Genomic DNA, 49,383 nt, shown 5'->3' on the forward strand with positions numbered 1-49,383 from the left:
CCATTTCATATTTCTCATCTTCTTAAATTGCTGATTTGAAGCATATAATATGTACAAATGAAGAAACACCCTGTTTTAAGTCCAGTTAAAAAATAAAACGTAGACGTTGAGTCTACGTTTTATTTAAAAATTTGGGTTTAAATAAGATTAAAAAGCAATCGATAATTGCAAAGATAAATAAGCAACTAAACTCGATAAAAAAACCATCGGCACATAACGATAAGCTTTAAAAAGCAATTGTTCGTATTTAGAAGTCATCTGTTTAGTTTGCCATACACTCGTTTTTAATGCGGTAAAAAAGCTCACCATTAACCAAGCGCTTACAATACTTAAGGCAAAGAAACCAATCATGATTTGGCTACTTCCCTCAGTACTCAACCATAGCTTTAATGAAACTTCAGCAATAGGTAATAATGCTAAAATCAATAGGACAGATTTAAGCATCGCCCAATGAAACTGATTCAGCTCATCAAGTACGAGAAATGCTTTCATTTAATCTCTCCCATTCATTGAATAAAGTGCTTTTTATTTATTATGCAAAGCTTTTATTTAAATATATAGCTTATTTTCTCTTATATTTTAACTTTCTTGTAACTATTAAATATGGGAATAATTCTTATTTTAAATCTCAAATCTATATATTAATTTTTTCACTTTATTTTCAATGCATTATTATATTTTTTATGATTAAGAAAGATTATCAATTCGGATTATTGTTTTATCTTATTAACCGAATCGATAATCTCTCTTACATTTTAATTAAGGCTGATAATAAATATCGGCATCGTTACCTTCACCACCTTCTTTACCATCTGCGCCAAATGAATATAGATCAAAAGGATGGCCGTCTTTTCCAGGTACGACATATTGGATATCATTTTTCCAGCTGTCTTTAGGATAACCACCTTTCACATAACCACCCGGCATCCAGTTTTTTGCTGTAGCAGGTTGATTAATAAGCGCATCTAAACCACCTTCTTGCATGGTTGGGAAATGCCCATTATCGAGCTTGTATTGATCTAAGGCACCCGCAACCCCTTTCAAGGTAATTTGAGTCGTATCAATTTTAGCTTTTTCACTACGGCCCATGACGTTCGGTACGATTAAAGCAGCCAACACGCCTAAGATTACAATCACGACCATAACTTCAATAAGCGTAAAGCCCGAGGCACGTTTCATTCGAGCACGGCTCGAACATGTCGCAAGTCCGAAAGCACTTGAAGAGCAAACATCTGATACAGAGCTATGCTCGGAATGGCACGTTGGTTCAAACTGATTTGAAACCACAGATTCACTATGTTGTTTCATCGCTGTTTCGCTTTGAATATTTTTTACTTTCATCATTATCTCTAATATCAAAGTTATTAAATCATATTGTTCATATTTACGATTGGCAGCATAACCGCAATTACAATAACCAGTACGATGCTTGCCATTAACACCAGCATAAGCGGTTCAAGTAATGCCAATAAGGTTGAAATAAATGTCGTCACCTCGCGGTCTTGCATGGTCGACGCACGTTCAAGCATACGGTCAAGCTCACCTGATGCCTCACCACTTCGAATCATTTGTACCATCATTGGTGGGAAATAACCACTGCGCTCCAGTTGCGTACCGAGGTTACCGCCTTCGGTAACACGTTCAGCCGCTTGGGAAATTGAATCACGGATAACCCAGTTATTGGTCACAGCAGCACCAATCTTTAAGGCATCTACTAATGGCACGCCTGAACGAGTCAAAATAGATAAAGTACTGGCAAAGCGCGCAGCATTAATACCACGGGATAGTTTACCGAATAATGGCAATTTGAGTGTTAATCGATCAAAAGCATAATGTCCCGCAGTAGTTTTTAAAAAACGGACAAAAGCCACTACTCCTACAATTGCAAAAAGAATAATAAATACCCATGCATGACGGATAAAATCACTCGCTTTCATTAAAGCAACTGTAATCCATGGTAAGGCATCTTTGCTTTGATCGAAGGTTTTTACAATCTCTGGGACCACATAAGTCATTAATCCCATCACAATACCGAAAGACATCAGCATTAAAATGATTGGGTAAATCATGGCACCTTGAACTTTCTTTTGCATGGCAAAACGGTTCTCGGTGTAGTCTGATAGCTGATCTAAAATGAGATCTAAGTGTCCTGAACGCTCACCTGCGGCAACAGTAGCAATATAAAGGTCAGGAAAACGCCCGGACTGTTGCATCCCTTGTGCAAGTGAATGTCCTTCCAATACTTTTGAACGAACTGAGAGTAAAAGATTTTGCACATGTGCTTTTTCACTTTGTCTGCTCACGGCGCGGAGAGCTTCTTCTAAAGGAATTGCAGCAGCAACCAAAACCGAAAGCTGTCTGGTCATGAGCGCCAAATCGTAAGCACTAAACTTTTTTTGGAATAATCCGTGGCTTTGATGCTTATCTTTTTGTTCAACCGGGTCAACGCTAATCGGAGTCCATGCTTTATCGCGTAATTGTTGGCGAATCTGACGTGCCGAGTCTCCTTCAAGCACCCCCTTTTGCTGCTTCCCTGAAGCATCAATAGCAGTAAATTGATATGCAGGCATGGTAATGTTCTAATTTTCCAAAAATAATAGTCGCTGCTGTTGCATCTATGCTACGCAATCATTCATATTCATTCTATAGCCTGTGTAGAATACCCAAGTCCTCTTCACGACGCTATGCCGTTTTTTAAAATTGACGAAATGAGCCTCTATGACCATAACGCCAAAGCCTGATTCAGTTGTTTATCGTGTGCGTGTTGCCGTACCTGTGCATCTGTACGACACTTTTGACTATACACTCACCAAAGCACAATATGAACGGGCTCAAGTAGGTTCACGCGTCGCAATTTCATTTGGACGGCAAAACCTGATTGGTATCATTACTGAAAAAGTTGACCCACAAGAATCATTTACAGGTAACTTTCAGCTTAAGGCCATTTCTGAACTTTTAGATGATGAGCCTATTTTAGATGAACAAGTTTTAAATTTATTGACATGGTCAGCACAATATTACCAATTTCCGATTGGTGAGGTAATGCAGACTGCTTTACCTGCGTTATTGCGTCAGGGCAAACCCATGGATGTTTTATTTCATCTATGGAAAATCATTCCATGTGACAATGCCGAAGCTTTATTAAAACGCTCAATCAAACAGCAAGATGCTTATCAAATTTTAAAATTACATCCTGCCGGAACCACTGAAAATATTCTCAATTTAAGTGGTGTAGAAACGGCTACGCTTAAAGCACTACAAAAGAAAGGTCTCGTAGACTGTACGCTTGAGCCTCATGACTTTAGTCCATCCCCTGTGCAATTGGCGCAAATGCCACTCACGCTCAATGAAGACCAAAAGAAGGCCACCCAGCACGTCCTTAATGCACAGCATCAATACCAAGCATTTTTACTAGATGGCTTAACTGGAAGTGGTAAAACCGAAGTTTATTTGCACATCATGCATGAGGTGCTAAAGCAAGGTAAGCAAGTACTGGTGTTAGTGCCTGAAATTGGTTTAACCCCTCAAACTATTTCGCGCTTTAAGTCTCGTTTTAACTGCGACATTGCTTTATTACATTCGGGGTTAAATGACTCTAAACGCCTACAAGCATGGCAACAAGCACAGACTGGAAAGGCCTCTATTATTTTAGGAACACGTTCAGCCATTTATACCCCGCTGCCACGTTTGGGCCTGATCATTTTAGATGAAGAACATGACCTTTCTTATAAACAACAAGAAGGTTTCCGTTACCATGCTCGTGATGTCGCACTTTACCGAGGATATTTACAAGGCTGTCCTGTTCTTTTAGGTTCAGCAACTCCAAGCATTGACAGTTATCACTTAGTCGAAACTGGCAAGTTAACTGCACTTCAGCTGAACCAGCGTGCAGGCCATGCGCTTTTACCAAAAATGCATTTGATTGATCTTAAAATTGTCAAAAAACAGCATGGTATTAGTCAGCCTTTAATCGAACAGATTAAAAATACCCTAGCAAGAAAAGAACAGGTTTTAATTTTTTTAAACCGTCGTGGTTATGCACCTGTTCTAGTCTGTGAAAGTTGTGGTTGGCAAGCGAATTGTCCTCATTGTGATGCACATTTTACTTTGCACACTCAGCCCTACTCTTACTTACATTGTCATCACTGTGGCACCGTTCATCGCTTGCCAGACCAATGCCCTGAGTGTCAGCAAAAGAGCCTCAAAACTTTAGGTGCTGGCACAGCCAAGGTTGAAGAGCATTTACAAGAATTATTCCCAGATCATGATGTGATTCGGGTCGATCGTGACAGCACCAGCCGAGTCGGTAGCTGGCAAAAAATTTATGATCGCATTCAACAAAATAAACCTTCGATTTTGCTCGGTACGCAAATGTTGGCAAAAGGTCACCATTTTCCGCATGTGACCTTGGTTGCTATTTTAGACATCGATGCAGGTTTATTGAGTGTCGATATTCGAGCGCCAGAGCGTACTGCTCAATTGATTGTACAAGTGGCTGGTCGTGCAGGTCGTGGAGAACATAAGGGTCATGTTTATTTACAGACTTTAAGGCCAGATCACCCTTTATTGACCACACTTATTGAAAAAGATTATCGGGCAGTGGCGAAACAAACATTGGCTGAGCGTAAAGTTGCATTACTGCCGCCTTATCGCTATGCCGTACTTATACGCGCTGAATCGAAAGATCGCGACTATACCTTGCATTTTTTAAATGAAGCTGCCGAGCAACTTCGCCAAATAGCAGGTGATATTGTTGATATCTGGGGACCAATTCCAGCGCCAATGGAACGTAAAGCAGGACGTTACCGCGCACATATGGTGATTTTGTCTGCTGACCGCGCTCGTCTGCATTTTTACTTAAGACAATGGTGGGCTCAGTTGGTCCATGCGCCAAGACAGCATCAACTCAGACTCTCAATTGATGTTGACCCGCAAGAATTTAGTTAGACGATTTGAATATCATGGTGTGAAGAACACTTTTTCCCTTTACACTTAAAAAAGATCAATACATTCGGGGCAATGAATGTCATTCCTACTGCAAGCAACTATTTTTCTTGGAGCATCTCTGATTTTAGTCCCTTTGGGCAAACGCCTAGGGATTGCAACAGTTTTAGGTTATTTATTTACGGGCATACTTCTTGGCCCGAGTGTGTTAAATATTGCCCATGACCCTGAGGCCATTATGGAGTTGGCTGAATTTGGGGTCATTTTACTTATGTTCCTGATTGGTCTAGAGCTCCGCCCGCAACGTTTGTGGGAAATGCGTGACTCCATATTTGTGATGGGAAGTTTACAGGTCGTGATTACGGGCATAATTCTTATGCTCACCGTATTGCTGCTATTTCAACAACACCTTGCTGCCAGCTTTGTGATTGGTTTTGCGCTTGCGCTGTCTTCTACGGCCTTTGTATTACAGCTTCTGACTGAGAAACAACAGCTCAATACCACCTACGGTCAGCAATCGTTTTCAATTTTGCTTTTTCAAGACATTGCAGCAATTCCATTACTTGCGGTAATTCCTCTTCTGGCAGGAACCGAATCTACCCATCATGGTATTGCTTATTTTGCAGCCATCATCGCGACTTTTACCGGCTTGTTCCTATTTAGCCGTTATGTCATGCGCCCATTTTTCCGTTTTGTCGCCAAGAGTGGTGCGACTGAACTGATTACGGCTGTAGGGTTATTTATTATTCTTGCCGTTGTGTTACTGATGGACACTTTAGGCATTAGCACAACATTAGGTGCTTTCCTTACCGGGGTTCTTTTAGCCGACTCAGAATTCCGTCATGAGCTTGAAGCGAGTATTGCACCGTTTAAAGGGCTCTTACTTGGCTTATTCTTTATGACCGTAGGTATGACGACACAATTGTCGTTACTGATTGAAATGCCTTGGCTCATTATTGGTGGAGCAATCGGCCTACTCGTCATCAAAACCCTCGTTTTAACTGCCATTGCCCGCTATAAAAAGTACAGTTGGAACAATAGCTTGTTACTCGGGACTTGCTTGGCTCAAGGCGGTGAATTCGCTTTTGTAATTTTGAGCCTAGCAAAAAGTGAAAAGATTTTAACGGATGCCTTATTAGAGCCTGTCACGTTGATTGTGACCTTATCAATGGTCCTTACCCCAGTGATTTACTGGATCATGGCCTGTAAGATCATTCCCCTTTTTCATAAAGAATTGCCACCTGAATATGATGAGATTCCTCAGCAAGATAACCCAATTATCATTGCCGGTTTTGGGCGCTTTGGACAAATTATTGCGCGTATTGCCCGCTTACAGCACTTAGGATTTACTGCCATCGATAACAATCTTCATCAAGTGGACTTTGTTCGACGTTACGGCGGTAAGCTCTATTATGGTGATGTCACCCAGCCTGACTTACTTCGCTCAGCAGGGATTGAAAAAGCGAAAGTATTTATTTTAGCAATTGATGATGTCGAAGACTCTATGAATGTCGCACGTCATCTTAGATTGAACTATCCAAACCTAAAATTACTGGCTCGTGCTCGTGACCGCCACCATGTGCACCTGTTAAGAGACTTAGGTGTTGAACATATTTGGCGTGAAACCTATTTATCATCATTAGGTATGGCTTATCGTGCTTTACGCGAACTCGGTATTTCCGATGAACAAGCTTATAACAATATCGAAATCTTTCGGGATTATGATGAGAAATTACTCATACAGCAGCAAAGCATTTATACCGATGAACAAAAGGTTTTTGAAACCCATCGTAATGCTCTGGCAGAGCTTGAACACCTATTTGAAAGCGATGCACAACAAGCCACATCGAAGCACGACGTTAACTTAAAGCGTCATTTACAACCAAATCGTATCGACATTACACGAGATCACGAAGAATAACTTGAGATTTCGCAAAATGGCTATATTAAGGACTTATTCACATTGCCTAAATGATTGCGACAATCGGTACAAGAGTTGCCGTTGTCCTGCTTGCAGCTTCGCTGCATTCCCTAAGCCTGATTAAACCGAAATTGTTATAATCTGCTTAGGGCCCTGGAGAATATTATGTCTGATTTACGCCAACGCTTTTATATAGAGGACTTTCCTGTTCGCGGTGAAGTGGTTCATCTAGAAGAAGCATTAAAAACTATTTTAGCTCAACGCGACTACATGCCTGCGGTTCAAATTCTATTAGGCGAGATGTTGAGCGCTACAGCATTACTTGCGAGTACTTTAAAAATCAAAGGTCGTATCAGCTTGCAAATCCAGGCTAACGGCTCTTTCAAATGGGCTATGGCAGAATGTAACCATTTAGGCGAAGTTCGTGCTTTAGCAGACTACGAAACAGATCCACGTTTTGGTGAAGCAACAGATAGCAGCACTGTTTTAGCGGCTTTGGTTAACCCTGTTTTATTTATTAACATCGAACCTGAGCATGGTGAGCGTTATCAAGGGATTGTACCTCTTGATCAAGCAAATTTAGCAGGCTGTTTAATGCAGTACTATGACTTGTCTGCACAAATTCCAACCCGAATTGTACTGGCAAGCACCGCACAGCGCTCAGGTGGTTTGCTCATTCAGTTATTACCTCGTCATGATGAGGAAGAGCAAAAACTGGTTGATGAAGATTTATGGCCACGTTTAACCATGCTAACTGAAACGCTTAAGTCAGAAGAACTGACAGAGCTTTCAGCAAATGAGATTTTGTATCGTCTTTATAACGAAGAAGAAGTACGTTTACCAGAAGTTGAACACTTAAAATTTGGTTGTACTTGTTCTAAAGAACGCTGTGCCAAAGCCCTCATTCAAATTGGTGTTGATGCTGTTCATGAAACATTGGAAGCACAAAACCCGATTCAAATGGATTGCCAGTTCTGTAACACCCGTTATGAGTTCACTGCTGAAGAGGCACTGGGTCTGTTTGGTGAACATTTGAGTTAATCACCTACTTCATAAAAAGGCGGGCAATCCGCCTTTTTATTTATCTATAATTTTTTGATGATAATTTTCAGCATGTTATTTTAAATCAGTTAATATGAGCTTACTTGATAACCCAATAAATAAGATGCTTATATCTCATGAATTATTTTGATTATTTTCTCTTTATTTTTAGTGTCATTATTATGATTGCGACCCCTGGTCCTGTCATGATTTTAGTGGCAAGTGCCGGACTTAAAGGTGGTTATAAAAAAGCACTGGAAACCATTTTTGGTACAAACCTTGCCTCTCTCGTTTTAATTTTTATTTCAGTACTCGTACTTAAAGGCGTATTGGGTATTAATGAAAATTATTTAAATATTATTCGTGTTTTAGGCTGCCTATATATTGGTTATTTGGGTTTTAGTATTCTCAAAGAAGTCATTCAAGCTCCTCATCCTGAAGCAATTCAAACCGTTTCTGCTCAAAATGGCGGTTTTAAAAAAGGCTTTTTAGTGGGTATTTCAAACCCTAAAGATATTATTTTCTTTTCAGCTTTCTTTCCGCAATTTGTTTCTATTTCACCTCATCTAGATTTAAGTCTAACTATTCTTACGCTGACATGGATAGTTTTAGACTTTTTAACGCTATCTCTAGTCTATATATTTTTCCGCCGCCTCTCGAACAGCCATTTATACCCGAAGATCCTCGGTTTATGTGGTCTATTACTGTTAGTTATTGCCGTTTACGGTTTATATCAGACATTCATTTAAACAATGAGAGGCATAGCTCCCACAGTTCGATGTCTCTTTTATTTTGCTCGCCTTATTTCGCACGAGAACAACTCTTATACAATCTAGCTCATTGAAAGCTTTAAAAATCGTTTCATAATGAAATAAACAACACCATCGTGATAAAACATTATGGCTAAAAATTATTATGAAGAATTAGGGGTTAAACGAGAAGCCTCAGCTGATGAAATTAAAAAAGCGTATCGGAAATTAGCTCGTAAATATCATCCCGACATCAGCAAAGAAAAAGATGCAGAAGAAAAGATGCAGGCAATTAATGTTGCCTACGATACCCTAAGCAACCCTGAGAAAAAAGCTGAATACGACCAAATGTTAGACCACCCACAAGGTTTTAATGGTTTTGGTCAAGGGGCAGCTCAAGGTGGTTTCGATGGTGCCAGATTTTATCGTCAAGGTTTTACAGGCGGCGAGCAAGCAGACTTTAGTGGCTTTGAAGACTTATTTGGACGCTTTGGTGCAGGCTTTGGTGGTGGACAACAGCAATATCAAAGACAACAACGTAGTTATCGAGGTGAAGACCAGCATGCCAGCATAGAGGTCGATCTTGATATTGCTTACCATGGATCAACACAACATATCACACTGCAAATTCCAACCATTAATGCCTATGGTGAACCAGAGGTACAACGAAAAACCTTACAGGTAAAAATACCTAAAGGCATGAAAGAAGGACAGCAAATTCGCCTAAGTGGACAAGGACAAAGTGGTATTAATGGTGGTGCCAACGGCGATCTTTATATCGAGATTCAATATAAAGATACAGATCGTGTGCATGTCGAAGGCAGTGATGTATATTTGACTGTAGATGTAGCCCCATGGGAAGCCGCATTAGGGCAAGGCATTGAAGTAAAAACACCTGCAGGACCTTTACACGTCAATTTACCTAAAAATGCAAAACAAGGACAACAGCTACGTTTAAAAGACAAAGGGATACCAAATAAAACGCCAGGCCATCTTTATTTAATTTTAAATATTGTATTCCCACCGGCGCATTCTGAAAAAGAAAAAGAAGCCTATCAGCAATTGGCAGAAGCCTTTGCTTCATTCGAACCTCGTTCATCTCATTAGGGAGCAAGATCATGACAACCATCCATTATCGAGAAATTGTATGTGACGGCCACACCTTTAGTGCTGAAGTCGTTGATGAACAATGTACATTTGACTTGCAACAGTTTGCTCAAGCCTGTGGTCAAAGCCCAGACTGGATTCTAGAGCTCATTGAGTACGATATTTTAGCGATTGATACTCCACCTGAAAAACATCAATTCATGGGTGAAGATGTTATTCGCGCTCGTAAAGCATATCGTTTGCAACGTGACTTTGATGCAAGCCTTGCAGCTGTTGCGGTGATGTTAGATTTGATTGATGAAGTGCAACAACTTAGAAAACAGTTGAAGCATTTTCATTGAGGAATAGCATTAATACAGCATAAAACCCTAGTTGAAATCTGATAGTCGGGAAAGCCATCTGCAACCTGCGTGGTATCAATCAGATAATGGTTTTGTAATACTGTTATTTAAAAATAGGTATTGAACAGGTTTTGCAGATGGTAATGGTTTTGCCTACTTTTGCCGAAACAAAAGTAGGTCGAACCGAAGGTTCATGACTATATTAAATAACAAGTCAGCAAGACCCCGTCGTGCAGAAATAAAAATTTACTTCAACCGAGTAATCTTTTCCACTTCCTTCAAAGTCTGCTTAATCGGTTCGTATTCCAAAAACCAAAACAAATTCATACGATCTTGGCGATGCTGCTGCGCCAGTAAATCAATCACACTTTTTTCACCACGCCCCACCAAATGCTGTCTATAAAAATAGTAGAGCAATAAAATGGTACTTAGCAGCATAACCCCAAGCATAATCCAAAAACCTACTGGTGATTTAAGCCCGGGAATAAATTCAAAGTTCATTCCATAAATACCCGTTAAAAGCGTAAGCGGCGCAAATACAGCAGTAATAATGGCAAGAATACGCATGTTCTCATTGGTCTGGTTAGCAATTGCCGAGAAATGCAAATCTATTGCCGATTGAATCGCACTACGTAAACGTAAAGTATGTTTTTGAATACGTTCGACATGACTCATTAAATCGTTTAAACGCACTAATAAAAGGTCTTGAGAACTATGCGTCTTCTCTCCAATAACATGATGATAGTTTTCTACAATTTCATCACGAAACTCTTGTAAGGTTTCGATTTGTTCTTCGCATAGATTTTCAACCTGTTGAAAGGCCATATTTTCATGAAACAGTTGATGCCACTGCTTAAAACGCCGATTCCCTTGTAATAGCTGTTGTTGCCAATGTTCGACCCTTCTGGTCAAAGGTGAACGAATATCAAGGTAACCATCCACCATACTATTGAGCAGACGTAAACACAGATCTACAGGTGAATTAGGCAGCTTACGGGTTTTATTTTGCTCTTCGAGAGTTTTACATAAAATATTTTCAAGGCGCTGAATATAATTTTCAATCGACTTGTTGCCCTGCTCACGTACGCTAATAAGTACTTTAGGCGTAAAAATAAAACTGATCGGTGTGGTGGCTAAACCAAATACACTCTCATGTGATTCGCCATTTTTAATTTCATCATCCGGCGTTACGAGCTTCCTAAAAATAAGCAGGTCATATTCTTCAAGCGTATCAAATGCACAAGGATGTTCGATATTCGCAATATCTCGCATATGAAACTCATTAATGGATACATCTGCAAGTTGCTGAATTTTTTGTTGCCATTCTTCATTCTGGCTCACAACATCCGATCTCACACTATCAATCCAGAAAAACTCCAGAATATGTTCAGTGTGCTTTTCACGGCTTAAAAAAACATAGCCGTCGCTTTGATGACGATAAAAATAATAAACCTGCATACCATGTCGATCTATTGGTGTATTACTTGCATCATGCCATAAAAAAAGCCCGCATCAAGCGGACTTTTTTAGTGTGTTAAGCAATTATGCTTGCTCAATATCTTTCATAGTCAATTTGATACGACCACGGTTATCAACGTCTTGAACCTGTACTTTTACTTCCTGACCTTCTTTAAGAACATCAGTTACGTTCGCAATACGCTCATTAGAGATTTGCGAAATATGAAGAAGACCATCAGTACCCGGCATAATGTTTACAAACGCACCGAATTCTACAATACGAATCACTTTACCGTCGTAGATCTTACCTGGTTCAACTTCAGCAGTAATCGCTTGAATTTTCGCAATTGCAGCTTTAGCAGCAGCTTTAGTTTCACCAAATACGCGAACTGTACCGTTATCTTCAATATCGATAGCAGCTTTAGTTTCTTCAGTGATTTGACGGATTGTTGCACCACCTTTACCAATAACATCACGGATTTTATCCGGATTAATTGTAATCACTTCGAATGTTGGAGCGTGCATTGAGATTTCAGGACGAGCACGTGAAATTACTTTGTTCATTTCATTAAGGATATGCATACGACCAGCAAATGCTTGGTTTAATGCAACTTCCATAATTTCTTCAGTAATACCTTCGATCTTGATGTCCATTTGAAGTGCAGTAATACCGTTTGCAGAACCTGCTACTTTAAAGTCCATGTCACCAAGGTGGTCTTCGTCACCTAAAATGTCAGAAAGTACTGCGAAACGCTCGCCTTCCTTCACTAAGCCCATTGCGATACCAGCAACTGGTGCTTTAAGCGGAACACCTGCATCCATAAGTGATAATGACGCACCACATACAGAAGCCATTGAAGATGAACCGTTAGATTCAGTAATGTCAGATACAATACGAATAACGTACGGGAAGCGGTCAGCTGCAGGAAGAACTGCTTGAACACCACGACGCGCTAAACGACCATGACCAATTTCACGACGCTTAGGACCAGATTCACGGCCTGTTTCACCTACTGAGTAAGCAGGGAAGTTGTAGTGCAACATGAAGTTGTCAGTTTTAGTACCAGCAAGGGTATCAACCATTAATGCATCACGAGTATTACCCAAAGTCGTTGTTACCAACGCCTGAGTTTCACCACGTGTAAATAATGCAGAACCGTGTGCACGCTCAAGTACGCCCACTTGTACGTCTAACGCACGAACAGTTTTGGTGTCACGGCCATCAATACGTGGTTTACCAGATAAAATGTTGTCACGTACGGTACGGTATTTAAGATCTTCAAATAAGTAGTCTACTTCGTCAGCAATACCGTCTACATCTTCTTCAGGAACGAATTGAGCAACAGCTTCAGCATGAAGTGCATCTAATGCTGCATAACGATCTTGTTTTACTGCAATGGTATAAGCTTCTGAAATTTTTGCTTCAAATGCTTCTTTTAATTTTGCACGTAATTCTTCGTTGTGTGCAGGAGCAACCCATTCAGATGGTTTCGCACCAGCAGCAGCTGCAAATTCATTGATCGCTTGAATTGCAATTTGCATTTCGTCATGACCAAAAAGAACCGCACCTAACATTTGGTCTTCTGAAAGTTCTTTCGCTTCAGATTCAACCATCAATACAGCAGACTCTGTACCAGCAACCACAAGGTCAAGGTCAGACTGAGCCATTTGCTCAAAATTCGGGTTTAAAACATATTCGCCGTTGATTAAACCAACACGTGCTGCACCGATTGGACCACGGAATGGAGTACCTGCAATTGCCAACGCAGCAGAAGTACCTAACATTGCTGCAATATCAGCTTCCATCGTTTTGTCAGAAGAAACCACAGTTGCAGTTACCTGAATTTCGTTGTAGTAACCTTCTGGGAACAATGGACGAATTGGACGGTCAATAAGACGTGAAATTAAAGTTTCAGCTTCTGAAGCACGACCTTCACGCTTACCATATCCACCAGGGATACGACCTGCTGCATATTGTTTTTCTTGATAGTTAACTGTTAAAGGGAAGAAATCCTGACCAGCTTTTACTGTTGGAGCAGCAACTACTGCTACCAATACAGTTACACCACCCATTGTGATTAAAACTGTATTTGCTTGACGTGCAACGCGACCCGTTTCTAAAACGACTTGATGCTGACCGAATTGGAATTCTTTACGAACGATGTTAAACATTGACATGTATTGTATTTTCCTAATTTTATTCTAGTGAGACCCCTAAGGTTTGGCATTCAGGCTACAACTATCGGTAGGTAAATGACAAAGCTTAGAAGCCATCACACTAGACCAAAAATTTTAAATAATATTAAACGCAAAGAAGGAGCGCACAAGCGCCCCTTCTATAAATCGCCTAATGGTTTATTAGACGAAACTTTCTTTTCAGAAACAAAGCATAGCAACATGCGATAAACCGAAAACAAAGCAAAATCGAATTAACGACGTAGACCTAAAGCACCGATCAAAGCAGTGTAACGCTCGTGGTCTTTACCATTTAAGTAGTCAAGCAATTTACGACGTTGGTTAACCATACGGATTAAACCGCGACGGCTGTGGTGGTCGTGTTTGTGAGCTTTGAAGTGACCTTGTAAATCATTGATTTGAGCAGTCAATAAAGCTACTTGTACTTCTGGTGAACCAGTGTCGTTTTCAGCGCGAGCAAATTTAGCAATGATCTCTGCGCGGTCTGCATTAGTTAAAGCCATTCGATTTCTCCGAGATGCTTAAAAAATAAAATGATATGAATCAGTTGAGCGCAACTGACTGCCGTGCATCACTACAGCAAGTTGCCTATTTTAAGGTATCTATATATGGATTGCAAAATTGTTTTCTGTTACCTGTCATTTTAGACACTGACATCAGTCTCTTAACCCTGCACACTTGGCCTTGAATAAAAAGAAAGAAATGCGAGGGACGTGTGAAAATATTTTCGACCAATACCTGTCCGGTACCGAATGACCTTGAATCGGTCATTCATCATAAAGATGAAGTACCTGCCGAACTAGGTGGAATGAGTGAACAGCAAGTTCAAAAAATCTGGAAAAGTATTGAGTCACTCTATAAAACCGGAAACTATCCGCTCATTACTTTTTGCTTACGTCGACAGGGGAAAATTTTATTAAATCGAAGCATTGGCTATGCTCAAGGAAACTCGCCGGCTGGTCTGCAAGAGAATGCACTCATCGCAACGCCGGATACTCCCGTTTGTCTATTTTCAGCATCCAAAATGATTACTGCCATGTTAATTCATCTTTTAGATGAAAAAGGCGAAATCAACTTACTTGACCCGGTGAGCTATTATATTCCCGAGTATGGGGTGAACGGAAAGCGCCGCGCGACAATCTTTCATTTGTTATCTCATCGTGGAGGTATTCCTTATGTTGATGGAGATGCCACACCTGAACTGCTTTTTGATAAAGATGAAATTTTAAGGCGCTTATACGCAGCAAGACCTGTTTCTCCAGCGGGAAATCACCTCGCCTATCATGCAGTAACGGCGGGTTATATCTTGGGAGAAATTATTGAACGGGTTACAGGGCAAGACCTTCGCCAATTCGTGCATGAGACTATCGAGAAACCGATGGATATGCCCTATTTTAACTATGGCTTAAAACCAGAATATCGTGCTGAAGTTGCTCTTAATTGTGCAACAGGTTTACATCCTCGCTTAGGAACGGATCATTATCTCAATCATGTACTAGGTGGAGGCTTACAACTCGCTGTAGATGTCACTAATGATAGCCGTTTTATGGATACCACCTGTCCCGCTGGTAATATTTATACCAGTGCAGAACAAGCTGGACATTTCTTTGAAATGCTTTTAAGTGGGGGAAGCTACCAAGGCAAACAAATTTTAAGCGAGAAAACAATTTTTAGAGCAACACTCCCTACCACAGGAGTTAACATTGACCGAACTTTATTAATACCGATGCGCTATGCCTTAGGACCAATGCTAGGCAGTAATCCGGTAGGCTTATTTGGTCCAATGACTGGACAAGCTTTTGGTCACCTCGGTTTTTCCAATATTTTGTGTTGGGCCGACCCAGAGCGTGATATCAGCGTTTCTTTGTTAACCACTGGCAAATCTGTGGTCGGTACACACCTTCCTGCTCTAGCCAATCTGCTTTATCAAATTTCGACTCAATGCCCACGAATTCCTAGAGATCAACGCCGTTCACTATTTGGTAGTGATTCGCATGAAACCGATCTGGTATAGCTAAAATTAACCCAGCGACAAAATAAAAAACCCAAGCATTTCTGCTTGGGTTTTTGGCGCTGTAGTTGTTGTTTATCGTGTTTATCACTGTTCTTATTGTTATGTGTGAGATGCTTTCCACATCCTTCTTCTCGTTTTACTCACTTCCGTTGTTTTAGTTCTATTTCCTTATGGGATGTATTTTGTCATATCCAATTATGAAGAAAAGTAGTATTTTTCTTATCATCATGTAAGCAAAAACGTACAGGTCTGTCTAATATTTATCGTTTATCTGTAAATGCTAAATAACATACGGTTCTGTATAACATTTAACTTAACAATTCACGCGAAAAATGCTTATTTAAGAATCATATTATAAATAAATATATTAAAAATTATTGAGTTAAATAATTGATAATATAAGCAAGAAATAGGGTGAGTCATCTAAAGATTTATTCAGATATTTTGGTGGGGTTAAGACTTAAATATAAAAAAGCCCTGTAGTCTCTCCCAAAACTACAAGGCTTAGCGGCTGTAAGTTTCCTCTTTATTCACCTACATCATTGTAAGTTCGCAGTCTCTCGACTTAAGTTATTATTATTGTGCGATTTTGCCCGACATTCCTTGCCAAGCTCGTTGTGCGTTTATAATCTCAAAAACAGGGTGGGTTCTCTAGCAGCAAATATCTCGAATCCATGTAAGCTTTTTCTTACAAGGGTAAAAATATTAAGTTTGGCTTAACGAACTAACCGATTAACTTTTTCAACTAAACCGCTTTTTCTTGTCGTGCGAACTGTAAAGGATTGAAGTAATGCCTCTGGGTGAACCAATAAACTCACTACTTTTTTGGCTCGTGTAATCGCAGTGTAGATCAACTCTTGGCTTAACAAATTCTTGGCAGTCTGATCAACAACAACAGCTGTATGGGTAAATTCAGAACCTTGTGATTTGTGAATTGTTAAGGCAAATGCACTTTGAATACTTTTAGGTAGCCGATTTGCAGCAACCCACTTATTTAAACTTGGGAAATACACTTCAAACTGTTGCGGCTGGGTTCTATGTTCAAAACATAAACCAATGTCACCATTTGAAATGCCGAGCTGGTAATCGTTATAAGTCATCATAACCGGACGGCCTACATACCATCCTCCTAAAGTCACAATACCTAGCTGTTGTTGTAACCAGCGTTCGGCATATTGATTAAGTTGCTGTAAACCAAATGGCCCATGACGTACGGCAGTTAAAATACGGTAGTCATCGAATGACTTAACGATATTTTCAATATGTTCAGTTGAACGATCATCTTGTAAATAAGCTTTTAAGCTTTGCACATAGCCTTGAAAACCCACCATCAATTTTTGGTAGTAAGTTTCTAGCGTTATAGGGGAGTCTTCGGGTAAATATTCAAGCTGAACCACATCGGGCATATCAGCTTCTAAAGGTATTGAACGTAACTCTGAAACTTGAACAATATCAATTTCAAACTGTTGTAAAACTTGCTCATGATCAATTTGACTGGTTTGCATTTGAATAAATCGGGCAACCTGACCAATCAAAGCCCCTTCCGCAAAACGACGGCTGGTTTGAAGGTGAACACGGTTTTCAGACAAAGCCTCGATTTGCTGTAAATCTGCAAGTACAGCTCCAACGTCTACAGAAGCAAGCTGGTTGGCATCACCTAATAAAATAATTCGGCAAGAGTCAGGGACCGCTTCAAATAATAACGTTGCCAGATTTAAGTCCAGCATAGAGGCTTCATCCACCACAATAACGTCATAAGGCAAAGGCTGTTTTTGATTAAACCGTGGAGTTTGACTATGCCCCATACCTAATAATCGATGGATAGTTTGGGTACTTTGGTTTCTTAGCTCATCACTCATTAGCCCCGACTCAAGCAGTTTGGGATCATTAAACGAGTTTTGTAAGGCTTCTTGCATACGCTGTGCAGCTTTACCCGTCGGAGCAGCCATCGCCACACGGATATGCGGAATTGCCTGACTAAGCACAGCAATAATACGAGCAAGCGTATAGGTCTTACCTGTACCCGGCCCACCTGTAATAATACTTAAGCTCTGCCGAGTCACCATTTGCAAAGCAGCTCGCTGATGAGGATCAGTTAATAAGTCTAAATGCTCTTCACATGAAACAGGTTGAATTGGTTGTTGCTTTAATCGGCGAATTTGCTCAGCTAGACGTTGCTCTAGGTTCCAATATCGGTATAATGCCAACCCCTGCCCGTCGTGGACACAAGGGGCAACTTGAGACTTTGCTTGTTCAGCAGATATCACCAGTTGGCCAAGTGTTTCTATTTGCTCTGGGCTAATCTCAATACAACTGTCACCCTGCAAGCTCGCTTCAATTAGCTGCTGCAAAAAATAAGCTGCCTCTGGAGCTTGTGTCTGTGCAGTAAACGGGGCTTGATTTAGAAAGGTACTCCAAGTCATTAACCAGCTTAAATCGCTTTGTTCAGGGCTATTTAGATTGTCCACACACTTATCCACCTAGTTTTCCACACGCTTGTCCACATGGTTATAGACAGGCTTATCCACACCCCAAGTATTTGTTAATTCTAAAATTAGATCATTTATCAGCATTTTTTATGCAATTTTATCCTCAGCAAAGTACCCTAAAATAGCATCGAGTCGTAGAACAAATTCTGTACTTGGCTGCCAATAATAATAACCCTGCTCAGCTTCGCCATTCATACCGCGCAAGTAAAGATAAGTCGCCCCACCTAAGTGTTGTTCAATATCATAATTCTGCATTTTGACTTTTAAATAACGATGTAATGCAACCAAATACAGGCCTGCTTGTAGCCAATAGCTGGCTAAAGACATACTTTGTGCAATGCTTTCTACACTGTAATCGGCAAGGTTTTCACCCAAGTAGTTACTCTTATAGTCAGCAATGTGATAACGCTGTCCATCAAAATAAACCAAGTCTATCGAACCATTTAAATAGCGTGCAGAACGAGCCTCTAATAACTCTGGCATTTCCATACCATATTCAGCAAACAGCTGCTGAATACGTTTCATGGCTAACACACGATCCGACAGTGCTAAATAAAAAGGACACTCTGATAAATAGTGCTCTGGCTGTAACCGATTTAGGCGAAAGCCTTGATATAACGGCGTGCTTAAAATCTCTTGCAACCATTCGGCCACAGCGTGATAAAGCGAATATTCCGCTTCTTGTTCTTCGGGAAAGCTTTCTTGGTATTTGATTAATAAATCTTGCCACAAACTACTGTAGTCATTTTTAAAACGACGACGTATTTCACTTACCCACTCATCTGAACATTGAAAATCAATATGCTCAAAAATTTCATGTAAGAAATTACCTGCGAGCGTCCCTCTCGGAAAATTACTTTTGATCCAGTTAATTGGCTGTGCTGCGGGCGCCTCAACAGAAATAACCTGATCGAGTTCATCTTCGGCTAAAACAGCTTCATGGCTCTGACTCGCGAGTAAATCTTTACCTACTTTATGTCTTAAATGCTGTGCCAGATAACTAAAACTGGTTTTGCCTCTCGAATAAAAGCGCTGATCAGGAAAATGCTGCGCCTGTATCTCAATAATATTGATGTGTTGATTTAAATGTCTTGCAGCAGGTGGTTGCTCCAAAATTATTTCATCGGTACAACAACGGTGCTGGAATGGTTCCGCTCTGTTTTTCCAAAATGCCAAACCTGAAACAGACTTGCCATCTGTATCTTGTAAGAGCGCATAAACACGATGACTTGCCCGGGTTAAAGCAACGTACCATAGACGGTTTTGTTCCGCCAAAGCCCGTTCTTCATGCTGCTTCAGCTCGATTTCGTTTAAATATGTTTTATCGGCAATCGCAACAACACGTTGTGTTAGGGTTTGAGCCGACTCCGGAACCGTTATATCTTGGGTCGAGAAGTTAAGTGTTTTGTTATTTTCCCGAAATGGCTTGTCGGCCCCGAGCAAAAAGACAATTTTAAACTCAAGACCTTTTGACTGGTGAATGGTCATGAGCTGTACGCCAGCTTCACTCGACAACCTACGCTCTAACTCCCATTCACGATCAAGCGGTGATTGTAATTGCTTGAGATACCAGTGATAGAGATTTTGCGCGCCCTGATATTTCTCGCTATGTTGGCTCAAAATTTCGGTCAAATGACGCAAGTTCACCACAACCCGCTCATTATCTTTACTCTGGACAGCAACCAGATTTTTCCAAATGCCAAATTGGTTTAAACATTGCTGCCATGCTACTAAAAAGCCCTGAGCTGACCACAATTCCCGAATAGTATCAAAACCCGTCATAAACTGGCTTAAACCTTCGGCCGTTTGTTCGAGTTGCAACAGCTGTTTAAGGTCCATAGCAAATAAACGGCTAATCAAAGCTCGTTTCACTTTGGCCTCATCGTAAGGATGAAGAATCGCAGTGAGTAAGGCCCCAACATCTTGAGCAATTGTGCAATCAAAAACACTTCGTTTTGATGGCCGATTAACTCGTATTCCTAAACGTTCTAATTCAAATTGAACTTTATCAAGACCATCATGATTACGCGACAAGACCGCAATATCGTCTTCATTTAAGGTTTGAGTCTGAGCATCTTTTTGAAAATAAAGTTGTCCTGCATGTGACTGATTAAGTAAATCATGTATTTTCCACGCGACTTGCTGTGCTTCCGTTTCCTTGTCTTTTAGCATGAGCCAACGTAAAGGGTACGGATTAGACTGGTTTTGATCGATTAAAACTGGATGTGGTCGAGTCCCTGCCCGAATTGGGTCATATTGAACCTGTTCACCAAAGTCGATTTGCCTTTGAAATAAGGCATCAACCACTTCAACCAAGTCAGCGACTGAACGGTGGTTATGAATTAACTTATATTCACGACCATGCTTTGCCTGAATATCTTTGTAGGCATTCAAGAAGGTGAGCATATCCCCACCACGGAAACCGTAAATTGCCTGCTTACGGTCACCCACCATAATCATGCAACCTTTTTGGTAACGTTCTGGATGACGCCAAATGCTGGCGAGCATGTCATCTTGGTCTTGGTTGGTGTCTTGAAACTCATCAACCAAAATTAAGGGGTATCGAGCCTGCACAAATACGGCGAAACGTTGCCCCTGCTCACCCTTTAAAGCTTCTGACAAAGTGCGAATTTGCTGAGAAAAAGTCGTCTCGCCCTTGTTTTGTAAAACCTGCGGTAAACGTTTTTTAACCTCTACACACAAATAGGCTTTTAAATAAATATGAAGCTGATCGAACTTTTCAGCATAGTTTTTCAGCACACCAAATAACTGCTGAATCTGCTGAATACAAGGATGCTGATAAAATCCATCCGAAATTTCGGCAGGACATTTCTTGAAAACTTTCTGATCGGCAAGTTGGCCTAAAAACTTAAAAACGAGTTCCCGTTGTACTGCCAAAGACCCATCAAAAACTAAAATACTGTCGCTTTGCTTTAAAACTTGTAATAACTGTGGCAAACATTCACTAAATAACTTATTAAATGCTCCATTACGAAATATTGTGCCGCTTACATGTTTATAGTGGTCGCCATCAAGCGAGTAATACGGTTCTAGAAGACTGATATCAATTTCTGCTGCCAGCTGTTTGAGCTGAGCAAGCTGTTCAAACTGAATGGTAGGCTTTTCGGGAAGTTTAAAGTGAGCCGAACTAAAATTCAGTGAGTCTTCGACCAGTTTGACAAAACTGTCGACACTTTTTAACTCACCTGCCAGATACAACGCATCAATCATCGTTTGAGGCTGAGACTGTATCCATTCACGTAAAACATCATGAATCAGTTGTCGGCTATAGGTTTTAGCGTCATCGGTAATTTGAGCACGTTCAATTTTGCCACTTTCAAAGGCAAACTCACGTAATAGCTTTTGGCTAAAGCTATCAAGTGTTCCGACAAACAGCTCATCTAACTGATCGATAACGAGCTTTAAACGCTCACAGGCATAGGCAATACGTGTCGCAAAATGCTTGAGAATATGTTGCAGTAATAAGTCAGATTCTTGCTCGGCCTGCAAAAGGATCTCTTTTTCAGTCAAGCTCCGCTTGGCATCTAAGTAACGGTAGGTTTCGACCAAACGCACACGAATTCGGCTTTTTAACTCAGCCGCAGCAGCGCGGGTGAATGTTGTTGCAATGACTTGGCCCGGTAAATATTTCTCAAGAAAAATACGAACCATTAAACTCGACAGTGTATAGGTTTTCCCGGTACCCGCCGAAGCCTCAATTAAATGCAGTCCACTAAATTCAATATCAATAATAGGTTGATAAGACACCTGTACTCTTGAGTTCATGCCTTACTCCGAATGTTGAAATTGAAAAACCGGATGATACAGGTCATAGGCAAACTCATCACAAGCATGTTGAAGTAATGCTTGTGCATCTTGTTCTTGCAAAATGAAACGCCAGTCTTGATGTAACTTACACGCTTCATTTTGTGTCATATCGATAGAGGTAAATGTCCCCGTTTCATTCCAGTATTTTAACAGCTCCGCATAGCTCTTCTCATCCAGTTTTATTTTTTCTGTCGGATTTGTTGTTTCCCACTGATATGCCTTGGCTTTTTCAAGTGGCTTTAATAATAAAGCTGCTGGTAACACGAGTGGCTGCTGTTGAGCATAACGCCAGATTTTAAACCACGGTTGTAAATACTGCCGAGCTTGCTCTGAACTAATACCCTTACAGATGACGGTTTGGTCACTAAAAACCACAATGCGGCGTCTTTCAGCTCCTGCACTTCCTTCATTTAAATAGGCCAACCAAAGCAGGTACTCTAACCAGACTTTTGCACGTCTTTTTGCCCGAGCACTTGATGCTTCCATGCTGACCCAATCCTGAGTTTCAGATTTTGGCACCGTAATATTCATATGTAGCTGTTTGGCAATTCGCCACACACGCTGAGTCGTTTGAGTCACGGCTGGCGCATAATGATGAAGGCGCTCAAGCAAACATTCCTGTTCAAAAATGCCCTGTTGCCATGCACTGTATTGAACTTTGCCTACAGGCAACTGATCAAGTAGAACTTCAGGCTGTGCCTGCTGTTCGTTTTGCTGTAAAAAATGTCGAATGGTATAACGGCCCAAACCATCTAAAAGCAAAGGTTCATTCTGATCTAATACGCCTACATTTCCTAAGTTTTCTACGCCTAAAGTTTTTAAATATAAACGTGCGGGGAAAGTCACATCCTGTATCCACTGATGGCTGTCTAAAACCAACATGTCAGGTATTTCTAAAGGATAAGATATATTTGCCCAAGGCTTGAGAACACCGGAAGCTTGCTGAATTTGCATCGCCACGTTAAACCAGTGATCTTGATAACGAATATAGCGGTTCTCGGCCATAAAACCTTTAGGGTCAAATGGCTGTAAATAATGTAAGTGATAGAGCTGTTTTAATTGAGAGGGAATTTCAATACCTTCAATCACTTCTCGATCGGGTGCATTTGGTTCTGGCTTTACAATAAGTGCAAGATGCTCACGGAACTCTTGAAGAATACTAGAAGGATCTCTCACCTCACCGTCATTGACATCAAAGCCGTTATAAAACAGCCATAAGTTTTCTTGAGCTAAAAGTAGGGCATCTAAGAAAGCGCCTTGGTCATCCTCAAGACGGGAACGATCACCTAATTGTTGCCGTAAGGCATCCATCAAATCAAATGGCACATGGGTGTCTCGATTTGGAAACTGCCCTGCATCAAGGTTCAACATCACAATTAAACGATAAGGCAACGGACGAATTTGTCCAATCTGGGCAAAGGTAATCTGTCCAGTCGGTTCAGCTTGAGCCGTTTGATTTTCTAAAGTTCGCTGAATCTCATCCAGAATATAAGGCAAAGGCAAGGTGATTTTACGTAAGGTGCCTGTTTCTGTCTCGGCATAGTAGCTTGCGAGCGTTAACATACGCTCTTGTTTTTTTACAATTTCCCGCGCAGTTTTTAAAGCAGCCACACCGGCCTGCTCAAACTCGACAATATCTTGCGAGAGTATTTGCAGCCAGTATTCCACCGTATGACTTTTTTTCTGCTCATGCATAATGAGCCAGTCACGGCGTTCATTTAAATCTTGATAAATCTGAATGAGCGTACCAATAAGCTCAAAATCGCCCGGTTGAACCTTAGCGTAACTCAGCACCTGATTAAATGTAGCATGTTCGGGAATTGCTATGCCGAGCGCTAACCGCTCTAAAGCAAATTTAAAGCTATATCGATAATCATCATCGCCGTCACATAAACTACGTTTCAGATGCTCTGCATCAAGTCCACGTTTAAACCCTGCATCAGCAAGTAAAGTTAAAATTCGCTCTACTTGAGCATATTCAAGTGCATAACGCTGTTGAGTCGCGTGTAAACCAAGCCAGTCAGCAAACTCATCAAAGCTAAATCGCCCTTGCATAAGGTGAATACGCCCAATCACGGCACGCCATGCATTAAGTGCATCGAGTGAGGCAATTCCTGCTATTTTGACAGGCAAATGCACGCCTTGCTCAGTCGCTGTAGCAGGAAAAACACTTCGTATTAAAGGCTCTACTTCTGCCAAATTAGGAACTAAAACCAAAATATCATTTGGACGACGCGGCTGTTCGTGCGGTTTTGCCAACCAGCCAATCAATTGTTCTTTCAATACTTCAAGTTGCCGTAATGTCGAGTGGCAGACATGAATCTGAATTGAGTCATCGTTAGGGGCAAGTTCATATTGCTTGGCTTGGGGTTCCACCAAGTGCAAAATATCTGACTGAACTTTGCCAAGTAAACTTTCAGGAAAATCATCGACAAAAGCATCCACCCACTTACCCTCTTCACCTGTAGACAAGTTTGAGAGTAATGAGAAGTGGTCGCGGGCTTGTTTGCCCAATCTTGTTAACAGCGGATGTCTTGACTCACGCGCCTCAGCATTAAAATTAAGCGTAAATTTATTAAAGAAATCGGCAATTTCCGCATCGGTCGCTTGGGGGTTCTTCGCTATAAAACGCTCTTTTACCCCTAAGTCATAGCGCTGTTTCCAGAGTGGGTCGACACTATCGGCCCAATATTCTTGCGAAGGGTTATAGTGCAAAATCAAAACATCGATGTATTGCCCTAAACGACGTAAAAACTGAAGCTGGCTGGGTGGTAAATCCAGTAAAGTAAAAATGACAATTTGCTGCGGCAAACGAGACAGTGCTTTCTTCTGGCGCTCAGGATGTTCTAATTCCTGCCAGAATAATTCGTCAATTTGCTGCATTTGCATAAAATCATCATGAAAATGCTGCTGCCATAACCAGCGCTGCCAACGTTCTAACTCTTGAGTTTGCTGCAAAGTAAATGCCGAAACTTCTTTATCTTTATGGGCAATATACTTTTCGATATCAAGTGATCGCCCTTGTCCCCATGCTGCTAACCAGTTATTTGGACAAGTACACATATTTTCACAACCACGCTGGCACTGTCCCCGATAGACCATGTAGTTACTAAATAAATCGGCAACCTGCTCAGCAACCCAATACAACATTTTTTGCTTTTTTAGCTGCTTCTCAATACCTTGTTCAAGCCGATCTGCGCTATCATAAATACGTTGAACAATAGAATGCAGTGGATGAGAGCTATCTATGCTCATGACATCAGGCTGAATAAATTCCTGTAAGGCTTGATGTACACGCCATTTAAAAATCAAGCGTGGAATATTGGCTTTACGAACCTGCTCCTTATGTGCCGTGAGGACCTGTTGATAGGCATACCACTGAAACCCGCGCACACGTTGGTGAAACTGGTAATTGGCGCTCATTCCTTGCTGTTCTGCAAGTTTTTGTATCAGCCACTGCTCGATGGCAGGACTTGGCACAATGAAATGCTGGGCTTTCAAAACCTGTAATGGATGCGTTGACGGCTGGGACGTAGATGCCAGTACGCCCTGCAACAACACATCAATACGTTGACTTTGAATAACATGGATACCCATTTATTTCATATCCTACTCGCATAATTTATGCACAAAATCATAAACATTCATTACTATACAACTGAATCTGACTATGTCACGTTGGTTTAAACACAGCATAATCTCATTTTAGGTGTCACTTACCTTGTGTTGGCAAGGCACCTTCAAGGAACACATTACAGGTAAAACATTATGAAAATTGATAACATTCCTGACTATATTGATCCTAGCCTAAATCTGGAACAAATTCGCGATGAGTGCCAAGAACTCATTCAGAAAAGAGCTTACGTCTCTGCTGGTGCAGCAATTGTACCCATTCCTTTTTTTGACGTGGTAGTAGATTTGGGAATTTTGTCACAGCTTATTCCCGATATTAATTCCCGTTTTGGTTTAGCGCCTGAACATGTCAGTGTCTATGATCCAAAAACAAAAACAATTCACTGGGATGAATTACGAAAACGCGGCTTTCAATTTTCAGGCTTTGTGGTCGCTCGCACTACCGTTAAAAAAACCTTTAACGGTTTCTTTGGAAAGATTGTTACCAAACAAGTGACAAAATTCGTTCCACTAGGTGGGCAACTTGTCGCAGCAAGTTTAGGCTATTTTATGATGAAAAAAATAGCCCAAACTCATCTTAATGACAGCTACAACCTTGCTAAACGTATTCAACAAAAAAGTCGTGGCGCGGTTGTAAACTAAAATCCAACTTACGGCTGAGAGTTTAATCTGCTCTCAGCTGTTTTAAAATAGCTCTTAACACTTCCAAGCGTGCAGTATATTTATCGTCTGTTGCGACAATATACCAAGGCGCATATTCGGTACTGGTCCGCTCAAACATATCTGCAGCTGCCTTTAAATAATCATCCCACTTATCACGGTTACGCCAATCTTCGGCAGTAATTTTAAAGCGTTTGTGCGGTGTCTCTTCTCTGGCTTTAAAACGCTGCTCTTGCTCATCTTTACTAATTGCTAGCCAAATTTTTACCACAATCGTTTGGCTATCAAATAAGTCTTTTTCAAAGCGATTGATTTCGTCATATGCCCTTTGCCATTCAATAGGTGAAGCAAATCCTTCAACACGCTCTACCAGCACACGGCCATACCAGGTACGGTCAAAAATGGTAATTTTTTCAGCTTCATTAATACGATTCCAAAAACGCCACAAATACGGGTGTCTTGCTTCGAAACGTTCAGGCGCTCCAATACAGTGAATATCATATTCACGCGGGTCTAAGTTTTTAACAATTCGCTTGATAGCTCCCCCTTTACCCGCAGCATCCATCCCTTCAAATGCAATCACCACATTGCGTTTATCAAAGCGCATGGTATCGGCAATTTTTTTACTGAGTTTATCAAGCTCTTTTTTATATTCGGCTTTATCCATTTTTTCCTGAGCAGGTTTTAATAAACTCTCAGGAATTTTTGCCTGTTGCCATTTACCTTTGACTTCAGTTTCATGTTCAGGCAGCTGACGCATGTGTTGTAAAAGATACTGAGCAAAAAATTGATCGCGCTGTTTTTCATCTTCCCCATCAATAATGTACCAATCGTCGGTAAAGCGACGGCGTAGCTTTTGCAAAGTGTCATATTGTTTTTTATTACGCCAGTCTAGGCCGTGAAGCTTATGCCAATGCTGTTCAGATGGGTCTATTTTATCTAACCGTTTTTGGAGTGATTTCCACGAAAGATCAAACCAAACCTTAATGACATCGACATAGTTATTTTTTAGGTCCTGTTCAAACGCCCGCATATTTTCAACATAAGCATCAAAACGCGCATCATCCAAAGGTTCTGACACATGAGTTGCCGTAACCAACAAATCGCTATACCAGTTGCCAAACATCACCACAATTTGGCCTTCAGTCGGAATAAATGCTGAATAAGACTGCCAGAATGCTTCAGAGTCTGTCAGCACACGTGGTGCATCTGCTTTTACCCGCAGATATCTTGGATCTAGCCACTCACGAAGCTGTTTAACCGCTTCCCCTTTTCCAGCTAACTCGATACCACTCATTAAAATGAGTGTGCTTTTGGCATTGGGTTTCCCTCGGCTTTCTTTTAAAGCATATTGTGCTTCAATTAAATCAACTGAAAGCTGTTCTTCGTCTCGTATTTCAAATTTTGGTTGTTGTTCACTCATGGTCCACTGCTCTAATCTTTTTATTTAATTTCGCCATTATTTAACTTATGCGCTTGGGTGATGAATTGCTATACAAATTATGTCATTGCAACACGATTTAACCTGAAAATTGACGTATAAATCATTTTTTTTACATCTACTCGCCATAGTAGAAGGTTACAATGCCTCTTATGATTTTTTGTAAATAGCCCAATATTAGAGCCTTACATGTCTAAACTCGCTGCTTTTGATGAACTTTTACAACAATATAAAACATTTAATTATCACGACAATCCAGTGCTTGCCCAACGTTTGCAAGATGTACAAACATGGCTAAAAGAACGGATGAAAGAGACGCATCACGACTTTTTTAATTTGCCAGAACACAAACTGATGGCTCAGTACTTTTTAAACCGTTTATATGGTGGACCAGAGTTCGATGCACTTGCAGCACAAATTGAACGTTTATTGAAATATGCACATAAAGCAGAAAAGGTTTTACCTGAAAACGCAATTAAGACAGGTACAAAGTCGGTAAGTTTGGCTGTACTTGCCACTCAACTTGATGAACAAGTAGCAATGCAGCTTCTTGAAGACTATCCGGCAGATACCGTACTTACCGACGAGATCATGCGCTTAACCTTAATCAAGCTTGATCAGGCTGAAGCCCGTTACCAACAGCTTGCCCTTCTTGACGATTTAGGAGCAGCACTCGATAAATACATGCGTTCATTTATGATGTTTACTGCTTTTAAAATGTGTAAAGGTATTGCACAAAAATATCACTTCGAATTGATGTATGATTTTATTCAAGATGGTTTTAGCGCAATGAAACCTTTAAAATCGGCTGAGGTCTTTATTAAAACTTTTACGGAAAAAGAACGCCAGATTGTTGAAAAAGTACATTCAGGACATCCGAATCCGTTTAGAGTGTGATAAGGTCGGCACATAGAAAAAACTCAACCTCACGAAGTTGAGATTTTATTCATTATATTTGCATGATGATGCCTGTAAAAATAGACAAAATCTGTCATCATGCAGAACTTATTCCGTTTCACTTGAGTTTGAGTCTAGGAGAGACAATATGTCTAACGAAAACCAAAAGCCAACATCTCCAACTGAGCAGGCACAAAGTTCAGACAAAGTTAGCCCATTCCTAAGCTCACCTTTACCGCAAGGTACACCTCAAGGGCAACAACAATCTTTACAGCAAACCTTAACAGATACACCTGTTAGCGGTTCTGTGCCGAAATACAATTTACCACGTGGTGCAGGCAACACTGGCAACGTTGGTGAAACAACACACTTTGGTTATTCAACAGTTCGAACTGAAGATAAAGCACAAAAAGTTGCTGAAGTTTTCCACTCGGTTGCAAGCAAATATGACCTTATGAATGACTTGATGTCATTTGGTATTCACCGTTTATGGAAACGCTTTGCAATTAACATGTCTGGTGTTCGCCGTGGCCAACACGTGTTAGACATTGCTGGTGGTACAGGCGACTTAGCAAAAGTATTTAGCCGTGAAGTTGGCCCGCAGGGTCATGTGGTACTTTCAGACATTAACGAATCTATGCTCAATGTTGGCCGTGATCGTCTAATTGATGCAGGCTGTACCAATGTCGATTTTGTACTTGCCAATGCTGAAACTTTAGAACCTTTTGCAGACAACAGCTTTGACCTTGTCACCATTAGCTTTGGTTTACGTAACGTGACAGACAAAGACGCAGCGCTTGCTTCTATGTTCCGTGTGCTTAAGCCAGGTGGTCGTTTACTTGTTCTTGAGTTTTCTAAACCAGTATTTGAGCCATTCTCAAAACTTTATGACCTCTACTCATTCACTGCTTTACCGATTATGGGTAAATTGGTTGCCAATGACTCAGAAAGTTATAAGTACTTGGCTGAATCAATTCGTATGCACCCAGACCAACGTACCTTAAAAGGTATGATGGAAAATGCTGGCTTCCAGAACTGTGACTATCACAACCTGACTGGCGGTATTGTTGCTGTTCACCGCGGTTTTAAACTGTAAGGGATAACGATATGTGGTCGATTCTGGCACTCGGTGCAGTCGAACGTATCATTCATCATCTGATCGATCTGGATGCATTAACCCGCACTCAGCTCAATCAGCTACAGGGCAAAATGTTGCGTGTTATCATCGATAGCCCGCAACTTTCTGTTGATGTATTCTTTGACCAAGAAAAAGTACGTCTTGAACCTACCGTTACAGGGCACAGTGAAAAGCCATCTATTTTTGAGCAGCGCCCTTTTGATCCACAATTTAAAATTTCTGAAGCCACTGCAACTTTGCATGTCAAAGATGTCGTTGAACTGATCAAATTATTATTAAGCGATCCAGACCAGATTGGTAATATCCCGCTTCAAGGTGATTATCACCTCTTACAGGATATTCAAAAAATTATGCAGCAAGCTGAACCTGATTTAGCTGCGCATCTATCAAAATGGGTTGGTCCTCAACTCGCTCACGAAATCGGTAAGATCCAACTTGCACCAAAACATTTAAAACGCTCTCTTCAAAGTCATCTATTTTTTGCTGAAGATGCCTTAAAAGAAGACAGCGGTTTATTTGCCCCACGTTGGGAAATGGACGATTTAAATCAGGCTACGCGTAAGCTCAATCAAGACATTGATCGTCTAGAAGCTAAATTGCAGCAGCTCAATGCACAACTACAACCCACTCAAGACTAGGTAAGACTTTATATGATTCCGCACGTTTCACGTTTACTCGAACTTTGGCGTATTGCAGCGCACTATAGACTCGATACGTTGTTCCCTGCGGATGAATTACCTGTTAAAGCTAAGCATGCATTGAACATTATAAAAATGCATCCGGCAGCATGGTCTAGTCGTGAACGCAAAAATCCTTTAAAGCTTAAAGAAGCTTTAGAAGATATGGGGCCGCTTGCAATTAAGCTTGGACAACTCCTGTCAACCCGTCGTGATTTGATTCCACCTGAAATACTCGCCCAACTGGTTTTACTTCAAGATCAAGTCAAACCTTTTGATGGAGAAGTTGCCAAACAACGTATTCAAGATTCTTTAAAAGCAGATGTAAATACACTGTTTGCCCGCTTTGATGATCAACCACTTGCAGCAGCCTCAATTGCACAAGTCCATACAGCGGCGCTACATGATGGACGTGAAGTTGTTGTTAAAGTTACTCGTCCAGACATTCGTAGCCAGATTTTACAAGACTTTGAAATTCTGGCTTGGCTAGGCAACACCTTAGAAAGTCGTCTTGAAGCTGCCCGTGCATTACATTTATCTGAAATTATTCAAGACTACCGCCAAATCATTTTAAATGAGCTGGACTTAAGTATTGAAGCAGATAACACCCGTCGTATGCGTCATTACTTCACTGGTTCAACCATGATGTATGTGCCAGAAGTCTACATGGACACCAAAGATGTCATGGTGGCTGAGCGTATTACTGGTGTCCCTATTTCAGATACGGCAACCTTTGACCGTTTAGGTATGGACCGCGCACAACTTGCAGAAAAAGGGTTAACCATTTTCTTTACGCAAGTATTCCGCGATAACTTTTTCCATGCCGACATGCACCCCGGCAATGTCTTTGTAGAAACCATCAACCCAAGCAATCCACGCTTTATTGCACTGGACTGTGCAATTATGGGTGAGCTTTCTAAGCACGACCAAATGACGGTTGCCCGCATGTTGCTTGCTGTCATGAACAGCAACTTTATGCAGCTCATTCAAATTGTGCATCAAGCTGGCTGGATTCCACCGGGTACAGACCAAGACGCGTTAGCACGTGAAATGCGCCGTACTGTTGGACCAATGGTGTCTAAACCAATGGATCAACTTGATTTTGCGGGTATCTTAATTCAAGTGATGGATATTGCCCGTCGCTTCCATTTAGAAATCCCGCCACAGCTCATGCTACTACTCAAAACTTTAGTGCATGTAGAAGGCCTAGGTACGGACCTTTATCCGCAGCTCGACATCTGGAAATTGGCAAAACCAATTTTGACAGAATGGGTCAAATCTAATATGAACCCAGTCAAAAATGTAAAAGAGCTTGGTCAGCAATTACCAGACCTGCTTTTAGGCGCTCAAGATTTCCCAAGTTTAATTATTGATAGCTTAAATGGTTTAAAAAATCAGTCTGCTTGGCAAGATCGTCAGTTACGTGAAATTCAACAGCTTCGTTTACAAATGGAACACCAACAACGTCGTAGCTGGATGTTTGGCAGTACTATGCTAATTTTGCTAACTATTGCGATTATTAGCCCTTGGTTTGTATCTATTATTTTGATTGTGTTGAGCAGCTTATTAGCGCTTTGGCGTGTATTGAAATAACTTCCAAGTCCCTTGCCCATGCAAGGGATTTTTTTATGGGTAAAACTTATAATTTAAAAAAATATAGATCGATTATCCGTTCATTGCTAAATTTAGTTTTATGAATGTTTGAAAAGAACAAACAATGAAAACACCTCATTTTGCCATTATTGGTGCAGGCACGGCAGGTTTAGCCACTGCGATTTTGCTCGCCCGTGAAGGCAACCACGTTACTATTTTTGAACAAGTTGATGAGTTATCTCCGGTAGGTGCAGGTTTACTGCTACAACCTGCGGGCTTAGCCGTATTTGAGCACTTAGGTGTGCTCGACAAAGCCCTAACCTTAGGTGCGAAAGTCACAGGCTTAGAAGGACAACTTCCAGACAAGCGTCTTTTAGTTAACAGTCACTATCGCGAAGCATCAACAAATCTTTATGGTCTAGGTATACACCGAGCCACTTTGTGTCACGTTCTCACTCAAAAACTTAACGAGTATTCAAGCCAGATTACTTGGTGCATGAATCATTCCGTTGAAAGTTTTGTAGAACATAACGATGAAGTTCGGATATTCGGCAGTCATCAAAACCAAAAGTTTGATGCTTGCTTTGATGGCCTACTCATTGCCAATGGTGCTCGTAGTCAATTACGCCCTAAAGCATGGGTAAAAGTTGACAAAGCTTATCCTTGGGGGGCTGCATGGAGTATCGTGCCCGAGTGCCAAGTCCTCGATTCTGAAATTCTGCATCAATTTTATGATCGCTCGAAAATTATGATGGGAATTCTTCCTACGGGAGCGATTCCAACCGAACCTCAACAGCGCCTTTCAAGTGTTTTTTGGAGCTTACCTACGCCACAATTACAAAGTTTTTTGCAAGATGAGCAGGCTAAACAAGCTTGGTTAAAGCAAGTCTCAGAACGTTGGCCCAAAGTTGCAGAGTGGCTCAAAGAAATTTTGTATAACAGTCAAACTCAGCCCAAATGGTTATCTGCGAACTACCGTGATGTCGTCATGACTCAATTTGGTCAAAGTCGAATTGGAGTAATTGGAGATGCAGCTCATGCGATGAGTCCTCAGTTAGGACAAGGGGCCAATATGGCTTTATTAGATGCTTGGGCTTTTTCTCAATCATTGCGACAAGCTCAAAAAAACCAGAATATTGATTGGTCCCTGCTCTGGCAGCATTATCACCAGCTTCGCGGTTCATCTACCCAGTTTTATCAATTTCTTAGTCGCTTACTAACACCACTTTATCAATCTGACCATTGGTGGGCGGGAGGTTTAAGAGATTTAGTTTTCCCTTGGATGTATCAAATCCCGTATTTTCGAAAAGAAATGGCCATCACAATTTCAGGTTTAAAGACAGGGCCATTCCGCCATCTTGAATATGATCAGGTTGCTCAACTACCTAAAGAAAGCAAAGAAAGCAGTGCGTTTCATTTAAAAAATGAATCTCTGACTGATTTTTAAAAGTAGCCGAGCACAAGCTACTCATTACACAGGGAGAGACAAAAAGGACAAAGAATTTTTCCGCAAAGTGGCGTTGATGCCGTACACTATACACGCTATTTTTTAGCATCTGATTGATATCAATTTATAGTTCATATTTCTTTGGTGATTCCTCATGAATAACACGCAATGGCTCGATGAAGTAAAATTTAACGAACAAGGTCTTATCCCTGCCATTGCTCAACATCATCAAACCGGACGTATTTTGATGGTGGCGTGGATGAACCGTGAATCACTCGCACTCACAGCAGAAAAAAATCAGGCTGTGTATTTCTCCCGTTCTCGCCAAAAACTTTGGCACAAGGGTGAAGAATCAGGTCATTTCCAAACGGTATATGAAATTCGTCTGGACTGCGATGGCGACGTGATTGTATTACAGGTTGAGCAACATGGCGGTATCGCATGTCATACAGGTCGTGAGTCTTGTTTCTACCGTAAACTCACCCCACAGGGCTGGGAAATTGTCGATGCACAGTTAAAAGACCCTACTGCAATTTATGGCGACAAAGCCAAAGCTGAAAGTCACGATCATGCTCATACTACTGAACAAGTGGATGTACTTGCTCACTTAGGGCAATTGATGCAAGAGCGTAAGCAAGCAGAAGCAGACACTTCATATGTTGCAAGCCTCTACAAAAAAGGCATCAATAAAATTTTAGAAAAAGTCGGCGAAGAAGGCGTAGAAACCATTATTGCTGCGAAAGACTACGCTGCTCAAAATACAGAAAGCAATTTAAATGACTTGATTTATGAAACTGCCGATTTGTGGTTCCATAGTATTGTCATGTTGGGTTATTTCGATCTTAATCCACAACTTATTATTGACGAGTTAGGTCGTCGTCAGGGTTTATCTGGTTTAGTTGAAAAAGCTAACCGCAATAAGGTTTAAAATCACTCAGTGTCGAATATCGAAAAACCTAAAGCCACCTATGAGCAAGCAATTGCCATAGATAACGCACGTCTTGGGCAATCATTTAAAGTGATTGCCTATGCGGGCACAGGTAAAACTACTACGTTGCAAATGATTAGTGATGCCATGCCTGAACGGCGTGGTATGTATTTGGCTTTTAACAAAGCCATTGCTGGTGAAGCTCAAAACAAATTTCATCGCAATGTAGACTGCCGTACTTTTCACTCACTCGCCTTTCGCAGTGTGCCACGTGGCGTAACTGATAAATTACGTTTACCTCGCTTAAGCCCAAGCTTTATTGCAAAAGAATATCGACTAGAACCGATTACCTTACGTCGAATGATGGGTGGACGTTATGAAAAATACGTCTTAATGCCAAGTCGCCTCGCAAGCCTTGTCGCCAATGCGGTGAGCTATTTCTGTTCGACCAGTTCTCAATATCCAGCTCCTCGACATATTCAGGCGCCAAACTGGTTACATCCAGACGATATTACTGCACTTCAAACTCACCTTTACCCGGCAGTAGAACGCCGCTGGTTAGAGTCCATCGACCCAAACCATCAAGCGGGAATTGGTCACGATATTTACCTCAAACTTTGGGCATTATCTGAGCCTAATATTCCGGCCGATTATGTCTTATTTGATGAAGCACAAGATGCTGACCCTTTAATGCTGGGTATTTTGCTTCGTCAAAAAAGTACTCAGGTTATTTATGTAGGCGATGCACATCAGCAAATCTACGCGTGGCGCGGTGCAGTAAATGCCATGCAACAGCTGCCTTTGCCAGAGTCTCGCTTAACGACCTCTTTTCGTTTTGGAGAGGCAATTGCCGATGTCGCCAATGCGTTGTTAGGTGGCTTAAATGAGACAGTTCCTTTGCTTGGTAACCCGAACCAGAAATCAAGTGTAGTCAATAAACCGCATACAAAAATGCGTGATGCGATTTTGTGTCGTACCAATGCTCGCGCAATGGAGCTGTTATTGGCAGGCTTAGTTCACGGCGATAAAGTGAGTTTGCAAGCTGACCATCAAAAACTAAACCGTTTTGTAGATGCTGCAAGCCTCTTAAAGCAAGGAAAACGAGTTACTGACGTTCCTGAGTTGGCATGGTTTAACTCATGGCATGATGTTCATGAGTACTGCGAAACCAATGAAGGAAGCGATATTAAACCATTGGTTAAACTGGTAGATGATCACGGCACTGACCCATTAAAAAAAGCACTTGCAAAGATTACTCCCCTTGAGCAAGCTGACTATGTCATCTCGACTGCGCATAAAGCGAAAGGGCTAGAATGGAACCGTGTCCATATTGAAGACGACTATCAATTTAAAATTAATGGATTAGAGCATAAGATTACAGATGAAGAGTTAAGATTACTGTACGTGGCCTGTACTCGTGCTAAAGTAAGTCTAAATATCCATCATCTTTATGATCTGATACAACAATTAAAACTAAGGGCGCCTTTAAGTCTTCGTCAGTCGGTTGGTTGAAGCGCTCATAATTAGGTGAGCCTATGAAACTTGAATCTATCCAATTTAAACATATTGCTCTGTTTCATGACCTAAAAATACAGTTTCAATATGACAAACAACCGATTACTTTAATTTTGGGTGAGCAAGCAACTGGCAAAAGTATGCTACTCAAGCATATTTATCATGCTTTAACATGGTTTCCTGCGCGCCTTAAAGATGCACGCACCCCAGGCATTGTCATGCCAGATCAGGACATTAGCCATTCTCGTTTGCAGTCTAAAATAGAAGTCAGCATCCAGATTCCACCGGAATTTGGACAGCTCCCTGAAACCACTTCAACCCAGCAAACCGACACATCTCTTTGTAGCTGGAAACTGTTCAAGACCTTAAATTCAAGTGGTGTAGGGATTAGTCAAGTCGAAACCCAGCAGCTCGATCAAACCATTACCCTTTATCATCAAGTCACAAGAAAAGACCCACTTCAAGGTCTTCCCTTACTCGCTTATTATCCGTCAGAGCGGTTTGTTAACGATATAAATTTACTGAATAAAAATTTACCGGGTATTACCCAGTCTATTTCTGCTTATGACATTAGCTTCATTCCGTTTACCACTTTCGCCCGCTTTTTTGAGTGGTTACGTGAAATTAGTGATATTGAAAATGCGCAAGCGGCTCATGTTGTGCAGCGAATTATTTCGAAACAATCCAATTCACAAGATCAAGAAGAAATTTTACGTCAGCTACAACTTGAATTGGCAGGACATCCTAAACAGCTTCCTTCACCTAATTTGTACGCATTAAAATCGGCGTTAAAGATTATTTTTCCTGAGCTTGAAGACTTTTATTTGCAATATCACCCAAAACTTCAACTTATGGCACATTACAAGGGTGAAGTCTTGGCCTTTCAACAACTTTCCAACACCACTAAAACATGGATTGCACTCGTAGGCGATGTGGTTCGCAGGCTTTGTTTGCTCAATCCGTTGAGCTTAGACCCTTGTCTTGAAGGTGAAGGCATTTTGTTAATTGACCAGATCGATTCACAACTAGATGCAGCACATTGCTCAGAAATTTTAAATCGTCTTCATCGCGCATTCCCACGCTTACAAATTATTGTGACCGGAAGCCGTGAAGAATTACTTGAACATGCAGCCGCATATCAATGTTTTAAATTAGAGCATGGAAAAATCAGTCCACTTGATTTAAATACTACTCAGCAGCAACTCGAACATCTTTACACGTTATTACAACGAGATGAAGCGTTAACGCCGCATATAGATCCCCTACCGCTTGATACCGAGCCAGCAACAGCTCAAATTGATAGTTTGTACCAACAAATCCAAAATCTAAGTGAACAGCAAAAAAATGAATTATTACGTATGATTCATGCTGGAGACACCTCGGAAGAAACCTCCTCTCTTTAAAATTTATTATCCATTTCGCTCAATTTTTATAATAAAACCGAATTCGCTAAATATATGATGAAATCTGGTTTTTTGAGCGGAAAAATCACTAGATGTTGTTACCACATGTAATAACATCAGATTTTTAATGATTTTTTAGTGTACAATAAATTTCATTTTGCGTTTTTATTATTCAAGTTGCGCAATACAACTTGTTTCTCGCTTTATTTTTCTAATTTGGTCGGGTTTTCAGAATATAAGCTTTGGAAATCTCTTTGAATTCCTATCTATTCTGAAATGAAAATTTCACCTTTAGGCTTCGGTCTAAATTATATATGGATACGAGTGTGCTACCGATAATTATCTTATTACCGTTAATATTAGGCACCACCCTTGTTTCATTGCTTCAACGGTTTTCACGTGGAGTAACGGCTTTAGGGGCGATCGGAGTCAGTTTAACCAGTTTTGGTTTATTACTGACTCAGGCTAAAACTGTGCTTGGTGGTGCAAGCATTCAACAAAGTTGGGATTGGTTACCACAATTAGGAATTAATCTGAGCTTTAGACTTGATGCCCTTGGTTTATTATTTTCTCTTCTTATTACCGGTATCGGTACACTCATTTATATTTATGCCTATTATTATCTAGGCCCTAAAAATTCATTAAGTAAATTATATTTATTACTCATGCTGTTTATGGCAGCAATGCTCGGTATTTCCCTCTCTAACAATTTAATTATTTTATTAGTCTTTTGGGAACTTACCAGTATTTCATCCTTCCTATTAGTCGGTTACTGGAGTCATTACGAAGCTGCTCAACGTGGCTCGCGTATGGCACTTACCATTACAGGTATGGGTGGACTCGCCATGCTAGGTGGATTTGTCTTATTAGGACAAATCACAGGAACCTACGAAATTAATGATATTGTCGGAATGAAAGACCTCATTCAAAGTCACTATCTGTTTGTTCCGACGCTTTTGCTTATTTTACTGGGTGCATTTACTAAAAGTGCTCAGTTCCCGTTCCATTTTTGGTTACCCAATGCAATGGCAGCGCCCACTCCCGTGTCGGCCTATTTGCACTCTGCCACCATGGTAAAAGCTGGGATTTTCTTATTAGCTCGTCTTGCACCTATTTTCATTGGCGCTGCGCTTTATCACAACATTGTCACGTTTGTCGGCCTATTTACACTTTGTATGGCCGCATGCTTCGCAATTTTTAAAGAAGATCTAAAAGGGCTACTAGCCTATTCTACAATTAGTCATTTAGGTCTTATCGTTTGCCTGCTTGGTATTGGTTCACCTTTAGCTGTTGCTGCGGCAATTTTCCATATTATCAACCACGCCACCTTTAAAGCTGCCCTGTTTATGATTGCCGGGATCATTGACCATGAAACAGGTACACGTGACCTTAGAAAGTTAAGTGGGATTTGGCAACTATTACCGTTTACCGCAACACTGACTATGATTACAGCGGCATCCATGGCAGGTGTTCCTCTCACTAATGGCTTTATTTCTAAAGAAATGTTCTTTACCGAGCTATTAGCGAGCCTTTCAGGATCAACTGTTATCTTTGCCAGTATTATTGCGACGCTTGCCGGTATTTTTGCAGTCAGTTATTCAATTCGCTTAGTACACGGCGTATTTTTTGATGGCCCCGTAGGTAAACAAGTTCCAAATAAAAATGCCCACGAGCCACCTATCGGCATGCGAGCACCAGCTATATTTCTTGCGACACTATGTATTTTGGTCGGTATTTTCCCTGCCCTACTGGTCGAGCCTCTAGTTAACAGTGTGACACGTGCAAGTCTTATGCAACCTGATTTTGCAGGTACTCATCTTGCAATTTGGCATGGATTTAATGCGCCATTAATCATGAGTATTATTGCTCTGGTTGGCGGTACGCTTTTCTATTTTGCCCTAGCAAAAGATGGCATGATTCGTAAGATCGACCTTGACCCACGTTTAGGGCGCTTACAAGGCCGTATTTTATTTGACTTATTCTTAAAGCATTTATTATTAACAAGCCGGAAAATTAAACAAAAAACCGAAAATGGTTCTTTGCAAAGTTACCTGTTCTTAATCATTGCTTTTAGCATCGTCATGGTTACTCTGCCTTTGTTCAATCAGGGCATTACCACAGGTACACGTGAGCTGACTCACGCACCATGGATTGCAGTAGTTCTTTGGCTGACCTTATTCTCAGGTTGCTGGATGATGCTTTGGTTCCACCATGAACGTATCAAGGCTGTACTCATTAGTGGTGCAATTGGTCTTGTGGTTACCATGGTATTTGTCACCATGTCGGCACCTGACTTAGCACTCACTCAAATTACGGTAGATGTAGTTACGACTGTTCTGTTGTTGATGAGCTTATCGTTACTCCCCCAACTTACGCCATATGAATCTCGTCGCTCAAGACGTTGGAGAGATGCTGCGTTAGCAATTATTGGCGGTTTAGGAATTGGTTGGATTACATGGCTTATTTTAACGCGTGATCATAATTCGATTTCATGGTTCTTTGCTCAGCAATCCTTACCACTTGGCGGCGGTTCAAACATTGTAAATGTTATTTTGGTGGACTTCCGTGGCTTTGATACCTTTGGTGAAATTACAGTACTAGGCATTGCTGCGATTGGTGCACTATGTCTCATGGATGGCATGCGCGTACATGGCACCACCATGACACAAGGCCTCACCTACCGCTTTAACCCATCTCCGCTTATGTTCCGTATTACGGCCTCTTGGGTGTTACCTTTAGCATTGGTCGTAAGTGTCTATATCTTTATGCGTGGGCACAACTACCCGGGTGGTGGCTTTATTGCAGGTCTAATTACCTCAATGGCACTGATTATTCAGTACATTGCTTTAGGTCAAGATCAAGCAGAACAAATGTTAAAAGCACAATCCGGCCGTCTTTACGAAATCTGGATTGGCTCCGGATTAACAATTGCTGGCCTTACTGGCATTGCCGCATGGTTCTGGGCACGCCCATTCTTAACCAGTGCGCACGTCTATGTTGAATTACCAGTTTTAGGTAAGTTGCATCTGGCTTCAGCAGCGAGCTTTGATCTGGGTGTGTATATCACCGTAGTAGGCGCTACCATGCTACTCATTTCTGTATTAGGGGACTCTCGCCACTCGAGTATGTCTGGTCCTGTACCTCATGGGGAGAAATCATCATGATCAGTTTAGAATTCTTACTGGCCTCTGCCATTGGGCTACTTGTTGCGACAGGCATTTATCTAATTTTACGTGCGCGTACCTTCCCTGTTGTGTTGGGCTTAGCAGTGCTGGGCTATGCGGTTAACTTATTTTTGTTTGCGATGGGTCGCTTGCAAGTCAGCTCACCAGCCATCCTAACCGAAACCACCAATATTACAGATCCACTTCCACAAGCACTTGTTTTAACAGCAATCGTAATCGGTTTTGCTACTACTGCTTTTATTGTGCAACTTGCATTACGTAGCCGTTATGAATCCGGTAGTGACCATGTTGATGCTAAAGAAGATATTTCTCCAACATACGACCCACGTGAGGATGAGCCGTGATGTTTGATTTTTTATCTTTTTGGCAAGCTAATACACCAATTTTCAGTATCCTCATCCCGGCATTTACTGGTTTTATCTTATTGCTTCTAGGTAACCCTGGCGCTGGTGCATTAAAAGAAGATTGGCGACAACCTTGGCGCCGTGGCATTAGTTTGATCTCAGCAATAGCTGGGTTAATCACTGCTGTTAGTTATCTGCTTGTTGCAAACACTGGCCAAATTACGGTTTATCAGTTGAGCGAGTGGTCAGCTCCCTTTGGTATTGTGCTGGTACTCGACCGCCTTTCAGCTTTTATGCTAGTTTTAACTTATGCCTTAGCAGTTCCGGTTTTATGGTATGCCAGTGAAAACTGGGATACGAGAGGTCGCTATTTCCACGCCATATTCCATTTTCTTTTAATGGGGCTATGTGGCGCATTTCTCACAGGCGACTTATTTAACCTGTTCGTTTTCTTTGAAATCTTGCTCATGGCATCCTACGTCCTCTTATTACATGGACAAGGAAAACCGAGATTTCAGCTTGGTGTGCATTACGTCATTATCAACCTTTTAGCCTCTGCCCTGTTCTTAATTGGTCTTGGCATGATCTATGGCAGTGTAGGTAGCCTCAATATGGCTGACGTTTCACGTTTGCTACCGACTTTAGATGCAGATCAACATAAATTAGCAGTTGCAGGTGCCTTACTATTATTTGTCGTGTTTGGTATTAAAGCGGCCATGCTACCAGTTGGTTTTTGGCTACCAAAAACTTATGCCGTGGCAAGTACACCTGTCGCAGCAATTTTTACCATTATGACCAAAGTGGGGATCTATGCCATTTTGCGTGTCAATGGAACTGTATTTAATGATGTACTCAGCCAAGAAATCTTTAAAAGCTGGTTGCTTCCAATTGGTTTAGTGACTTCTTTATATGGCGTGATTGGCGCAATTGGTGCAGATCGCCTCAGACGTTTTGTTGGCTTTATGGTGCTGTCTTCAATTGGTACTTTATTGATTGCAATTGCCATGTCAAACACGCAAGCGTGGTCTGGAGCATTATTCTATTTAGTCCATAGTACATTGATTGGTGCAGCATTTTACCTGTTCTGTGGCTGGATGACTTCACAGCGCGGTGATTTTAAAGACCATTTAAAGATTGCACCGAGAATTAAACAAGAAAAAGCAGCCATGCTGACTTATTTCCTGATTGCCATGATGCTCGCAGGCTTACCACCTTTTAGTGGCTTCTTTGGGAAAGTATTTATTTTGCAGGCTACTGTTGAAACTGCATATCAAGGCTGGGTTATTGGTATTGTTCTTTTGGTGAGTTTATTAAGTATTATTGCATTAACACGTGTCGGCTTTATTTTATTCTGGCGTGCATCACCACCAGAAGAAGACCCGATCAATCCTGCTTATATTATTTATCGTGCTTTACCTGAAAAAGCACCGCCACGTAACGATACAGTCATCTATATCTTGCTTGCCGGTTTAGTGGCTTATGTAGCATTTGCTTCACCTGTATTGCACTACACCACAAATACCGCTCAGCAAATTCAAGATCATGCCCTGTATCAGCAATCTATTCTTAAAACTGATCAAAATGGCGAAGTTATTAGTGTTCAGCCATATGACTCAACTTATTTACCAGAAACAAAATATGGTGGTGAAGTTGAAGATCATAATGCCTATCTTATTCCTGACATTATTTCGAAAGATACTTTCAACGGTGAGCATATTTCTGAATATAAACACCGCCAAATTCAGCAGCAAGAAAAATTGCAAACCCCAACCATTGCTGATGAAAGTCAACTGAAACCTATGGAGCCATAACAATGCAGCTATCTAAATTGCTTGACCGCTGGTTTCCGCATCCATTTGTTTCTTTTTTGATTATCATCTTCTGGTTAATGCTCGCGCATAGTCTTGATGCGAGCGACCTGCTTATGGCTGTAATTTTGGGGCTTGTTATTCCTCGTCTAGTTCGTCCTTTTATTACCAGAACCCCGCATATCCATTGGAAACCTGCCATAAAACTGTGTTTTGTTGTCTTGTGGGATATTATTGTTTCCAATTTTCGGGTTGCTAAACTGGTATTAGGGTCACCGAAAAAATTACATCCTAAATGGTACCGTGTTCCATTAGAAACAGAACATGAACAAGTAAACTCTTTACTGGCAATGATTATTACCACAACGCCTGGCACGGTCTCTGCCGGTATTGATCAAGAGCGTGGTGATATTTTGGTCCACTCTCTTAGCACAGAAAATACTGAAAGTGATGTGCAAGACATCAAACAACGCTATGAGGCTCCACTCATGGAAATTTTTGATGTGAAAAGCAAATCGGAGGACAACGCATGACCATCCTACCTTATGCTCTTGGCATTAGCTTGATTGCTATCACAATCTCTATGTTGCTTTGCCTTTTTCGAATGGTGATGGGACCATCTATTGTCGACCGCCTACTAGCGCTTGATACCCTATTTTTAAATGCGACCTGTCTCATTATTGTGTTAGGCATTTATTGGACAACCACCTCTTTATTCGAAGGGGCGTTGTTAGTCGCTATGCTAGGGTTTGTTTCAACGGCTGCTTTAGCTCGTTATTTTACAACCGGTCATGTAATCGATTAGGGGAAGGTCAAAATGCAAATTACAATGGAAATTATTGTTTCGATCTTTCTGGTTTTCGGTGCTTTTTTTATGTTAGTCGGATCTATCGGTATGGTACGTCTACCCGATTTATTCATGCGACTACATGCACCTACCAAGTCGAGTACATTAGGCTTAGGTAGCTTTTTAATTGCTTCAATGATCTTTTTTGCTTTTCAAGGCCGATTTGGCTTTGCCGAGTTACTTATTACATTGTTGGCTTTTATTACTGCACCTGTATCAGCCAACTTAATTGCTCAAGCCGCGCTACATTTACGTTTACGCTCATTGAGTGGTGAAGTTCCTGAAGCTATTGAACGTCCTCTACCGTGGGATCGTTATAAAATTGGGCAACGTTTTTCACAAAACACCCCCCCCATGGAACCTCCTCAAGAATAAAAACTTGAACACATAAAAAAGCCACCCCAAGGTGGCTTTTTTATTTTGAGTTTTCATTACTCTTCGTCATCTGACTCACGTTTCGGTAAATCTTGTACCGCTTTTTCGATAAGACCAAACATATAGTTACCATATGCATTAGTTTTATCGTAATGGAAACGCAAGCGAGGCGTGATGCGCGTTTTAATACGACGACTCAACTCCTGACGTAAAAAACCAGATGCTTTATTCAAAATATCTAGTGTTTCACGGTGAGCCACTTCGTTTTGGTCATCGCTTAATTCACGACCCATCACGGTCACATAGACATCGGCATAACCTAAGTCCGGACTGACTTTAACGCCTGAGATGGTCACAAGACCACCCAGACGCGGATCTTTCAACTCCTGACGGATAAGTTCAGAAAGCTCGCGCTGTACTGAATCCGCCATTCGCTTTAAGCGTTGTCCACCCGCCATTAAAGACTCCGTTTAACCATTTGAACATCATAAACCTCAATCTTATCAAGAGGTTTGATGTCGTTATAACCTTTCACGGCAAGACCACATTCCATACCGGCACGAACTTCATCAACGACATCTTTGTAACGACGTAATGATTCAAGTTCACCTTGGAAAATCACAACATCATCACGTAAGACACGGATTGGCTTGTTACGGTGAATCACGCCTTCCATAACCATACAGCCCGCAGCAGCACCAAACTTACTAGAACGGAACACTTCACGTACTTGAGCAACACCCAAGATAGTTTCACGGTGTTCAGGAGCAAGTTTACCGCTCATGGCATCTTTTACATCATCAATCAATTCATAGATGATGCTGTAGTAACGAATATCGATACCGTCTTGGTCACTCTTCTGACGAGCAGCTGTATCAGCACGAACGTTGAAGCCTAACAATACAGCTTCTGAAGACTCGGCAAGAATTACGTCAGACTCAGTGATCGCACCAACACCAGAACTAATTACGCGAACTTTTACTTCATCAGTAGAGAGTTCATGTAATGCAGCATTCAATGCTTCTAAAGTACCACGAACATCTGTTCTTAAAACAACGTTCACTGTAGGAACGTCTTTTTTGCCCATAGATGCCATGATGTTTTCAAGACGCATTGCACTTTGACGTTCGATACGTTTTTCACGTTCACGGTCTGCACGAGCATCAGCAACTTCACGTGCCTTCTTCTCGTCATTTACGACAAGAACTTCATCACCCGCCATTGGAGCTTCTGGTAGACCCAAAATTTCCACTGGAATAGATGGTCCTGCTGACTTAATCGGCTTACCGTTTTCATCAGACATCGCACGAACACGGCCATATGATGAACCAGCAAGAACAAGGTCACCAATATTTAATGTACCGTTTTGAACAAGAATCGAAGTTACTGCACCACGGCCTTTATCCACACGTGCTTCAATAACAACACCTTGTGCAGCACCTTCAGCAGATGCTTTTAATTCCATCAATTCAGATTGAATCAAAATTAAATCAAGGAGTTCATCAATACCTTGGCCAGTATGTGCTGAAACCTTAGCAACCGGAACATCACCGCCCCATTCTTCTGGAACGATTTCTTTGGTTGTTAATTCATTTAACACACGGTCTGGATCAGCAGATTCTTTATCCATTTTGTTGATAGCAACAATAATTGGAGTTCCTGCTGCACGTGCATGGTCAATCGCTTCTGCAGTTTGCGGCATTACACCGTCATCTGCTGCAACAACCAATACCACGATATCCGTTGCTTTAGCACCACGTGCACGCATTGAAGTAAATGCTGCATGTCCCGGTGTATCAAGGAATGTAATAATCCCTTTGTCTGTTTCAACGTGATATGCACCAATGTGCTGGGTAATACCACCTGCTTCACCTGCCGCCACTTTAGAACGACGGATACGGTCAAGCAATGATGTTTTACCATGGTCAACGTGACCCATGATTGTAACAACTGGAGGACGAGTAGTTTGTTCACCACGTGCTTCTTCAGCTGCTTCAAGTAAGTTATCTTCTGCTTGTGTATCAGAAACTAGAACAGGGTTATGACCCATTTCTTCTACAACAAGTGCAGCTGTATCTTGGTCAATTGTCTGGTTCTGGTTAACCAATTCACCCATTTTCATAAGTGTCTTGATAACTTCACGTACTTTAATCGCCATCTTTTGAGCAAGATCGGCAACAACAATGCTTGAACCGATTTCTACATCATAGACTTGCTTTTTAACTGGCTTTTCAAAACCATGCTTGTTCGCTTGGCTTGATTTTAAACCACGTTTGTTATGGTTAACGAAGCTTTGCTCTTCTTGACCACGACGACCGCCTTTCTTACCAGCGCGAGGGTTAGTTGTAGCACCACCACGTTTAATTTCACGGTCTTCTTGATTAAATGAATCTTCATAAGCTTGGCCAACAAGACCTGAAGCAAGAGGAGAATCATCAATCACACGAATAGTTGCAGTAGCATCATCATTTGAATATTTAGATGCCATCTTACGCATTTGTTCAAGCGTACGCTGCTGAGCTTCCTCAGCCGCTTTACGACGTGCAGCTTCTTCAGTTGCTTTCAACTGAGCTGTTTGTGCTTCACGCGCTTTCTTTTGCTCTAATGTTTCTGCTGGTTTTGGTGCAGGTTTTACTGTACCACCACCACGTTTTTTCACTACAACAGCAGCTTTAGGAGCTGACTGTGCAGCGCTATCTTGTTGATGAGCAGCACGCATTGCATCTAAAGTTGCTTTTGCTTTTTGCTCTGTTTGAAGACGCGCTTTTTGCTCTGCAGCTTCACGCGCTTGTTGTTCTGCACGCGCTTTAGCTTCTGCTGCAATTTGTTCTGGGTTTGGTTTAGCAAAAACCTGTTTTTTACGTACTTCTACGTTAATAGTTTTTGCTTTACCCGAAGTACTTGCAACTTTAGCGGTACTGGTTGTTTTACGTTTCAACGCAATTTTTCCTGTGTTACCACTTTCCTGACCATGCACCTTTTTCAAATAATTGACTAAGGTATCCTGTTGTTCAGTGGTAATAATGTCGTCTGCTGTACGTTGAGGCAAACCTGCTTCACGAGCCTGTTCTAGGAGCTTCTCAACAGGACGTCCTACGCTGAGAGCTAACTCTTTAATCGACTTGTCCGTCATATTTCATCTCCTAGTTAAACCATGATTCGCGAGCTTTCATGATCAATTGACCTGCTTTTTCATGACCAAGACCTTCAATATCAGAGATATCGTCAGTTGCTTGATCTGCCAAATCATCAACAGTAATAATACCGCGAGCGGCTAGCGAGTAAGCGATCTCAGAGGTCATGCCTTCCATATTGAGAAGGTCTGCACTCGGTTCTTGAATATTTTCTTGCTGTTTCAATGCATCAGTTAATGCAGCTTCTTTTGCACGACTTTGCAATAACTCAACTAACTCAGCGTCAAGTTCAATTTCGTCAAAAGTTTCAGCTGGCACATAAGCAATCTCTTCTAAAGAAGTGAAGCCCATCTCTACTAACGCCATTGCCAAGTCTTCTTCAATATCTAAACGTGATACGAACATGTCGAGATATTGCTGAGCTTCATTCTGCTGACGAGCACGATACTCTTCTTCAAGCATCATGTCGAGTTTGTAGCCAGTTAAATCAGAAGCTAAACGAACATTTTGACCTTGCGAACCAATCGCACGTGCCAATTGATCGTTGGTAGCAAAAATAATGTCTGCACTTTTTGCATCTTCATCAAGCACAATGCCTGATACATCAGCTGGTTCTAATGCACTTGCGATGTATTGAGCTGGATCATCAGACCAAACTACAACATCAATACGCTCACCATTTAACTCTTGCTGTACCGCTTGGATACGTGTTCCACGCATACCAATACATGCACCAACAGGGTCAATACGGTGGTCGTTCGTTTTTACTGCGATTTTCGCACGAACACCTGGTTGACGCGCCGCAGCTTTAATTTCAATAATTTCTTCAGAAATTTCAGGAATTTCTTTCTTCATCAAAGCAATAAGCATTTCAGGCTTAGCGCGTGATAATAGAAGCTGAGCACCACGGCCTTCACGGTTTACACTATATAAAATAGCATTTACACGTTGTTTTGGACGAAGAATCTCTTTAGGAATCATTTCTTCACGAGCTAAATAAGCTTCAGCATTGTCACCTAAGTCAATGATGAAACCATCTTTAGTTTGCTTTTTCACTTCACCGTAAATTAGCTCGCCAACTTTTGATTCATAAGCATCAGCAACTAATGCACGCTCTGCTTCACGAATTTTTTGTACGATAACCTGTTTCGCAATCTGCGCAGCGATACGACCGAACTCAATCGATTCTACTTCAAGCTCACGAACGTCGCCAATTGACCATTTTGCAGGATCAACATCAGAAATTGCGTCTTGGCATGCTGGCATTTCATGATCTTCATCTGCCACAACAGTCCATTGACGGAATGTACGGTAATCACCAGTTCTACGATCAATTTCTACACGAAGCTGAGCTTCTTCAGAATTGGTACCCTCGTAAAATTTTTTCTTCGTTGCAGCAACTAGAGCTTGTTCTAAAGCTTCGAAGATCGCTTCACGACTAACACCTTTTTCATTACTAACCGTTTCAACAACGGTAAGAATTTCGCGGCCCATAAGTCACCTACCGATTTCTTATATAATTTAAATAAATTTAATCTTGATAGATCAAGTTTGCTTTATCGATATTGTTGCTGTCGATATCAAGCACATGCTTTCCTTCAACTTCAACCTGAATCTCTTCATTTTCAAGGTCTACAGCAAGGAGTTTTGCTTGAAATTTACGACGATTTTCTACTGCAGCAATCAAACGCAAAGCAACCTGTTGTCCAATGTAGCCTTGCAACTGTTCGAGTTGAAAAAATGGGCGATCCCAACCTGGTGAAGAAACTTCTAATGCATATTCACCTGAAATCGGATCATGGACATCCAGCATTGCGCCGACCTGTTGTGTAACACGAACACAATCTTCTACACCAATACCGCGGCCTTGCTCTACTTCACCATCTTCATTAATCACTGGTTCAGCATTTTCATCAACCGGTCTATCGATATAAATACGCAATAATGAACGCTTACCTTGTGGAAGGAATTCAATTCCCCAAAGGTCGACACCACATGCCTCCACTGCTGGAGCAATCATGTCATACAATGCTTGGGATTTATTTGATAATTTCATTTACTCTCGTCATTCTCGTGCGATTCAATCGGTTGTTTTAACCGACACAGACTTACTATAGTGAAGCATGACTATTTGACCAATTGATGTCGACACTACACGATAGCGATACGATAACCAATAAAAAAGGGCGTTAATCGCCCCTATATAGCACAGAAAACAATAGTCCACTGTGCAAAAAGGCCCACCTTGTCTGTGAGCCTCTTTAAGAAAC

Annotated in this window: 37 protein-coding genes (1 of these 37 only partly in view); 22 read left to right on the plus strand and 15 right to left on the minus strand. The window is 41.2% G+C overall.

Annotated features, from left to right (window positions below):
• The 4 genes from R5R67_RS01110 to gspF form a co-directional block, all read right to left on the minus strand.
• Positions 1-4, minus strand: partial view of a tRNA-binding protein gene (locus R5R67_RS01110; RefSeq protein WP_000434937.1) — the beginning only. It extends 335 nt beyond the left edge of the window; 4 of the gene's 339 nt are visible here — the first part of the coding sequence; its start codon is at positions 2-4; the stop codon falls past the left edge of the window.
• Positions 5-147: 143 nt separating this feature from the next.
• Positions 148-492, minus strand: a complete 345-nt coding sequence (locus R5R67_RS01115; RefSeq protein ID WP_000643176.1) for a hypothetical protein — start codon at positions 490-492, stop codon at positions 148-150.
• A 267-nt stretch (positions 493-759) separates the two neighbouring features.
• Entirely contained in the window at positions 760-1,341 is a 582-nt protein-coding gene (gene gspG / locus R5R67_RS01120; RefSeq protein WP_000865307.1) for a type II secretion system major pseudopilin GspG, read from the minus strand.
• Between the two features lie 23 nt (positions 1,342-1,364).
• Positions 1,365-2,570, minus strand: coding sequence for a type II secretion system inner membrane protein GspF (gspF, locus tag R5R67_RS01125; protein WP_001112089.1), 1,206 nt, complete (start codon positions 2,568-2,570; stop codon positions 1,365-1,367).
• 148 nt (positions 2,571-2,718) lie between these two features.
• On the opposite strand from gspF, the gene R5R67_RS01130 reads away from it, so the two are divergent.
• The 6 genes from R5R67_RS01130 to R5R67_RS01155 all read left to right on the plus strand — a co-directional run bounded on the left by R5R67_RS01130 (position 2,719) and on the right by R5R67_RS01155 (position 10,103).
• Positions 2,719-4,947 carry a primosomal protein N' gene (locus R5R67_RS01130; RefSeq protein ID WP_000156655.1) on the plus strand — a complete coding sequence of 743 codons (2,229 nt, stop codon included), beginning with the start codon at positions 2,719-2,721 and terminating at the stop codon, positions 4,945-4,947.
• A 76-nt stretch (positions 4,948-5,023) separates the two neighbouring features.
• Complete coding sequence (locus R5R67_RS01135) at positions 5,024-6,865, plus strand: monovalent cation:proton antiporter-2 (CPA2) family protein (RefSeq protein WP_000008979.1); 1,842 nt, start codon at positions 5,024-5,026, stop codon at positions 6,863-6,865.
• A 165-nt stretch (positions 6,866-7,030) separates the two neighbouring features.
• Positions 7,031-7,906, plus strand: coding sequence for an Hsp33 family molecular chaperone HslO (locus tag R5R67_RS01140; protein WP_001281765.1), 876 nt, complete (start codon positions 7,031-7,033; stop codon positions 7,904-7,906).
• Positions 7,907-8,043: 137 nt separating this feature from the next.
• Positions 8,044-8,655: a LysE family translocator gene (locus R5R67_RS01145; protein WP_001105725.1), complete on the plus strand. Its 612-nt coding sequence runs from the start codon at positions 8,044-8,046 to the stop codon at positions 8,653-8,655.
• Positions 8,656-8,805: 150 nt separating this feature from the next.
• Positions 8,806-9,762, plus strand: a complete 957-nt coding sequence (locus tag R5R67_RS01150) for a DnaJ C-terminal domain-containing protein (protein ID WP_001107916.1) — start codon at positions 8,806-8,808, stop codon at positions 9,760-9,762.
• A gap of 11 nt (positions 9,763-9,773) precedes the next feature.
• Positions 9,774-10,103, plus strand: a complete 330-nt coding sequence (locus tag R5R67_RS01155) for a chaperone modulator CbpM (protein ID WP_000207458.1) — start codon at positions 9,774-9,776, stop codon at positions 10,101-10,103.
• A gap of 246 nt (positions 10,104-10,349) precedes the next feature.
• On the opposite strand, the gene R5R67_RS01160 is transcribed toward R5R67_RS01155, so the two are convergent.
• The 3 genes from R5R67_RS01160 to rpsO all read right to left on the minus strand — a co-directional run bounded on the left by R5R67_RS01160 (position 10,350) and on the right by rpsO (position 14,260).
• A complete protein-coding gene (locus R5R67_RS01160) occupies positions 10,350-11,561 on the minus strand; it encodes a magnesium transporter CorA family protein (protein WP_001198553.1) in 1,212 nt (403 codons plus the stop codon).
• Between the two features lie 84 nt (positions 11,562-11,645).
• Entirely contained in the window at positions 11,646-13,733 is a 2,088-nt protein-coding gene (gene pnp, locus R5R67_RS01165) for a polyribonucleotide nucleotidyltransferase (RefSeq protein ID WP_171061239.1), read from the minus strand.
• A 257-nt stretch (positions 13,734-13,990) separates the two neighbouring features.
• A complete protein-coding gene (rpsO, locus tag R5R67_RS01170) occupies positions 13,991-14,260 on the minus strand; it encodes a 30S ribosomal protein S15 (RefSeq protein ID WP_001229357.1) in 270 nt (89 codons plus the stop codon).
• A gap of 212 nt (positions 14,261-14,472) precedes the next feature.
• Here rpsO and R5R67_RS01175 point away from each other — a divergent pair, with 212 nt between their 5' ends.
• Positions 14,473-15,771 (plus strand): EstA family serine hydrolase, encoded by a 1,299-nt coding sequence (locus R5R67_RS01175; RefSeq protein WP_000689274.1) that lies wholly within the window; start codon positions 14,473-14,475, stop codon positions 15,769-15,771.
• Between the two features lie 716 nt (positions 15,772-16,487).
• On the opposite strand, the gene recD is transcribed toward R5R67_RS01175, so the two are convergent.
• The 3 genes from recD to R5R67_RS01190 all read right to left on the minus strand — a co-directional run bounded on the left by recD (position 16,488) and on the right by R5R67_RS01190 (position 25,685).
• Positions 16,488-18,239 carry an exodeoxyribonuclease V subunit alpha gene (gene recD / locus R5R67_RS01180; RefSeq protein ID WP_000369427.1) on the minus strand — a complete coding sequence of 584 codons (1,752 nt, stop codon included), beginning with the start codon at positions 18,237-18,239 and terminating at the stop codon, positions 16,488-16,490.
• Positions 18,240-18,347: 108 nt separating this feature from the next.
• Positions 18,348-22,046, minus strand: coding sequence for a UvrD-helicase domain-containing protein (locus R5R67_RS01185; protein WP_318754735.1), 3,699 nt, complete (start codon positions 22,044-22,046; stop codon positions 18,348-18,350).
• Between the two features lie 3 nt (positions 22,047-22,049).
• A complete protein-coding gene (locus R5R67_RS01190; protein WP_000511243.1) occupies positions 22,050-25,685 on the minus strand; it encodes an exodeoxyribonuclease V subunit gamma in 3,636 nt (1,211 codons plus the stop codon).
• A 171-nt stretch (positions 25,686-25,856) separates the two neighbouring features.
• Between R5R67_RS01190 and R5R67_RS01195 the strand changes: the two genes are divergently transcribed.
• The gene (locus tag R5R67_RS01195; RefSeq protein ID WP_000687235.1) at positions 25,857-26,363 is read left to right on the plus strand and encodes a hypothetical protein; all 507 of its coding nucleotides are present in this window, start codon (positions 25,857-25,859) and stop codon (positions 26,361-26,363) included.
• Positions 26,364-26,385: 22 nt separating this feature from the next.
• Here the strand turns inward: R5R67_RS01195 and R5R67_RS01200 are convergent, their stop codons facing one another.
• The gene (locus R5R67_RS01200; RefSeq protein ID WP_000003544.1) at positions 26,386-27,804 is read right to left on the minus strand and encodes a polyphosphate--AMP phosphotransferase; all 1,419 of its coding nucleotides are present in this window, start codon (positions 27,802-27,804) and stop codon (positions 26,386-26,388) included.
• A gap of 207 nt (positions 27,805-28,011) precedes the next feature.
• On the opposite strand from R5R67_RS01200, the gene R5R67_RS01205 reads away from it, so the two are divergent.
• The 14 genes from R5R67_RS01205 (at position 28,012) to R5R67_RS01270 (ending at position 43,979) form a co-directional block, all read left to right on the plus strand.
• Entirely contained in the window at positions 28,012-28,719 is a 708-nt protein-coding gene (locus tag R5R67_RS01205) for an FFLEELY motif protein (protein ID WP_000039802.1), read from the plus strand.
• Positions 28,720-28,867: 148 nt separating this feature from the next.
• Positions 28,868-29,815 carry a bifunctional demethylmenaquinone methyltransferase/2-methoxy-6-polyprenyl-1,4-benzoquinol methylase UbiE gene (gene ubiE, locus R5R67_RS01210; RefSeq protein WP_000064213.1) on the plus strand — a complete coding sequence of 316 codons (948 nt, stop codon included), beginning with the start codon at positions 28,868-28,870 and terminating at the stop codon, positions 29,813-29,815.
• An 11-nt stretch (positions 29,816-29,826) separates the two neighbouring features.
• Entirely contained in the window at positions 29,827-30,495 is a 669-nt protein-coding gene (locus R5R67_RS01215) for an SCP2 domain-containing protein (RefSeq protein ID WP_000269711.1), read from the plus strand.
• Between the two features lie 12 nt (positions 30,496-30,507).
• Positions 30,508-32,127 (plus strand): ABC1 kinase family protein, encoded by a 1,620-nt coding sequence (locus R5R67_RS01220; protein ID WP_000612218.1) that lies wholly within the window; start codon positions 30,508-30,510, stop codon positions 32,125-32,127.
• Positions 32,128-32,251: 124 nt separating this feature from the next.
• Positions 32,252-33,574, plus strand: coding sequence for an FAD-dependent oxidoreductase (locus R5R67_RS01225; RefSeq protein ID WP_000856571.1), 1,323 nt, complete (start codon positions 32,252-32,254; stop codon positions 33,572-33,574).
• A 154-nt stretch (positions 33,575-33,728) separates the two neighbouring features.
• Complete coding sequence (gene hisIE / locus R5R67_RS01230; protein ID WP_001066569.1) at positions 33,729-34,502, plus strand: bifunctional phosphoribosyl-AMP cyclohydrolase/phosphoribosyl-ATP diphosphatase HisIE; 774 nt, start codon at positions 33,729-33,731, stop codon at positions 34,500-34,502.
• Between the two features lie 9 nt (positions 34,503-34,511).
• The gene (locus R5R67_RS01235; RefSeq protein ID WP_000065138.1) at positions 34,512-36,014 is read left to right on the plus strand and encodes a UvrD-helicase domain-containing protein; all 1,503 of its coding nucleotides are present in this window, start codon (positions 34,512-34,514) and stop codon (positions 36,012-36,014) included.
• 23 nt (positions 36,015-36,037) lie between these two features.
• Positions 36,038-37,420 (plus strand): AAA family ATPase, encoded by a 1,383-nt coding sequence (locus R5R67_RS01240; RefSeq protein ID WP_000764522.1) that lies wholly within the window; start codon positions 36,038-36,040, stop codon positions 37,418-37,420.
• A 314-nt stretch (positions 37,421-37,734) separates the two neighbouring features.
• Entirely contained in the window at positions 37,735-40,584 is a 2,850-nt protein-coding gene (locus tag R5R67_RS01245; RefSeq protein ID WP_000381584.1) for a monovalent cation/H+ antiporter subunit A, read from the plus strand.
• Positions 40,581-40,949, plus strand: a complete 369-nt coding sequence (locus R5R67_RS01250; protein WP_000624229.1) for a Na+/H+ antiporter subunit C — start codon at positions 40,581-40,583, stop codon at positions 40,947-40,949. The genes R5R67_RS01245 and R5R67_RS01250 overlap by 4 nt, the downstream gene beginning before the upstream one ends.
• Entirely contained in the window at positions 40,949-42,760 is a 1,812-nt protein-coding gene (locus tag R5R67_RS01255; protein WP_000459271.1) for a monovalent cation/H+ antiporter subunit D, read from the plus strand. Before R5R67_RS01250 ends, R5R67_RS01255 begins: the two co-directional genes overlap by 1 nt.
• Before the next feature lie 2 nt (positions 42,761-42,762).
• Positions 42,763-43,290: a Na+/H+ antiporter subunit E gene (locus R5R67_RS01260; protein ID WP_001177205.1), complete on the plus strand. Its 528-nt coding sequence runs from the start codon at positions 42,763-42,765 to the stop codon at positions 43,288-43,290.
• Positions 43,287-43,562 (plus strand): monovalent cation/H+ antiporter subunit F, encoded by a 276-nt coding sequence (locus tag R5R67_RS01265; RefSeq protein WP_000154076.1) that lies wholly within the window; start codon positions 43,287-43,289, stop codon positions 43,560-43,562. The genes R5R67_RS01260 and R5R67_RS01265 overlap by 4 nt, the downstream gene beginning before the upstream one ends.
• A 12-nt stretch (positions 43,563-43,574) precedes the next feature.
• On the plus strand, positions 43,575-43,979 hold the full coding sequence (locus R5R67_RS01270; protein WP_001167535.1) for a Na+/H+ antiporter subunit G: 405 nt from the start codon (positions 43,575-43,577) through the stop codon (positions 43,977-43,979).
• Positions 43,980-44,035: 56 nt separating this feature from the next.
• On the opposite strand, the gene R5R67_RS01275 is transcribed toward R5R67_RS01270, so the two are convergent.
• From R5R67_RS01275 to rimP, 4 genes are read right to left on the minus strand one after another with little or no spacing between them, the layout of a single operon-like run.
• The gene (locus R5R67_RS01275; RefSeq protein ID WP_000897046.1) at positions 44,036-44,437 is read right to left on the minus strand and encodes a ribosome-binding factor A; all 402 of its coding nucleotides are present in this window, start codon (positions 44,435-44,437) and stop codon (positions 44,036-44,038) included.
• Positions 44,437-47,112: a translation initiation factor IF-2 gene (infB, locus tag R5R67_RS01280; RefSeq protein WP_017725194.1), complete on the minus strand. Its 2,676-nt coding sequence runs from the start codon at positions 47,110-47,112 to the stop codon at positions 44,437-44,439. The genes R5R67_RS01275 and infB overlap by 1 nt, the downstream gene beginning before the upstream one ends.
• A gap of 10 nt (positions 47,113-47,122) precedes the next feature.
• A complete protein-coding gene (nusA, locus tag R5R67_RS01285) occupies positions 47,123-48,607 on the minus strand; it encodes a transcription termination factor NusA (RefSeq protein ID WP_000532248.1) in 1,485 nt (494 codons plus the stop codon).
• Positions 48,608-48,644: 37 nt separating this feature from the next.
• A complete protein-coding gene (gene rimP / locus R5R67_RS01290; protein WP_000777730.1) occupies positions 48,645-49,169 on the minus strand; it encodes a ribosome maturation factor RimP in 525 nt (174 codons plus the stop codon).
• Positions 49,170-49,383 lie beyond the last annotated feature (214 nt).

Origin of the sequence: Acinetobacter sp. OYA S30, assembly GCF_033599315.1 — a bacterium.
Classification (GTDB): domain Bacteria; phylum Pseudomonadota; class Gammaproteobacteria; order Pseudomonadales; family Moraxellaceae; genus Acinetobacter; species Acinetobacter baumannii.

What these genes read in the sequence shown, in the direction of transcription:
- R5R67_RS01115 (WP_000643176.1), bottom strand. Translation starts at nt 492, where the DNA reads ATGAAAGCATTTCTCGTACTTGATGAGCTGAATCAGTTTCATTGGGCG.
- gspG (WP_000865307.1), bottom strand. Translation starts at nt 1,341, where the DNA reads ATGAAAGTAAAAAATATTCAAAGCGAAACAGCGATGAAACAACATAGT.
- gspF (WP_001112089.1), bottom strand. Translation starts at nt 2,570, where the DNA reads ATGCCTGCATATCAATTTACTGCTATTGATGCTTCAGGGAAGCAGCAA.
- R5R67_RS01130 (WP_000156655.1), top strand. Translation starts at nt 2,719, where the DNA reads ATGACCATAACGCCAAAGCCTGATTCAGTTGTTTATCGTGTGCGTGTT.
- R5R67_RS01135 (WP_000008979.1), top strand. Translation starts at nt 5,024, where the DNA reads ATGTCATTCCTACTGCAAGCAACTATTTTTCTTGGAGCATCTCTGATT.
- R5R67_RS01140 (WP_001281765.1), top strand. Translation starts at nt 7,031, where the DNA reads ATGTCTGATTTACGCCAACGCTTTTATATAGAGGACTTTCCTGTTCGC.
- R5R67_RS01145 (WP_001105725.1), top strand. Translation starts at nt 8,044, where the DNA reads ATGAATTATTTTGATTATTTTCTCTTTATTTTTAGTGTCATTATTATG.
- R5R67_RS01150 (WP_001107916.1), top strand. Translation starts at nt 8,806, where the DNA reads ATGGCTAAAAATTATTATGAAGAATTAGGGGTTAAACGAGAAGCCTCA.
- R5R67_RS01155 (WP_000207458.1), top strand. Translation starts at nt 9,774, where the DNA reads ATGACAACCATCCATTATCGAGAAATTGTATGTGACGGCCACACCTTT.
- R5R67_RS01160 (WP_001198553.1), bottom strand. Translation starts at nt 11,561, where the DNA reads ATGCAGGTTTATTATTTTTATCGTCATCAAAGCGACGGCTATGTTTTT.
- pnp (WP_171061239.1), bottom strand. Translation starts at nt 13,733, where the DNA reads ATGTTTAACATCGTTCGTAAAGAATTCCAATTCGGTCAGCATCAAGTC.
- rpsO (WP_001229357.1), bottom strand. Translation starts at nt 14,260, where the DNA reads ATGGCTTTAACTAATGCAGACCGCGCAGAGATCATTGCTAAATTTGCT.
- R5R67_RS01185 (WP_318754735.1), bottom strand. Translation starts at nt 22,046, where the DNA reads ATGAACTCAAGAGTACAGGTGTCTTATCAACCTATTATTGATATTGAA.
- R5R67_RS01190 (WP_000511243.1), bottom strand. Translation starts at nt 25,685, where the DNA reads ATGGGTATCCATGTTATTCAAAGTCAACGTATTGATGTGTTGTTGCAG.
- R5R67_RS01195 (WP_000687235.1), top strand. Translation starts at nt 25,857, where the DNA reads ATGAAAATTGATAACATTCCTGACTATATTGATCCTAGCCTAAATCTG.
- R5R67_RS01200 (WP_000003544.1), bottom strand. Translation starts at nt 27,804, where the DNA reads ATGAGTGAACAACAACCAAAATTTGAAATACGAGACGAAGAACAGCTT.
- R5R67_RS01205 (WP_000039802.1), top strand. Translation starts at nt 28,012, where the DNA reads ATGTCTAAACTCGCTGCTTTTGATGAACTTTTACAACAATATAAAACA.
- ubiE (WP_000064213.1), top strand. Translation starts at nt 28,868, where the DNA reads ATGTCTAACGAAAACCAAAAGCCAACATCTCCAACTGAGCAGGCACAA.
- R5R67_RS01215 (WP_000269711.1), top strand. Translation starts at nt 29,827, where the DNA reads ATGTGGTCGATTCTGGCACTCGGTGCAGTCGAACGTATCATTCATCAT.
- R5R67_RS01220 (WP_000612218.1), top strand. Translation starts at nt 30,508, where the DNA reads ATGATTCCGCACGTTTCACGTTTACTCGAACTTTGGCGTATTGCAGCG.
- R5R67_RS01225 (WP_000856571.1), top strand. Translation starts at nt 32,252, where the DNA reads ATGAAAACACCTCATTTTGCCATTATTGGTGCAGGCACGGCAGGTTTA.
- hisIE (WP_001066569.1), top strand. Translation starts at nt 33,729, where the DNA reads ATGAATAACACGCAATGGCTCGATGAAGTAAAATTTAACGAACAAGGT.
- R5R67_RS01240 (WP_000764522.1), top strand. Translation starts at nt 36,038, where the DNA reads ATGAAACTTGAATCTATCCAATTTAAACATATTGCTCTGTTTCATGAC.
- R5R67_RS01245 (WP_000381584.1), top strand. Translation starts at nt 37,735, where the DNA reads ATGGATACGAGTGTGCTACCGATAATTATCTTATTACCGTTAATATTA.
- R5R67_RS01250 (WP_000624229.1), top strand. Translation starts at nt 40,581, where the DNA reads ATGATCAGTTTAGAATTCTTACTGGCCTCTGCCATTGGGCTACTTGTT.
- R5R67_RS01255 (WP_000459271.1), top strand. Translation starts at nt 40,949, where the DNA reads ATGTTTGATTTTTTATCTTTTTGGCAAGCTAATACACCAATTTTCAGT.
- R5R67_RS01260 (WP_001177205.1), top strand. Translation starts at nt 42,763, where the DNA reads ATGCAGCTATCTAAATTGCTTGACCGCTGGTTTCCGCATCCATTTGTT.
- R5R67_RS01265 (WP_000154076.1), top strand. Translation starts at nt 43,287, where the DNA reads ATGACCATCCTACCTTATGCTCTTGGCATTAGCTTGATTGCTATCACA.
- R5R67_RS01270 (WP_001167535.1), top strand. Translation starts at nt 43,575, where the DNA reads ATGCAAATTACAATGGAAATTATTGTTTCGATCTTTCTGGTTTTCGGT.
- R5R67_RS01275 (WP_000897046.1), bottom strand. Translation starts at nt 44,437, where the DNA reads ATGGCGGGTGGACAACGCTTAAAGCGAATGGCGGATTCAGTACAGCGC.
- infB (WP_017725194.1), bottom strand. Translation starts at nt 47,112, where the DNA reads ATGACGGACAAGTCGATTAAAGAGTTAGCTCTCAGCGTAGGACGTCCT.
- nusA (WP_000532248.1), bottom strand. Translation starts at nt 48,607, where the DNA reads ATGGGCCGCGAAATTCTTACCGTTGTTGAAACGGTTAGTAATGAAAAA.
- rimP (WP_000777730.1), bottom strand. Translation starts at nt 49,169, where the DNA reads ATGAAATTATCAAATAAATCCCAAGCATTGTATGACATGATTGCTCCA.